The following is a 43,942-nucleotide window of genomic DNA, read 5'->3' on the forward strand; positions in this document are numbered from 1 at the left end:
GCCGCTGGCGTCAAAGACGCTGTGGTGCTGCAGTCCGAGAGCATGGCCGGCCTCGTGAGAGGCAGTCAGCGCGGTGTACTTCGCGAAGCCGTTTCCAAGGTTATCTGTGAATGCGTAAACCGTGTTGGAAAGGTCGTTGCTGAAGGAATCCAACCAGGCGACGCCGCCCGCTGCGGTACCCAGCCACGGCCCGGCACCACCGATCGAGACCAGCAGCGTTTCGAAGTTGTTATATGACCCCGGATCGATAGTCGTCACGTTGACGTTGAATGGGGCGAAGTCCTCACTGACGCGATACCAGATTTCTTCAATCCGCCGCAGTTCTTCATCACTGAACGTGGTCTGGTCGCCGTCGATGTCATAGACGGGAGTGATGATGTCATTGTCGTTGTTGAACTGAGCGGTCCACTGGGAATTGCTCTCGACGTGGCCGTCAAAGTCCAGGTAGATCGTCACCGGTGCCCCCGGAAGACTGTCCAACTGGGGAATCGAAGTCAGCGGGTTCATCTGTCCCGGATTTCCGACCCCGGGTTCCGGCCCCACATAGCTTTGCCCCAGAACTGCGGTCGCACTCAAGAGTGTTCGCGGCTCGCACAACTCAATGGACGGTATAGAGTTGCGCCGCGGTTGAGGACGCCGGACTGCGCGACGATTGCGGGAAATCAGGCTGCCGAGGAATTCACTGATTGCCATGCGAAAGGGATCCTTTTCGATCACGGTTGCTGTCTACGAGTCGACTGTTCCGTCACCATGTCCGGCTCCGATGTACCGAGGCCTGGCCCGGGTCCGGTAAGGTTTTCGATTCTGCCGATTTGTGTGCCGCTGGAAACCGAAATGCCGGTCATTGCAGACTCTTCAGCGCACAGAACACCTATCTGAATCGTTCTTCGGACGCGAATCCAGATTTTCTTACCGTCCCATGTCGGTTCTTCTGCATTTCCGCCATCAGTTCAACGTTCGACGGTACCGTCCGAAGAAGCGGTCGAACCCCCATCGGAAGGCGTGGAACGACCGAATCGACTGGAAGCAGCCGCGTGACCGGCACAAACCGATTCGACCGTGACTTCCACAGGACGCCGATCTGGCCCCGACCTAACACGATTGACCCCCGGAGCCTCCCGCTGGAAGCAGTCGCCCGGCGGCGATTCTGCATCGTGCAACTCACCTGCGAAAACGTCGCGACGAATCGGTCCTCGCCATTTCACCGCCCGCCTCCCGGATCCGCGATTGCCGGACTGGCCGCGTCTTCCTGTGTCCGGCTGTATTGACGGACCGCTGTGCTGACCGGCCCGAGTCGTGGCCTTTTCGCTCGAAGGACAGGCTACTCGCCGATGATTTTGACCAGCACACGTTTCCGGCGCCGGCCATCGAATTCGTAGTAAAAGATGTGTTCCCATGGTCCCAGATGCAGCTTTCCTTCGGTAATTGCAACGACAACCTCCCGACCCATGATTTGCCGCTTGTGGTGAGCGTCGGCGTTGTCTTCGCCCGTGCGATTGTGGTGATACCGCTCCGGCGACGGGTCGAACGGAGCCAGTTCCTCCAGCCACCTGTCGTAGTCACGATGCAGCCCGGATTCGTTGTCGTTGATGAAGACCGATGCCGTAATGTGCATCGCGTTGACCAGAACCAGCCCTTCCCGGACACCGCTTTCCTGAACCAGAGATGCGACGTCTTCGTGAATGGAGACAATCGCGCGGCGTTCGGGGACGTTCATCCAGAGTTCTTTGGTCAGACTTTTCATGATGTCGCCAGTTGCTTCAACAGGTCGTCATCCACGACGGTGCCCTTTGGTAGCTGCTTGATGAGTTCCACGACGGACATCACCTGATTGTCCGTCGGAGCCAGGCCGAGATCCTGCAAACGATGGGCGACAGCGCGACGTCCGCTGTGCCGCCCCAGCACGAGCTGAATACCGCCGGCACCGACCTTTTCCGGCCGAAACGGCAGGTACGTATCGGGATTCTTCAACAGGCCGTCCTGGTGAATACCGGCTTCCGTGGCAAAGATGTTTTGTCCGCCGATCGGCTTCATTCGAGGAATCACGACACCTGTCAATTCCGCCACCAGATGGCAAAGCGGCGCCAGCTTTGTTGTGTCGACGCGGAACGTTCGCCGGTACTGATCCGGATGCATCGCCAGCGTCATCACGACTTCTTCCAGCGACGCGTTGCCGGCGCGTTCGCCGATGCCGTTGACCGTACACTGCACCACGTTTGCTCCTTCCTCAATGCAGGCCAGTGTATTCGCCACCGCCAGGCCAAGGTCGTTGTGGAAGTGAACGGCCAGCAGTGCCCGGTTCAGATTCGGCACTCCATCCTGAATTCGTCGAATGAAGTCGGCGGCCTTCCTCGGTGTCAGAATCCCCACCGTGTCAGGAAACCCGATGGTGGTGGCTCCGGCGTCGATGGCTTCGCGATAACACCGGCACAGAAAATCGACTTCCGTGCGGCTGGCGTCTTCCGGACTGAACGCAACGATCCGGAATTTCGACGACGCATAGCTGACGCTGTCCGAAATGATCTTCAGGACTTCCGTCTGAGACTTCCGCAGCTTGTGCTGGCGGTGCAGCGGACTGGTGCCGCAAAACAAACTGACTCCGCGCTTGTGGTGCGGATTCCCTTCCAGTGCCCGATCGGCTGCGTCGATGTCTGCATTGACGGTGCGGCAAAGAGCCGTCAGCACCGGCTTCTTCACGACGCCGATCATTTTCCGGATCGCTTCGACATCCGCTTCACTGGATGCCGGAAACCCGGCGTCCAGCGAGTGTACTCCGGCCGCCTCCAGGGCCTGCGCGATTTGCAGCTTGTCATCCGGTTCCAGCGTTGCTCCCGGCATCTGCTCACCGTCTCGAAGCGTCGTGTCGCTGAACAACACGGCTCCGGAGCGCTTGTGATGACTGATGACCGCCTGAGCAATCGTGTCCAGCACGTTCCGGCCAAGCCGCTGAAACAGGTTGTCAGACGTTTCCAATGACATGAAGTACTCGCGGAAGACAAAATTGGCGACGACGGCATTCTGCCAGCATCGCGCGATCCACGCGAGAGACTCGCGGAACGGGCGGGCGAATTCAGCGTTCAGGCGTCAGTTGTCAGATCTCAGATCTCAGATCTCAGATTTGTAATTTCAGATCTTTACAACGTTGCTGTTGCCGACGGCGCGGGTTGTCGAAGCCGGGTTCACAAGCAGTCGCGTGTTCATTGACCTTCCAGTCCGCCGTGTCCCCGCAGCACAAGCCGCCTGGTCATCCACAGTTCAAACACCAGCATTCCCAGAAAACTAAACATCAGCAAAGCCCACAATTCGCTGTGAGACTCGTCGCCGTACAGCAACCTGGCAAGCGTCGCTGTGGAATCCACGAATGTCATTCTGTTGTTGACGATCAGACGGCTGCGGTCATCGTCATTCAGCTCGGCCGAATCGTCTTCGGAATGATCATAGTTGACGACGAAGGAATCGATTGGCCTGGACCCGACGTCTGCGTCCCTGCCCGCGGGTCGCAATTCGTAGACCCCCGGCAGCGTCGTGCGAGCCAGCATGGCGATTGACTCGGATTCACCGGTCGACAGCTCCGCATCCAGCCGCCGGTTAAAAGGAGCGTCAAACTTCAGTTCCGGAAGCGGCATGTCGTTGGCCGGCAGCGGCAACGTGGCCAGCAGCGGTTCACCAAAGCTGACATTGCGGCGAACTTTGGACGACGCCATTTGAAAGATGGCTTCGTGAATAAACGGCACGAAATCGGGCCTCGCGGGAAGGTTGTTCCAGCGTGTGTCGAGTGTTGTCGTCGAAATCAGCACGGTTCCCCTGCCGCACCTGACACTGAACAGCAGTGGATCTCCGGTCGCCAATTGAGCCAGCGCAATCGGCGGTTCTGCGGGAAGCACATCGTCATCGAGTTCGTCGACCAGCGCTTCGCCGTCAGCATCGTTCGAAGGAACCGGCGCCGCGGAAAGATCCGCCAGCCACCACTTTTCGTAAGATGCCTTCAGAAAGCTGCTGTCCTCGCGTGCCCGAAAACGGTCCAACCAGCCTGCCTGCAGACTGTAGGGAAGCACGCGCGTCGGTTCCGGAGCATCCGGGTCGACCTCACGGATCCGAGTGAGCTTCATCGCCGGCAGCAATCCGGATTCCACAAACAGAGCATTGAACGCTGCCGGTGTCGTATCGGGTCCCAGCGAAATGAAGACTCCGCTGCCGCGCTTCACGGAATCCCGGATCACTTCTGAGATCCCATCGGGCAGACGATCGACGTCCGGCAGAACAACGACAGCGGCTGCCGTGACGTCGTCTGCAGTGACATCCGAAGCCCGCACGACCCTGGCCTTCACCCACGGCGACTTGTTCTGCGGAGCCGTCAGTGCCGCGGCGGCAAAGAACGTGTGGCCTTCCGAGGCAACCAGACTGCGCGACGATTCGACCAGCAGCACAGGAATGGCCGAAGTGACGCGCACGGCGGCGTCGGCTGAATTGTCGATCAGCAGCGGATCATTCGGCACGTCGGCCTGAACCGACAGCCGACGCGTGCCTTCCGACGGAAAACGATACTCCAGCTCAACGACCGCATCGGAATTTGCCGGAACGGAAACGCTGGTGTCCTTCTCAGCCAGCCGCTGACCATCGACCAGCACGTGCAGCGGCACAACAACGGCCGTGCTGCCGGAATTCCGGACAGCTACACGAAATCGCACCGGAAATCCAGGAACCGTCAGGTCTCGCGACAGATCCAGCCGACCAACGGCAATGTTCTGTCCCAACGGTGCCAGTCCGTCGCTGATGTCGACGACCCAGAACCGGGGACGCACTGACGGAAAACTCAGAAGGTCGTCGAATCGCTTCCACAACGGATCATTTTCCACAGCCCACCCGGCTCGCTGGCGATCGGTCAGCACAATGATCTCGCGTCTGCCGTTGCTGCTGCGGCTCAGCATTCCGACGGCCAGTTCGCCGGCCGCCTGGAGGTTTGCGGCTCCCGACGGCGGTGCCAGTTGAACGATGCTGTCACGGACAAGGTCGCGGTCGTGAATCGGCGATTCAATCACGGCGACCGGTCGGTCACGAGCGTCAATGACGGCGACCGTGTCTCCGGGCTGCAGCGTGTCCAGAAACTCAATCGCGCGCTTCACTGCCTTTTGGTGCAGCGTCGTCAACCCGTCGCTGCGAGCCATGGAATTCGATCCGTCGATCACCAGCACCACATCGCGTGATCCGCCGGATCGATAACCGGTCAGAAACCCGGTGTCGATCCACGGACGAGCCGCCGCGAACGCAAGCAGGAAGATCAGTCCGATTCGAACAAGCAGCAGCAGCAATTCTTCCAGCTTCAGCCGGCGACGCGTGCGCCGACTGGGGTCCAGAAACTGCATGGCTCCCCATTCGACAATGTCGAATTTTCGGCGACTGAGCAAATGGGCAATCACCGGTAACGCGACACCGGCCAGCCCGAGCAGCATCAGCGGGTTCAGAAAAAACTGCAGCATCGACACAAGCTACGGAACACACCGGCCTCGCCGCAAGGATCACACCACCCGTCGGCTCAGGCCGCCGACTTGAGTGCCGCGTGCCGGATGTCGGGCGGCGGAACGGTCAGTCTTCGTCCTGTTCCCACAGTCCCGTACCGTCCGAGATCACGATGTCGAAGCATTCTTCCGGCGTGGCAGCAACCAGCAGTCGGAAGTCGGCTCCGTGTCCGTACCGCAGAGCGTTGGGCTTACCGGTTGCGGCCAGTTGTTCCAGGTCGCGACGAAGCAGTGACGTGCCGCGGCGAAAGTCGATCAGCAGCCACGCCTGCAGCCACTGATCGAACAGAGAAACACCGCCCTCGCCGCGAGGAATCTGGGCTTCTTTTTCGGCGATGCTGTTCAGCAGATCGCGGGCCGCGAACTGATCGACGAGTGCCAGAATCTTTGCCGATGTAATCGTCGCCTGCAGCCGCTGCTGACCGGAATTCACAGATCCTTTGGCTCGCGCGGCAAACCTGACGTGCCACACGACGCTTTCCAAATCCGGATACCCGGCCTGTTTTGCCTGAAACGCCAGAGCGGCAGCGAATGGACCACCTTCACCATAGTTGCTCCAACCGGAGTACGCGTTCTCTTCCGCGCGATGAATCGCCAGCGCTTCGTCAATCAGAGTCCACGCCAGGGGCTGATCCAGGCGGGCAACTTCGACGGCAAGGCAGCCGAGCGCCTGAGCACGATTGTCCGGTTCTTCGCACTGGCGGACGAGTCGGATGGCCTGATCCAGATCGGTTCCGATCAGTTGCCTTGCGATCCGTAGCCGCGCGCGATTGCGGATGTTGGGAGCGTTGCCGTCTCCCTGCAGAGATTCCACGTCGCGAATGCTCCTGTCGAGATCCACCGTCGCCGCGGCCACCGCGACATCGGCCTGAGCGTCCGTGCGCTGGTAACCGGCTTCTTCCTGATCGGCCAGAGAACGGGCTCGAGCATAGTCGTAGACCGCCAATGCCGTTGCCGCATCCTTCCTGATCCAGCGGTTCCGTTCACCAGCAGCTTCTTCCAGCCGCGTCAGAGTCTTTTCAATCAGTTCGCGAGCTTCATCGTCGCGCCCAAGAAGCCGGTACAACCTTGCCAGCGGTGGGTAGTATTGCGGCGAATCCTCGTTGTCTGCGATCTGCCGGGCGAGTTCCGCCAGCTTGACCACCGTCGCTCTGTCTGTTGCGTCATCGGAACCTGCCAGTTCCCGCGCTAAGGTGAGAGCCGTGTGAAGTCCGTGACCATTTCGCGTTTCGGACAACAACTCCACAGCGCGCTCCGGGTCTTCGTGGATCGACCACCTGGCGAATTCACACCGAACCACACGATTGAAAGTCCCGCCCGCAAGTTCAGACATTGCCATCGCGGCGTCCGGGTCAATCCGGACCATCGCCTCCAGCAACCCGATCCGCGACGTGATCCGCGGATTCATGGGCATCTTCCATGCAGATTCGACGAGTTCCCGGGCTGTCGCCAGTTGGTCTTCCCGCTTTGGCGTCACGCGTTTCCGGACGCCGACGGGCGGAGAGTCGTTCGACCGAAGCGTGATTTCCGTGGATGGCTGGCCTCGCACAACAGTCGCTCCGCCGAATCGAAAACCGTTCGCGTCAGCAAAGACATAGCGCACGTCCGGCGCGACGCCTTCAAGCTTCCAGGCCCCCTGGCTGTCGGAGATACCGGACGCCATCCTCCATTCCTTGCCGGCGGAATAAATTTTCGCACCGGCGATCGGATCTCCGTTCGCGTCGACCAACCGACCACTGACTTCCGCGGGCTGCGCGTCTGCCAGCACAATCGGTTCCAGTTCGACGACATCGCCGCGACTGCCGCTTGTAAAAGGCGATTCGGCCGGCGTGAACCCTTCGGCCCGAACGGTGATGCGATAGCCGCGATCAGGCCATAGTGGACCGGTCGTGGCAACACCGTCTGCGTCGGTTTGGACCGTGCCCGCGCCACCGGATATCGCCAGACCGGAATCGATCCACTTCGACACGTATTCGTAGGTCGTGCCGACCAGGACGTTCGCGTTCGGGATCGGATCGCGGCGAGAATCGACGATCCGGCAGCGAATCCGAAAGCCATGTTCCGGCGAGATCCTGACTTGCAGCGGCTGGCTGAGATTCAGTTCACCGGGTGTCACGACCAAAGCCGGATCGCTGATCGCTTCAGAAGTCCGGATTCGAATCGGCAGCGTGTCATTGAGTGCGACCTGACGGATCACAAATCGGCCGCGATCGTCGGTCAACTGTTCCCTTCCGTAATCTTTCTGTGCCGGATAGCCGGCCGGCGTGACGACCTTCACGACGGCGCGTGGAACGGCCTGCCCCCGCTCGTCAACGACCTCGATTTCCACATTTCCGGCCGGGTCCAGTAACAAATCCGGCCAATCCGTGTCGTCAGTGACATCCAGCGTCGGTATGCGAGACTTGTGTTCTTCGGAACGGCCTTCCGGGTCCAGGGGAACGTAGTCTTCCGGAACGTCGACGACCGTCGCGCGGTACCGGGCCGAAGTTCCGTGCAGGAGAAATCGCCCGTCGGCATCGGTTGTCGCTCGCGGCCCCCAGTGCAGCGTTCCCTCGACGAGTTTCATGAACTGCACCGTCGCCCCCGGGACTGGTTTCTGATCGGCCAGTCCCAGCACGCGGCCGGAGATTCGCAGACCTCGTTCGGCCGGCAACCTGAAATCTTCAGTTGACTGACCCGGTTCCAGCCGCACGACCGCAGCCTGAGCCGGCGAAAGCGGCATCGCCGGGTCATACTCGGCCGACACGCTGTAGTTTCCAGGCGGCAACGAGTCCCATGCAAACGTGCCGTCGGAAGCGATATCGACCGTGTCGTAGAAACTGATTCCATACGCAGCCGACTTTACGTCCGTGACGATACTACCGGAGGCATCGTAATAGGCGGCAGCCCGGACGCTGACGGTTCCGAGTTTCTTTCGAACTTCCGGCAACCGTTCCACCGTACCCGCGGGCCAGCCGATTGAGCCGGACAACCGCGCGGCCGGCCGAAGCGTGATGGTCAGTTGCTGGTCGAGATTGAACGTCAGCCGCGGCGCCGCGAAGCCATTCGTGGTGACGGTTGAATAAACCGCAGCGCCGGCGGGCACCATCGGTATCACGAACCGACCATCAGCGTCCGTCGTCGCGGTTCGCTGTTCCGCCATCTCCGCCGAAAACTTTGCGTAGTTGATGTCGTCCAGCCCCAGCTTCCGCGACGACAGTGTTTGTGGAACGATCTTCGCACCGGAAATCGGTTGCCCCTGATCGTCAACCAGACGACCTGCGAACGTCGTCGCCGGCTTCGTAGTCACGGTCAGAGGACGCCGGCGGTGGTTATACAGTCGGCTGAAGAATCCCATCTCTGCCGTGCCGTACATCGCCCAGACGCTGAGCTGTCCGGGATTCGCGAAAACGACGTCCTCTTCGGGCAGATCGGTAAAGGTGAAATGGCCGTCGGCATCCGCCGTCGTCTGACCCAATGTGACCGGGGCGTCGTAGCTGCCCCCGAGCAACAACACCACGGCGCCCGCGGCGGGAGCTCCCGTCGATGTTTCAACGGCACCCAGCACAAGCGGCTGATCAGTTTCGTCAGCAGGTCCCGCCAGCCCCGACTGCGCCCGCACGTCGGAGGACAAGGCAAGCACCAGCAACGGAAACAACACGACCAGGCACCGCCGCGTGCGGTGGCAATCAATCAGCCGTCTGAACATTGCCCTTCCTCCAACTGATGACCGTGGCAACTGATGACCGTGGCAGCGCCGCCATCGGATCGGAAAACGTTCACACCGCGCCTGCTATGAGCGCCGCGACGAACTCCTGAGAACCTGCAGCAAACGCGCCAGCTCGTTCAGGTCTTCAGCAATCCACTTCAGTTCCAGTTCGTTTTCCAGCACGGCATTCACATCTTTTTCCGGATGGCTTTTGGCCACGACGGACCGAAATTCCGAAGCGATGTCGTGAACTGAGGTCGGGCCGAGCGATGAACCGCTGCCGCTGGTTGTATCGACGAGCCGCAATCGGAATGCCAGGTCGGATCGCAGCCGTTCGTCGAGCAACCGGCAGGATTCGATTCTCGCGGCAACGTCTTTGCGAACCCGCTGAATCTCGCCGAAGGTTGCTCCGCTGCAATCAGAGCCGCCCGTGCTGAATCCCATCGACGCAGCCAGCGCCTCCGCGTTGTTACTGAAGTCACGCCGCCGGCTTGAGGCGCTCTCGGACTCCGCGGCGCTGTGGCGAACGGTCATGTCTCGGTCGGCAAAGTCGTCGGCCTGGTTGTAAGGACGCTTCGACATCGTTCGCCCTCCGGAAAACCAGCCGGTCTCGTTGTACATCCACAGGGGCGCGTCGGACCGGCAGTGTTGAGGAGAGACAAAGTATGGACTGCCGCGGCGGCAAAGGGAACACAGCGCTGCTATTCAATGCCGGAAGTGCCTCCGTCCCGTGAAGATCATCGCCATGCCGTGTTCGTTGCAGGCGGCGATGACTTCGTCGTCATTGCGGGAACCGCCGGGCTGGATGACCGCCCTGATTCCGGCCTTTGCGGCTTCGTCGATACCGTCCCGAAACGGAAAGAAGGCGTCACTGGCAACCACGCCCTCGCGGCTGCGGTCGCCTGATTTTGTGGCTGCGATGAATGAGCTGTCCAGGCGGCTCATCTGGCCGGCCCCGGCTCCCAGCAACATGCCGTCCTTTGCAAACACGATCGCGTTGGACTTCACGTGACGGCAGACCTTCCAGGCAAACCGCAGATCACGTCGTTCCGGATCGGTGGGCTGGCGTTCGGTAACGGTCTTCCAGTCATCTTCCGGCTGCGGCAGATCGTCGCGGTCCTGAACCAACAGGCCTCCGGTGACTCGGCGGTATTCCGCTTCGCCGCGACCCGCGTCGGAGAATTCGACCTGCATCAGCCGCACGTTGTTCTTCCACTTTGGTTTCGTCGTGAGAATTCTGAACGCGTCTTCGTCGTAACCGGGGGCAATCACGGCTTCGATGAATCGGCCGGGTTCACACAAACGTTCGGCGGTGGCCGCGTCGACGATCCGATTCAGACCGATGATCGAACCGAACGCGCTGACGGGATCTCCGGCGTGAGCATTCTCGAAGGCGGCCGCCAGAGTTTCCGCAACCGCACACCCGCACGGATTACTGTGCTTGATGACGCAGGCCGCCGGCTCGTCAAAGTCGGCGGCGATCGACTTCGCTGCGTCAAGATCCATCAGATTGTTGTACGACAATTCCTTCCCGTGCAGTTGCTCAGCACTCGCCAGTGATGTGCGGGAAGGGCTGTCTTCAACGTAGAACGCTGCCTTCTGATGAGGATTCTCGCCGTACCGCAGGGCCGACTTCAGGCGAAACGAAAGACACAGCCGCGATCCCCACTCGGAAGCCTGTTCGCCTTTCGCCGCGTCGGAGGTGATCTGTGCCATGTAGTTGGAAATCGCCCGATCGTACTGAGCCGTCATTTCGAAGGCTGCGGCGGCCAGCCTGCGGCGAAATGCTTCGTCAAGACTGTTCGACCGCAGGCGATCCAGCACGTCGTCGTATTGCGCGGACGACGTCACGATGGCCACGTGAGCATGGTTCTTGGCGGCCGAGCGGACCATTGACGGACCGCCGATATCGATCTGCTCGATGGCTTCGGGAATGGTCACGCCGGGTTTCGCGATGGTTTGCCGAAACGGGTACAGATTGCAGACGACCACCTGAAACGGAACGATCCCGTGTTCCGCGATGGCTGCCGCGTCGGATGCCAGGTTCGGCCGCCCGAGTATCGCTCCGTGAACCTTCGGATGCAGCGTCTTGACCCGCCCGTCCATGATCTCCGGAAACTGCGTGTACGCGGTGACGTCGATGACCGGAATGCCGGCTTCTTCCAGAAACTTTCGCGTTCCTCCGGTCGACAGGATCTCGAAGCCGAGTTCCGCGAGACCTTTGACGAACGAATCCAGTCCCTGCTTGTCACTCACGCTGACAAGCGCCCGACGCGGCGATTCCTGAGCCATCTTGCTAACCAGTATCTCACACCAATAGGATCAACGAAAAAGCCGCTGGCAACAATTCGCCAGCGGCTGTGTCGGTTTGAAATCTATCGGTGACCTGCACCAGCGTCAAATGTCGGAAACCCGAGGGCAGGATCGTTTCCGGGCAATGCAGATCAGCCCCGGTTTCGCATCATTCTTCAGCGGCTGCGTCAGCGTTCGGGGCGGGTTCCGTGACTTCGACTGCGATGGGTTCCTTTTCAGGATTCTGGTGATAGGTGGCAAATTCGCTGCCCTGCTCGCGCAGACACACCACTTCGCCGGCGCTGGAAATCAGATAGATGCGATCGGTAACCGCGTTCCGAAACCGATGCTCGAAGGAATCCACCGAAACCCAGTGATCCGGGTTGCCGGCATCGGCCGTCGCACGGTCAATGGCCACCAGCCGATTCGTCACATCGACCGCGTAGACCCGATCCTTGCTGACCGCGACAACACCGGCCATGCCCGCCACATACCAATCGGCGGTTCGTCCGCCTTCACCCGGCAGTTGGACGGGGCGCCCGGTATCGCGATCGATGTCATGCAGACCTCCACCTGTCGTGGTCACAAAGACGTGGTTACCAACCGGCACCGGACGTTCGGTAACGGTGCGGTCCATCGGCAGCGTCCAACTGACTTCGGAGACCGTCCGGGTTCCCGCGGGACGTTCCAGTTTGATGTCGTACAACAGGTTATTTCCGGTCGCCAGCAGAACGCTGGAACTCTCGGAATCCCGCACCGTTGCCATCGGCGTTGTGGCGGACTCGTTCAGCATGAGCTGGTAGAGCGATTTTCCTTCGGGATTCAGGATGTGCAGACTTCGGGACTTCGTGGCAACCAGAACAGATTCTTCCGCAAACACCGGCGGTTCAGCAATGGGCTCCTTGCAGATGAACCGCCAAAGAAAAGGACGGGCGACCTGCGGAGGCAGCGTGCCGTATCGGTTCAGGTGCAGCAGCGTTCGCAGTTCGTATGCGTAGACGGAACCTTCGGAAAGCGGCACGTACAGGTAGTCGTAACGAACATCGTCTCGTGCGATCGTACCCACGCCGGAACCGGCGCCCGGGAGATGCGGCAGTCGGTGTTCGATCACCTGGTCGCCGGTGAATTTGTCGTATCCGTAAATCACAGGCCCGGCCACGACAAGCACGTACCGGTCGCTGGTCACGGCTGGCTGTGAAGGTTCGTCATTGCGACCGGCCTGAGCTGCCCAGCGCCGGCGACCGTCTTCCGCATTGAAAACGCTGACGACGCCCGCAGTTGACTGGACGACGATAACATCTTCGTCGCTGGTAACGTATCTGACTTCGTCACGGGACACGTCCAGAACCGCCTGACCCTGCCACTTGGTTTCCAGTCCCAGTTGCTGCAACTGATCCGCCGACGGAACCTCAGCGGCAATTGTCCGAGGCTCGCCGATGACGGCAATACAACTCAACAGCAGCAGGGTACACCGGCAATGTCTCAGCATAATTTGAGCTTTCCGCGACTGACCACGACCGAAACGGCGGATGAACAGGAAACGCAGGTCCGCCACTTCCGCGGGCCTTCGTTTCAAACCGGACAACATGCTAACAGAGTGCGATTCGAACAGCAGCCATGCCCTCGCACCGCTGCCAGCGCCGGAGAACCAGCAACATTATCTCAATCTCACATACGGGTCGTTTGAGAGTCTAACCGCCTTCGGAAAGTGAACTCCAGACCAGAACTCTGACATTCCGCGGCGGTGCCGGAATCCCGCGTGACTGTTCGAATGCTGGCGATTCTGCCTGGCAGGCAGTTCGGGCGGTGATGTGCCTCGCCGAACGCTCCCGTCGACCCCTACGTTCGTTAAATTCGAATCAGCGCCTGTGGAAACAATGTTCAACAGCGACACAGGGCCGCGCGGGTTCTGATCTGCCGCCGTCATTCCGGATCATTCCCGATCGAATCCGTCGTCCGGTCGCGCAGACTTGCTGGCCTTCAGTTTTTCTCGGACGACCGGAATCTCGTCGGCGACGTCCCTGGGCGACGGCTGCACCCAGTCGGGGAAGTGGTATCCCAGCCCGTGTTCACACAGCTTTGCCGTCGTGACGGTTCCGTCTTTGATGTCGAACAGTTCCGGATAGCGTTTCGCCCAGCGGGCGCTCGGTCCGGGACAATACTGCCGGGCATTTCCTTCGACGGCGGCGACTCCGGGAATATGTGCGGCCAGACTGCACGAATGCAGGAACGAAGCGCCGGGACACGTCAGATCCTGCACGCAGAGATACATGCCGAACTTCTGAGCCGCAGCGGCCGCCAGCAGCGATTCCGTCTGACCCTTGCAGGCTTTCAATGCGACTCCCGAATAACCCAGGTCGCGACAGTCGGTCAGCGCTTCGTAGTCGACCAGCGCTTCATCGATCACGACGGGCTTCAGCTTCGCCACATCGTGCATCCTGATCGCGGACGCGGCTTTCAGGTCGCGACTGGTTGGCTGTTCGATGTATTGGATCCGTTCAAACGCGGCGGGTGACTTCTTCTGCAATTGCTTCAGAAAATCGACGACGTACTGCGCCGAATCACATTTTTCATTGAAATCACAGCTATACGCCCACGACTGGCAGCCCCGAGCGGCCTGAGCCGCCGCGGCCACGCGTTCGACGGACAATACGCGGTCCAGATCCCACTTCAGATCATCACCCGCGAGCTTGATTTTCAGATGAGTCAGCCCGTCGGCGGCGATCCATTCACCCAGCGTGACCGGCAGCCCGTCGTTTGGACGGCTGCTGACGTCAGCATCGGTCAGCGGATCAAGTGCTCCTACCAGATGATACAGCGGCAGCACGGCAGTCGGCTGACGCAGCGTGTATTGATCCAGATATTCGCCCTTGAACTGGTCATCCAGAAAGTGGCTCAGGTCGACGTTGCAGAATCGTGAAGTCAGCAGGTCAAAGCTGTTGGCCCGATGAACGCGTCCAAAGGCGTCATGCAGCGCTGCGTCGATCGGACTGGTGGCCACAAGCTGGGCCAGTGGAGGCACCGGTTCGGCGATATCGCAGGCCGACGAAACCTTCCGTGCCAGATGATAGAACTCGGCCGCGACGTTGTACTGGATTTCGACCGGATGTCCGTATTCGGGGTAGCTGGCGAACAATTCGCCGCCGCGTTCGGCATAGGCTTTCACGGCTCGTTCCGTATCCGCGGAATCAACGTCTGTCGCAGGCCAGGCCCAGACGTTTCCCACAGGCATGCTGCCGTATCCGCTGGCGGAATGGCCGTCGCGAGTCTCCACGGTCACGACGGCGTTGATCAGGCTGGTTTGGTCGACAATGCGTCCGCCGAATTTCAGCGGAGTTCGAAATTCCACCGGTTCGAACGACACTTCCACATTCAATATGCGAATGTCGGAAGCCTTCACCTTCCCCATCTGTCCGGGTCCTCAAACGTCTCGAAGTAGAAACTCGAAGTGATCCAGGCCGCGGTCGCTGACTTGCATAATTCTTCACTCCGCAGGCCGACATCCTGTCATTCAAAGGTCATTCAAACCCGCTCACAGCCTCGTCATGAACCAGCGATGTTCGTCAATTCGCAGTACCTGAATTCACCGAACGCCGCAGGTTACGACGGATCGTATGATAGATTCCGCCACGGTACTGAGGCCCGCCGCAAACTGAGAATATTATCGGTTTGGGAAATTTCTGGAAGCTCTTCGAATCGCCGGAACTGCTCCCCGATACGGAAATTCTGATTCCCGCAGACGTCGCGAAGCAACGGTTCAAACGTCGCGGCGTTCGGCAGATCTGACTGATTGCCGAAGGCCATCGGCAGCTTCTGTGCGTAGACGGACACGAACGGCGCCCCGGCAGGAACCGTCGACGGGGCCGGAATGTCCGCCAGCCAGACTCGCAGCAATGCGTCGTCGGTGGCGTCGCCATCCGTCGGTTCCAGCCGAATCGTCTGAGCCAGTCCCCGCGGAGGTCTGGTCAGGGCGAGCATTTGATTCGATCGTTCAGCCGTCACAACAACGTCCCGCGCGGCGTACAGGACCATTCTGCAGATTGCTCCCCCGGACCAAACTCTGCCGACCGACGCCTGTGCCGTCTTGTGGTCGTCGTGCTTCGGAGGCAACAGGTCGAACGCCCGCAACTGAGCGTCGATCGTGTTCCAGTCCGGCGACCGACAGAATTCCGGAATCTCGTGCGACGCCGTGATGCGGGGATTCACTTCGATAAAAAATGCGCGGCTGTTTCGCACGACAAAGTCCACGCCGAAACAACCCTGAACCGCAAACGATTTCGCAATTTCGTCGCCGCACCGCATGATCTGAACGTGCAGGTCATCATCGGGATTCAGCGGACCAAAGTTCCCGCAGAATTGAAAGCCCGTCGCGCCAAAGGCAGATTCGCCCGCCAGTTGCAGGCACGTCCCGACCAGACTTGTTCCCGCGTCGGTCGCCCAAAACATCGCCGATATCGGAATCCCTTCGACGAACTGCTGAAGATAACAGTCGCTGGTCCCGGTCGGCCGCTTCCGGTTTGGTTGCGGCGAATCGCCGAGTCGCCGGATTCCGATTCCGCCGGCGCCGCGCAGAGGCTTGATGAGCCATTCATCGGCCTGCAGTCCGGCGCCAAATTCTCCGGCCGTGCGGACCGCGGGAACATCGCAACCGGCTTCTGTCAGCACGCGGCACAATTCCAGCGGATTCCGAACGCGACGCAGACTTTCCGCGTCAGGGCCGGCGACAGGACGAGCAGCAGCGATTTCCGCAAGCAGGTCCGGGTGATTCTCCAGTCCGCCGCTCCAGATCATCGGTAACCGACGGTCGAACCCGGTCAACACGCGAGGCAGGTCGGCAAAGTCGTCGATCCGGCAGTGCCGCAGCCGAAATCCCTGATCGGTTCCGGCCGCGGGAAGATCAGCGTCTCCAAACAGATCAACACAGACCGGGTCGAAGCCGGCTGCCAGCGCGGATTCCGCAAGACTGCGAACACTGGCACCTGCCAGGATGATGCTAGCCATCGGCACCGACCCGCTTCCCGCCAGCGCGACGTTGACGGGCGATACTGCCGCCGCACCACCGAACTCGTGAGCTGCCCTGCCGGCTCCGTGCCCGAACTCCGGGAACGCCGATCCGGATTGTGGAAGGAATCCGTGTCGTGGTCAGTCGGTCGGTTGAACAGCAGAGCGAAAATCGCGATCCTCTGCGGTCTTCGACAGCGATGCACCGGGCCGAATTCCGGCCGGACGGCATTCCTGTTTGTTCACGGGCAACTGTCATCACGGCGCTCGCCCGATTCACGGCCATGTCAGCGGACACTCTGCCGCGCGACCGAACTGTCTTTTCTGAAGGAAACTCGAATGTCCATGTACGTTGGTGAATCTCTCGTCGGCGAAGGTAATGAAGTCGCGCACATCGATCTGCTGATCGGCGACAAGAATGGTCCTGTGGGTCATGCATTTGCAAATGCTCTCGCCGGGCAGAAAATGGGGCACAGCAATCTGCTGGCCGTGATGGAACCAAACGTCGCCGTCAAACCGTCCACGGTGATGATCACCAAGGTCACGATCAAAGGCGCACGACAGGCCGTTCAGATGTTCGGCCCCGCGCAGAAAGCCGTGGCGGACGCCGTTTCCGATTGCGTGAAGTCCGGTGTCATCCCGAAGGACCAGTGCGACAATCTGTGCATCGTCTGCGGTGTGTTCATTCACTGGCAGGCTGAAGATGACAAGAAAATCTACGAATACAACTACCAGGCCACGAAGGAGTCGATTGAACGAGCGATGAAGAACGAGCCATCGGCGGATCAGATGCTCGCCAAGCGAGACACCGCAGCGCATCCGTTCTATCAGGGCTGACCAGCCTGAGTTCGCAAGTGTCTTCCCGAAGCCCGGCCGATCACCGAATCGCCGGGCTCTTTTTTTTTGAAGGCGGCTGAATGACGATTCCCCGAGTCACCGAACCGGAAGTCATGGACACCGCGGAGGAAGCCGCAGCCTATGATTCGATGGACCATGCCGCGGTGAACCAGTGTTTCGTGGATGACTTCCTGAAATTCCTGCAGCATCGCGCTCCCGCACTTCGCAAGACGTCGCCGACCGTTCTGGATCTTGGAACCGGCACCGCTCTGATCCCGATTCAGCTGCGGCGCGACTGGCCGGACTGCGGTCCGATCGCTGCCTGCGATCTTTCGACGGAAATGCTGAAGCTGGCCCAGCGCAATATTGAGTCAGCGAACAGCTCCGGGCAAGTTCTGCCGCTGTTCTTCGACGCCAAGCAGATGCCCGTCCGTGATCATTCGTGCGACGTCGTGATCTCCAACAGCATCGTTCACCACATCCCGGAACCGGCTCTGGTCTTCCGCGAAATTGCCCGCGTTGCCAAAGGCGGCGCGGCCATCTTTATTCGCGACCTGATGAGGCCGGAAACTTCGTCCGCCGTCGACCATCTGGTGGCGACTCATGCCGGCAGCGAAAACGCATTTCAGCAGCGCATGTTTCGCGAATCACTTCACGCGGCACTGACGGTCGACGAGGTTCGGGAGCTTCTGGCTGGTGCGGGTTTCAACTCCGCGTGGGTCTGTGCCACAACCGACCGCCACTGGACGATCTCCGGAATCGTCGAATCCTAAAGACCGGTCAGACGTACATGTGAATTTCCAGCACCCCGTCGCAGAAGTTGCAGGCGACCGGTCGTGACACATACTTCCGGGCACATCGCAGCTCACGATGGCAATGTGGACAGTCCAGAAACAGATACGCAGCGGACTGCAGTTCCTCAGCGGTCACATGAAAGTCGCGGTGACAGTCACCGCACTTAACCTCGTGTCCCAGTTGATGCTTGCTGATCCTCTGTTCGCACGAACATTTCGGACACGGAACAAAATATCCCTCCACGGCCGCGCGCTTCGCGCCGTCAGCATTCTCTGCCGTCGACACCGACGACGGCTCAGCGGCCGGAGGAAGCTGGATTTCGTTGACGTGAATCAGCGTGTTCAGCTTCGTGACCTGCATGATCTCCACGACCTCCTCGGGAGCGTTCACGAGATGCAGATCGGCTCCGCCTCGTTTCACCAGAGTCAGCACGCCCAGCACGGCGCTTGGCAGGTACTTTGTTTTCAGCAGATCGATGATCAGCACGCGACAGTCATTGTCGAACAGGAACTGGTTCAGTTCGGCTCGCAGTTCGTCCGTCCGATCCGCCGCTTCAACAATCGACGAATCAAACTCGATGACGCTGCGCTGGCCTGCCTCGCGAATTCGAAAGAACGGATTCTGCCGCGATTCGTCCATGGTCACATTCACTCCGGGACAACGGTATCTGGCACTGCACGACTGCCGTAAATTACCGAACAGAACTACCGGCCGCCTCCGGAAGACCGGCCGGTGATTCGGTTTTCTGCTTTTCCAGAAATTGCGCGAACTCCCGGCAATCCGCCGCGTCCTATCCACGGACACCGCGTTTCAGCCGTCGGCCCGGAACGCGTGCCGTCAAGAATCATTGTCAACAGCGAAAGCCATAGGTCGTGCATTCCCGGACCCGAAATCCCAAAAACCGCCACGGCAACTTCGACACCATGCGAAACGAAGGGCATTCCTTCGATCACATCGGTCGCCGGGGCGACCGGATTGCGCGATCGGGTGAGTCTGCCCGCTGGCCGCAGTTCGGCGGCCTGATACAGAACCACGACTTTTGACTTCCGGCATTCACTGCCACGGCAGCGCCACGCCCGGAGTCACCAATACTCCGGGCTTTTTTTGTGCGCGGACAGAATCGCACGGGTCGGTAGCTGAGACGGTTTAGCGGCGGTCTGAAGAACCGCAGACGAGGATTCGAGCGCCTCTCGACCCACTTTCCGCATGTCCATTTCCCCAACGGGTGAGAACGTGCCCAAAGGGTGGATGAAGGGGCACAACATCGCCGACGGTCAAGTGACCAGTGAAGCCTCATAAGCTTCGACAGTCAGGTGCAAGTCCTGAGTCGGCCATTTTCGACAACGAGATCTCAAGGGCGCGGTCGTCTACAGGAAGGACACACGGGCTTTCACCTCGTGGACGCCGGTTCGAATCCAGTTCGCGTCACTCATTCTGTTCATCAACTCATGATGGCCTGTTAGTGAAATTGGATATCACGAGACGCTTCGAACGTCTTATTCCAGGTTCGAATCCTGGGCGGGCTGCTCAGTGCAACCACGATTTACTATTCCCAGTTCCCTGTTGACTACCTCCACACCGATGTGCTCCTGGGAGAGCAGCGAGCTTCCAAACCTCGCGGAAGGCGTTCGAATCGTCTCGTCGCTGCTTCTCAACGACAGCCCGGTCGTTCAACGGAAGGACGTCGCTCTGATAAGGCGGAAACGAAGGTTCGACTCCTTCCCGGGCTATTCAATGACATTGACGGAAACAACTCCAATGCCCACACGACTCAAACGCACGGCCCCTCGAATACCAATTCACGGGCTTGTGGCAGACAGGAATGCACCCGGCTTTTAACCGGCGCATATGAGAGTTCGAATCTCTCCGGGCCCACTGACTTTCGGGAAGTGTTGTCGATGGTTCGACAGCCGTTCTTATAAAGCGGTCCACGAGGTTCGATTCCGCGGCTTCCCATCTTGCATGAAGACAAACTCATCAACCGTCGATGGCAGAGCGGCGATGCACCCGGCTCTTAACCGGACCAACGGGGGTTCGAATCCCTCTCGGCGGATTTGGAAATCAGTTTTGGCACTGTCGTCTAACGGCAAGATTCCTGTTTTGTACTCAGGAGATGCGGGTTCAATTCCTGTCGGTGCCTCTTTGTGAATTCAACAGAGCGATGACATTTCGCAGCCGTCGTTCAATGGCAGGACGTCACGTTGCCAACGTGAGGACGCCGGTTCGATTCCGGTCGGCTGCATTTGGATGTTTTGAAATTCCGGCGTTGCTTCAGAGTGGGATCTGAACGCGGCTGTAACCCGCGTGCCATCCGGATAAGCGGTTCGATTCCGTACAGCGCCACTTTGTAGATCTGAAATCTGAAATCTCAAATTTGAAATCTCAAATCCATCATTCCGGTGGAGTCTGTGCTGGTACAGGCAGGCGGCTGTTAACCGTTGTGTCGCAGGTTCGATTCCTGCCGCCGGAGCTTTTAAGTCAGGAGGTCATCCGAATGGTGAGGAAGCGGTTTCGAAAACCGCCGCGGCTTGTCCGTTGAGGGTTCAAGTCCCTCGGCCTCCGCTCGTTACACGGACGAAGTGTTATGGCAGCACGCCGGTCTTCCACACCGGAAGCGGGAGTTCAACTCTCCCTGTCCGTATTTGCCGCTGCTCGCGGCGCCAACCACACATTGCCTCATGGTGTAACGGCAGCACCGCAGTCTCTGAAACTGTGTGATCAGGTTCGAATCCTGGTGAGGCATCTTTGGAATGAGGAAGGTTCAAGGCAGAAGCGTCAACAGCGTCTGCTCTGTCTCTCAACCCTCAACCCTCAACTCTCAACTCTTTCGGAAGTCATCCGGCTGGATGAGGACGCAGTCTTGAAAACTGTTGCGTCGGCAACGGCGTTGTGGGTTCGAGTCCCACGGCTTCCGCATGATCCGGTCCCGTAGCATAGCGGCAAATGCATCTGTCCTACACACAGACAATCGTTGGTTCGAGTCCAACCGGGATCAATCAAGACACGCAGCACCGTAGCCCAATGGCAGAGGCGGTCGTTTCAAACACGGCGCAGTGTGAGTTCGACTCTCACCGGTGCTATGGAGACATTTAATAAACGCCCTCGCAGAGCAGCCAGGAGTGCTCGCCACCCTGTCACGGTGGAGATCACCGGTTCAAATCCGGTCGGGGGTGCTTTTTGGCACCGTAGCCCAATTTGGCAGAGGCACTCGGCTTAGACCCGAGACGTTGAGAGTTCGAATCTCTCCGGTGCTATTTGTGAGTTTATCCATGCGGACGAGCCGGTGCTCAGTTGGCTTTCATAAGGCCGACCTGACGGGATCAACACCCGTGTCCGCGATTCTGTTCGTTCGAGACTTGTAGGCTGAGATTTGAGTGTTCCAACAAGGGGCCGCCGGAAGGTCGGACTTTTCCTTTGCAAGGAAGATGGTGGGGAGCGTTACCCCGTGGCTCCATTTGCGTTTGTGTAATTTGTGTTTCGGAGGATAGCCGGATACGGCTTGCCGGGCCGGTTTGCTAAACCGTGCGGCGTTCGCGTCGTGAGGGTTCGAATCCCTTGTCCTCCGCTGTGGCCGGGTCCGGTGCTGGTTTCCGGAGGCAGTTTGTGAAGCTGTTTGTCGGCGGTTCGATTCCGCTCGGTCACCCTCATTGTTTGTTGTCCTCGGAGTGTGCAGGATTTGCACGCGACTCTGCGAAGGTCGAAGACCAGGTTCGATTCCTGGCGAGGACATTCGGTTTAACCGCGACCCCTGGGGGAGCGCTCTGGTATGACGGTTGCGAAGTCCGGCACTGGAAGTCGATTTCATTCAGCGATGGCTTTGTTGGTCGCAGTGCCGTCTGTCGGCGCAGCGCTCGCCAGGGCTCGCGGTTAAACGATGGAAACACGGAGTATCAATGAAAGCTTGATGCTGTCAGGGCCAGCGGCGCGCCGGACTTCTCGTTCAGAGATCAGCCGCACGTGTCCCGAACATGGGTTCTGAACCGGATGGCATCGAAGTGGTAGCCCAATTGGGTAGGGCATCAGGTTGCTCACCTGAAGGTTGCGGGTTCGAATCCCGTCCACAGCTCCCGTTCGGCTGAAAACCGAACCAACACGAACGCGACTGCGTTCACCAAAGGCCCGAGGAAGACGAACGATTGTCTGATCTGCGGGTGATGACGTTGCGTCGATCGTTTTGGATTCACGGCAAGTCCGTGAACCCCACGGCGGCGACAATGTCCATCACCGCAGCATGTACGGCTCGCCCTGCAGTTCACGGATACCGCGTTCCGAACGTGTGGTTGACTTCGATGGAATCAGATCCTGATGGCCTGCGGCAACGCGGCTTTCGGTGAGATGACGAGATCGACCGACGCCGCACGTTTCGGTTCGCTCAAGGGATACTCCGCGAGTCACCATGTGATCGGCAGTTGTGTCGTCTTCCGACGGCTGTTTTCTGCGTTCCGGCGATCCGGATCGTTTACCCCGTGGTCGCAGACCAGGCCGGCTTGAGACTACGTACACGACAGACCACGTGGTCTGCGATCACGGGACAAGCGAAGAAGAAAGGCAAGTCCATGTACCCATTCAACCGAATCCGAATCCGCAGCTATGAAGTCGGCCTGGTCTTCCATGAAGACGAGTTCCGGGGTCTGCTGCACGAAGGTGGTCACCGGCGATTCGATCCGCTGTACAAGCTGCGTGTAGACGTCGTGTCGAAGCGTGATCCGTGGCTGCAGCACGACAAACTGGACGTCATCGTCAAGTCGGGATCGCTCGACGGTCACGCGATTGTTGTTGACCTGAAGGACCACCAGCGAGGACTGGTGTGGATTGAAGGTCGCTTCAGCCACGTGTTGCCGGCGGGACTGTACGCATACTGGACCGGAGTGAAGGACGTGAAGATCGACATCGTTGATGCTCGATCGGTGCGTTTCGAACACCCGGATCTGCGAGTCATCACGGCGTCGCCAATGGTGTCGCGCGTGCTCGATGTCTGCACAATCAACCGGCAGAACGTGGGAGTCCTGTTCATCGACGGCAAGTACGTCGATACGCTGGCTCCAGGTCTGTATGCGTACTGGAAGGGAACCGGTGACGCGAAGATCGCGGAAATCGACATGCGTGAAACGATGGTCGACGTCAGCGGTCAGGAAATCATGACGCTGGACAAGGTGTCTCTGCGCATGAACGCGGCCGTGACGTACCGTGTCGTTGATGCGGTGAAAGCCGTGTCGTCAACCGACGACGTTCGTCAGGCGCTGTACCGCGAGGTGCAGCTGGCTCTGCGAGCGGTCGTGGGAACTCGTGAACTGGATGCGTTCCTGACAGAAAAGGAAGCTGTTGCGAATGACATCGAGGAACTCGTGAAGGGGCGCGCAAGTGACCTGGGTCTGGATATTGCTTCGGTCGGAATCCGGGATGTGATTCTGCCGGGCGAAATGAAGGATCTGATGAACCGGGTGACGGAGGCGAAGAAGGCGGCCGAAGCCAACCTCATCTCACGTCGCGAAGAAACGGCTGCGATGCGAAGCCAGGCGAACACCGCGAAGGTGCTGGCTGACAACCCGACGTTGATGCGTCTTCGGGAACTGGAAGTTCTGGAAAAGATCGCATCGAGCGGCAAGATGAACATCGTGCTCGGCGAAAAAGGACTGGCCGACCGCGTTGTGAACCTGCTGTGAACCAGCCGGTTTTGAACTGCAGACATCTGCAGGCTTCGAAACCGGCTTTTCTTATGCGCTGACGGCCGGCTCGGGTACCCGGCGATTTCGCGCCATCAGGCCCGAAACGCCGACACGTGCACTTTCCACACTGGTGTGTCGGCCCGTTTCGCCTGAAACGCATTTGGATCAACACCCCCATTTACTCGATGAGCCGCGAGCTACGAGCGCGCTTCCCGGCTCACGCCCTGGCGGCGTTTCCGAGCCGTAGCGGCGACCCGGCTGCATTTTTTCCGTTTTTTTCTGAAAGGATCCGGAAGCTCGCGCATTTCAGATTGTGGGCCGGATTTGGCGACGCCGCCACGTGCGCAGCAGGATACCGCGTGGCATTCAGCGTCCCGACGCTGCGTTCACCTGAAACGACATCAAGAGTCTGCACCCCCGGCATCAGGTCATTCACACCCGACTCGCCCGCCGCCAGGCGGCATTACGTTCGGGTTCCTGTCGTGTCCAGAATTGAGGGACGAACCGATGTTCCTGTCTGCGTGGCTGTGCCGAGTGCGTTCCGTGCTGTTCGACCGAGTCCGTGCTGACGGGAGGTCTTCCGCGGCCTGCAAACGTCGTCGGCAGAGACTCTTCTCATCCGTGCCTTCGGAATCGCTGGAAGAGCGCCTGCTGCTCAGCGGCGACGGCCTGACAGATCTCGGGCTGTTTGTTGTGCCCGGCAGTCCCGACGAACAGGTCACGCTGAACTTCGAACTGTCCGACCGCAACGGCGCGTTTCGCAGTGAACTGGGACTGTTCATCGCCGACGACGATTCCGGAGCCGTCGACGGCGTCGATCCCGACCGCAACAAGTACGCTCGCGAGGCCCTGCAGGACGACAGCCATACCTTGCTGTTCGACCGATTCGATGCGATCGGCGAAACCGAATCGCTGACGGTCCCCGGCGGTTCTCACGTCGCCTTCTATCTGATTCAGAACAGCGACTCGCGGCGGTTCCTGCGAAACAACCCGCAGAACCGACTGAATCGCTCGCCGAAGACGTTCTTTTCCGTCACCGAGGCCAATCCCGATCACTTCGATCATCTGCGGTCGGAAGATCTGGGCTCCGGCACGTGGCAGTTCGGCTGGGAAGACCTGACCTTCGGCGGCGACCGCGATTTCGACGACGTCGTGGTGACGCTGACTGTCGGTGACCTGCCGGGGCCGACAATCCTGACGCCTCCGTCGCCGACGGGAGTCGTCTCGGCGACGTTTACGCTCGACGAACGCATGGCGGCGTATCGCAGTGAATTCGGCATCTTCAAAGTCGATGACGAAACCGGACGCATCGGAAATCTGACGCCCGACGACCGCGGCTACGCGCGAGCCGCGCTGACGTCGGCCTCTCAACTGACGATCTTCGAACGCAACGCTGCCGTCGGTTCTCAGGTCACCGTCGAACTGGAAGCCGACGCCCACTACGGTGTGTACCTGATTCAGAACTCATCGCTCAGCTACTGGCTGCGCCGCAATCCGCAGAACCGGCTGTGCAATTTCCCGAAGGCGTTCTTCGGATTCGTGGACGCCAATCCGGACAACTTTGACCACACGCGCTGGGACGAGAACACGATCTTCTGGGAAGACCTGACTCGCGGCGGAGACCGGGACTTCGACGACCTGGTGATTTCGTTCGAATTCGGAACGTCGACGAACCAACCTCCCGCACTGAACGCAGTCGCCGATCAGACTGTCGACGAAGATTCCACCGCTTCCGTTCAGCTCACGGCGAGCGATCCTGATTCTGACCCGGCGGACCTGATGTTCTCGCTGGTCAGCGGTCCGGCAACCGCGACGGTCAACCAGACGACCGGGCTGTTCGAATGGACTCCATTGGAAGCCGACGGCCCCGGAACGTTTCCGGTCACTGTGCGAGTCGAAGACGAAACCGGACTGTTCGACGAGCTGACGTTCTCCGTAATCGTCAACGAAGTGAATCAGCCTCCCGTGCTGGCTCCGATCGGCAATCGAACGGTCGACGAGGAACAAACGCTGACGTTCACGGCATCGGCCACGGACAGCGACCTGCCGCCGAACACGCTGACGTTCAGTCTCACTAACGCGCCGGCCGGTGCGTCGATCGATCCGCAGACGGGCGAATTCTCGTGGATGCCGTCCGAATCTGACGGTCCCGGAACATTCGACGTGACGGTCAACGTTCACGACGGAGTCGGCGGCAGCGATTCCGAAACGATCACGATCTCCGTCAACGAAGTGAACCAGGCTCCGGTGCTGGATCCGGTGGACGATCGTACTGTTCCGGAAAACGGCGTCGTGGCGATTCTGATTCCGGCCACCGACAACGACCTTCCGGCGAACACGCTGACCTGGTCGCTGATCGGCACCGTTCCGGCCGGAGTCAACATCGACGGCGCGACGGGGCAGTTCAACTGGACTCCGTCGGAAGCTCAGGGGCCAGGCAGCTACCCGATTACGGTTCAGGTCGACGACGGAGCCGGCGGCAGCGATCAGGTTGCGTTCACGATCACGGTGGAAGAAGTCAATGAAGCGCCGGTACTCGATCCAATCGGCAACCGGACGGCGGACGTCGACGTCGAACTGACGTTCACGGCGACGGCATCTGATCCGGACATTCCGCCGAATGCGCTGACGTTTTCGCTCGACGCAGGTGCTCCGGCGGGCGCGACGATTGATCCGGTCACCGGCGTCTTTCGCTGGACGCCGACAACCGCATTCAGCGGACAGGACGTGCCAGTCACCGTGCGAGTCACCGACGACGGCAATCCGTCGCTGGATGACTTCGAAACGATCATCATTGCAGTCGACCGCTGCGTTTTCGACGACAATCTGACGGGCTGGACGGTGACGGAATCCGGTGGTTCTGCTACCGGTCGCGGAGGTGTTGTCGCTCAGGACTGCACCGCCGTGCTAACCGAAGGTGATTCCTTTTTTGTCCAGATTCAGACCACGTTCGACATCGTCACGACCGATTCTCAACTGTTGCTCAGCTTCAGCGGCCTGACGTTCGACACGACCGATCCGGCGTTCGTCAACGATGCATTCGAACTGGCTCTGCTGGATCAGAACGGAGTCTCGCTGGTCAGCACGACAGCTCCCGGTCGCGATGTCTTTTTCAACGTGACCGAAGAACTCTCGCCGGAAACCGCCGCCGGAGTCACGTTCGACGGTGCGACCGTGACCGTGAACCTGTCTGCCGTGCCGATCGGTTCGACGGCCACGCTGGTGGCTCGGCTGGTCAACAACGACAGCGACACGACGACATCTGTGACTCTGACGGACATGCAGATCACTCCCGGCGCGGCTCCGCTGTTGGTTGCTCCAGAGCCGTCGGGTGGTTCGAGTCAGCAGGGCTCCGCGCCGCAATCCGGTGCGAACAGTTCGGGCACCGCCGCGGTTCCGCCTGGAATCGTCACCGGTTTGTCCGCTGGCACACGGAATCCGGCCGTCAGCACTCCGTCGAACGGCACAGCGTCGTCGAACGGCATTGCGTTCACCGATTCGCCATTACAGGCCGGGGCTGCCGGAGTTCAGTCGCCGACATTCGATTCCCGCGGCACGGAGTTCTGGATCGGGTTCATGGACAACCTGCTGGAAAGCGGCAACGTGCCGAAGAAGCAGTTGTTCGTCACCGGTGACGTCGCCACGACGGGATTCGTGGAGATTCCGGGGCTGATCGACCCGAGCACGTCGGTTCCATTCCGAGCGGACTTTGTTGTGAATCCCGGCGAGGTGACGACGGTCGACCTGCCGAGTCTCGACAGCCGCGAGGATTCGTTCGACACCCAAACAGACTTCGACGTTGAAGCGGAACTGATCGCCGAAATCCAGGCGCTCGGTGTGCATGTGGTGACGCAGGATGACGTGACGGTGTACGGCCTGAACCGCGCCGTGAACACGACGGACGCATTCCTTGCCCTGCCCGTCGACGCGCTGGGAACCGAGTACATCAACCTGGGCTACAACAACGGCTCGCGACTGATCTCCAGCACTCCGAATACCGAATTTCTGGTGGTCGCCACCGAAGATGACACTGTCGTCACGATCGTGCCGGGAGAAGGATCGTTCAGCGTCGAATCGAACCTTGCCGCGATCGTCCGTCCATCTGGGACCAGCGGCCTTGGCTACACGCGGAACAACGGTACCGACATTGGAACTCTGCTGCTGGACCAGTCCGGCACACACACGATCACGGTTGACGCGTTGCTGGAGGGTTACGCCGGCACGTATACGTTCGAACTGCTCGATTTCGCCACCGCCGCGACGCCGATCAATTTCGGCGAAACCGTCACCACGACGCTTCCGACCGGTCGCGAAGCCCGCGTGTTTTCGTTCGGCGCCACTACCGGCCAGCGGATCTACTACGACGCAATCAGTCCCGGCGGCCCCACCACGACAGTCCGCCTGGTTTCGCCCAGCGGCGTCATCACAGCCCTCAACACAAACAACGATTTTCCCAACCCGCTCCAGACCACAACGACGCTTGCTCCGGAAACCGGTACCTACTACGTGCTTGTCGTTGGCGAAGGGGATGCCGCTTACGACTTCTCGTTCCGGATGCTTGACCTGGAGACTGCCCCGCTGCTGCCGTTCGGCACGGAAGTGACCGGCACGATGCCGCTCGGCCGTGAGACGGATGTCTTCCGTTACAACGGCACCGCCGGCCAGCGAATCATCTACGACGGATTCGACCCAAACGGGAGCCTCGTGACGCTCGATTTGTGGGATCCGGGCATCACGCTGCTGTCGCGAACGAACGCGTTCGCCGATCTGGATCCCCGGACTCTGCCGGAAGACGGCGAATACTTCGTGACTCTGGCGAGCGGCACATTCGGTCCGCAGGCGAGCTACGGTTTCCGCATGTTCGACGTCGCCGATCTGCCCGTCCTGCCGCTCGGCACCAGCGTCACGGGAACGTTCGGAGACGGCCGGGCTGAATTCTTCCGTCTGCCTGCCGGGCCGGCTCAGGCCGCTGCATTCAGCAATATCACCGTCACTGGCCGAATCCAGATCGATGTGTTTGATCCGTCGAACCGCAGAGTCGCAACCTTCTCGAACGGTGCCTTCGACGCGCGACTGGCACAGGAAGGCGATTACGTCGTTCGCTTGCGCGGGGTCGGAATTCTGGACAGCGGCACGTTCGACTTCCAGGTCGACCTGACCGATGACGCGCTCGTCGCCAAATCCGGACTGAACACCGAAACAACGCTCACAATCAATGCTGGTGAAACCGCGACGTATGACTTCACGGCACCGGCCGGAACACCGGTCATCCTCGATGCCCGCGATACCGTCAATGAGAACCTGCGAGTTCGCATTTTCGATCCGGACGGTGTGCTGGTTGTCGGTGGAGTTTTCGGTCTTAACGAACTCACCGATTCAGGTCCGTTCTTCCTTGAAAAATCCGGCACGTACACGCTCTCGGTCGTGGGTGACACCGCTTCGGCCGCCGGCAGCTACACGTTCCAGATCCTCGACCTGCAATCCGGTTCGACGCCGATCAGCTTCGACACGATCGTCTCCGGCACGCTTCCGACCGGTCGCGAAGCCGTTGCGTTCTCTTTCGACGGCACGGCCAATCAACTGGTCGCATACGACGGAATTGCCCCCGGTACGACCACGATCGCCACGTACGACGAAAACCTGAATCGCGTTGACGGCGTCTTCGGCAGCCTTGCTGAACGGGACGGCGGCAACAACCTGATCCGGACCGGAAAACACTACGTCGTACTGCAGGGCGTGCAGAACACTGCCGCCGACTTCGCGTTCCGCATTCAGGACGTCAGCGCCGCCCCCGTCATCAGTCTCGGCGAAGTGATCTCCGGAACGATTACTCCCGCGCGCACCGAACAGCACTTTCAGATCGACCTGACCGCGGGGCAGAGGCTCCTGGTGGACGGGCTCGACGACGACACAGAACGCGTGCTGCTGCAAATCACCGACCCCGGCCGCTTCACGTTTTACAGTGGCACCGCCGATCAGAACGGCGACTCATCAACCACGTTCCTGCTGACGGTTCCCCGCACCGCTCGCTATGTGGTCTCCGTGCAGGGCGACACCACCATTGATCCCGCGGACTTTTCGTTCCGCATTCTCGATCTGGACAACGCGCCGCTGCTGACGTTCGACACGGACATCGACATCACGCTCAACCCTGGCCGGCAGGCGCAGTTCTTCCGCATCGACGCTGACACCGCCGCCAGCATCGACTTCGACAACATCACCGAAACCGGTATCGGCGGGTTCTTCTGGCACCTGTTCGACCCCGCCGGACGCAATCTCGGCGGTGACAACAACGGCCGCGACTTTACCGGACGCACATGGATCGAAGGCACCTACCTTCTGGGAATCGTCGGTCGCGTGAACACACCGATCGATTTCACGTTCCGAGCCACGCGAACGCCGGACACGCCCGTCACGCCGACCGGCTTCAATTCGCTCGAAACCATCACCGTGCCGATCAACGGCCGAGGAACGTACACCTTTGACAGTCCCGCCGGACGGCTCGTGTACCTGAACGTTGTCGACAGCCAGTTCCGCATACCGGAACACACCGTCACGCTGGATGCCGGCGAAACGTATCTGATTCGCGATCAGCTCAACAACTTCGGCGCCGTGGCCGACCTGACCGGCACGATCATCACCGGCGACAAACCATTCGCGCTGTTCGGCGGCAGCCGCGCGGCATTCGTGCCCACGAACTTCTTCGCGGCCGATCACCTGGTCGAACAGATGACGCCCACCAGCACGTGGGGCCGGCGGTTCGTCACGTTCCCGCTGGCCACGGGCACGACTGTCGGCGATCGCTACCGCTTTCTTGCGCAGGCGGACGGCACCGAAGTCTTCGTCGACGGCACACTCGTCGCCACGCTCAATCGTGGACAATTCCACGAAATGGTCCTCGTCGACGCCGCGGAGGTTACGTCGAACAACCCGATCCTGGTCGCGCAGTACGCTCAGTCGCAGGAGTTCTACCGGAACCAGCCCGGCGGTGATCCGAACTTCCTGGGCGATCCGTTCATGATGCTGGTACCGCCGTTCGAACAGTTCCTGGCCAATTACACGGTGGCGACTCCGGCGGAAGACGCGATTCCCGAAGGCGAACGTTTCGATCGCAATTTCCTGAACATTGTCGCACCGGCTGACGCGGTCGGATTGATCGAAGTCAACGGAACGCCGGTCGACGCGAGCGACTACACCGCCATCGGAACCAGCGGCTTCTTCGGAGTCCAGGTGCCAATTGATCTCGGTTCGTACGAAGTCGCCGGGCCGCAGCCGTTCGGTTTGTTCGTGTACGGCTTCGGCAGCTTCGATTCGTACGGCTATGTCGGCGGCCAGTCGCTGAGCGAAGTGGCAACCGTCAGCGCCGTCACGCTGGTTCCGGAAACCGTCAGCCTGCCGATCAACACGCTGCAGGATTTCACCGCCACCGTCACCGATAGCGACGGCAATTCTGTGGAAGGCGTGCGAGTGGACTTTTCGGTTGCCGGAGCCAACCCGCAGACCGGCTTCGCGTTCACGGACTCCGCTGGAGTCGCCGTGTTCACGTACACCGGAACGATCGAAGGCCGCGATGTCGTGTCCGCTTCTGTCGGAACGATCGTGGATGATTCGATCGTCGACTGGCTCGGCGACGTAGCGCCGCCAACGATCACCATTCTGTCTCCGGCGGCCGGCACGACCGTGCCCGCCGGAACCACGCTGGTTGTCACTGGCATCGCCGCTGCCGACCGGCCGTTCGCGTCGCTGGACTACGTGTCGGTCAACGGAATTCCCGTCGAAAGCTTCGACGCCGCTGGAAACTTCTTCACGCGAGTCTTTGTCGGTCCCGGCGACAACGTGTTCCAATTCGCCGCTCACGATTCCCGCGATCAGACCGCTACCGTCACGCTGATTCTGACCGGCGAACAGATCCCTGACGGCGAAGTCGACTTCTCGCAGTTCTCCGACGTCACGGGCAGCTTCGACGTCGCGTACGCTCAGACGTCGTTCAATGCGGCGACACAGACGCTGTTCGCGGACATCGCCGTTCGCAACACCGGACAGTTCTCAGCCGACGTCCCGCTGCTGGTCGGAATCACCAACATCACCGATCCGCGAGTTCTCGTCCGCAACATCGACGGCACGACCCCCGACGGCATTCCGTTCTACGACTTCACCGGGCTGGTCATGAGCGGATCGCTCGATCCGAACAGCGAAACCGGCTTCCTGTCGGCTGAGTTCTTCAATCCGAACGGCACACAATTCGACTACGACCTGGTCTTCTTCGGCCGCCTGAACGAAGCACCGGCGATCGTATCTCTTCCGACAACGACTGCGATCGTCGACCGAACGTTTGCCTACGACGCCGACGCGACTGATGCGAACAACGACGCGCTGACATTTTCGCTGCTGCAGGCTCCGGCCGCGATGACGATCGACCCGGTCAGCGGTTTCGTTTCGTGGACACCGACCGCCGTCGACCGCGGCTCGCATTCCGTCACGGTCGAAGTCACCGACGGCCGCGGCGGTCGTGCCGAACAGTCATTCGTCTTGACCGTCGTCGACGCGCCGGCCAATCGAGCACCTGCGTTCACGACAACTCCGCCCGTGCTGGCAACGCTGGACACGCAATATGTCTACGACGCCGACGCCATCGATGCCGACGGCGATTCGCTGACATTCTCGCTGGTCGACGGCCCTGCCGGAATGACGGTTGATCCGGCGACGGGACTCGTCACCTGGACACCGACCGCTGCTCAGTTGGCGACCCACTCCGTGACGCTGGAAGTCTCCGACGGCAACGGAGGCACCGCGCGGCAGTCGTTCACCCTCTGCAGCATCGACCCAGCTTCGATTCCCGCCGACGATGCCAACACCGCTCCGGTGATTACATCCACGCCGCCGCTGACGGCGTTGACCGGCCAGCCATTCGAGTACCGAATCTTCGCCCAGGACGCGAACGACGACGCGCTGACATTCAGCCTGAACGCCCCGCCTGCCGGAGCAACCATCACGCCGATAACCGGGCTGCAGGCCGCAACGTTCTCGTTCACTCCTGCAACTGTCGGAACGCAGACAGTCGAAATTCAGGTCGGCGACGGCAACGGTGGAGTCACGATTCAGGCATTCGACATTCAGGTCAGCGATCCGACAGGAAACAACGCCCCGGTCATCAGTTCGAATCCGCGACTCACAATTCCGATCGGCCGCACATGGGCGTATTTCGTTGACGCCTTCGATGTTGACAACGACGCTCTTGTGCTGTCACTAACGACATCGCCTGCCGCGATGACGCTGGACGCAGATGCTCGGCAGTTGCTGTGGATGCCGACCGCCGCCGACATCGGCACGCACGATGTTACCGTATCCGTTGATGACGGGCAGGGTGGCATCGTCACGCAGTCGTTCACACTGGACGTGGTTTCTCAGGAAGCGAATACCGCACCGCAGATCGTCTCAACACCGCAGACGTTCGCGGTCGCCGGCACTGCGTTCGAATACGACCTGCTGGCCTTCGACGCCGACAACGATCCGGTACAGTGGTCGTTGGTCCAGGCACCTGCCGGAGTTTCCATCGATCCGCTCAACGGAACGCTGCGCTGGACGCCAACTCTGAATCAACTCGGGCTGCAGCAATTTGTCGTGCAGGGAACTGACCCGTCGTTCGCGGCCGTGACGCAGGAATTCACGGTTTCCGTAACGTGTCTGAACCTTCCTCCAACGATCGCATCGGCACCGGGAACCGCAGCCGTCACCGATCAGCGCTATGTTTATCCGGTGCGAGCATTCGATCCGGAAGGCGATGTCCTGACGTTCTCGCTGACGACGGCCCCGGCCGGAATGCAGGTTGATCCGCTCACCGGAGTCATCCGCTGGACGCCCGATTCAACGCAAACCGGTTTGGCGAATGTCACCGTCGTCGTCACGGATGCGGCCGGCAATTCGGCTACGCAGAGCTTTGCCGTTAACGTGACTCAGCAGGTCGTGAACCTCGACCCCGTCATTACGTCACGGCCCGGCTTCCGAGCCACCGTTGACGCTCTGTACGAATATCAGGTCGACGCCGAAGACCCGGAAGGCGAAGTTGTCACGTTCAGTCTGCTGACTTCGCCGACAGGAATGACGATCGACGCGAATGGCCTGATTCTGTGGACACCCGCCTCAACGCAGGCGGGTCCGCACATTGTTGAAGTTGCCGTCGACGACGGTCAGGGCGGCCGAGCCATCCAGCGGTTCGCGATTCTCGCGCGAATCAACCAGGCACCGGCAATCACGTCGACCGCACCGGCGACCGTTTCCAGCCACGCAACGTTCCGCTACGACGTCGTCGCCGAGGATCCGGAAGGCGATGCGGTGACGTTCTCGCTGACCACTCGCCGGCCGGCATGACAATCGATCGCTCGGCCGGATTCTGTGGGCGACCACCGCCGCCGACGTTGGCACGCACACCGCGACCGTCGTCGTCACAGACATCTACGGAGCCACCGGGACGCACTCGTTCACGCTCGACGTGACTCCCGACATGACAGCTCCTGTCGTCGACCTGCTGCTGAGCCGCCAATCCGGCGGCCATCAGCTCGGACGTTGTCATTCAGGTCCTGGCAACCGACGACGTTGCCGTCGACCGGACGCGCTGACGATCGACGGAACACCGGTCGTCGTCGATTCGTTCGGTACGGCGTCGTTCCGCTCTGCGACTCCCGGCCTGTTCGACATTGTCGCCACGGCCTTCGACGAAGCCGGCAACGAAACGACCGCTTCGGTCACGCTGCGAGTTATCGATCCCGCGGACACGCTCGGACCGGTCATCGACATCACCGGACCGTCGCCGAATTCTGAAGTCACAACGCTGACCGACATCATCGGTTCGGTGACCGACGACAACCTGGAATTCTTCACGGTGGAATTCGGCCGAGCGGATCTGGTCGACATCAACGACCCGACAGCATTCGATCCGGACTACGTCACGATCGCCACCGGAACAGCCGACGTCACCAACGCGCTGCTCGGCACATTCGACCCGACGCTGCTGATGAATGACTCGTACATCATCCGAGTCTTCGCACAAGACCTCAGCGGCAACGTATCGGCTCAAACGCTGCCAATCAGCATAGACGGGCAACTGAAATTCGGACAGTTCACACTGAATCAGACTGATCTAGCGGTGTCCGTGGCGGGAACTCCAATCGAACTCACGCGAACCTACGACACTCGCCAGTCGGGTGAACAGGGAGATTTTGGATTTGGCTGGAACCTCGCAATTCAAGACGCTCAGATTCGTGAAACGATTCCGGTCAATCCCCTGGAGAAAGATGGGCTGATCCTGGCGGCGACTCCATTCAAAGCCGGAACGCGAGTCTATCTCACCAATCCCGAAGGTAAACGTGTTGGATTCACGTTCGACCCCGAGCCGCAGTTCAGCCTCTTTGGCGGCGGTTCGTTCTCGCCGAGGTTTGTTCCCGATCCCGGTGTGTACGACACACTGGATGTGGGCTCGATCCCGCTGCGTTTGGTGAATGGGGCGTTCTATAGCGGATTCTTCGGCAACCCGTTCAATCCGTCGGCGTACAGACTGACAACGCGTGATGGAGTCGTCTACGAGTACGGTCAGTTCTCCGGACTGCAGAATGTCATTGATCGAAACGGTAACCGGTTGGAGTTCCGCGAAGACGGGATCTTCAGTTCCACGGGTGAATCCGTTCGGTTCGTGCGAGATCCTGCGGGCCGGATCTCGCAGGTCATTGACCCCGCTGGCCGGTCGTTGACTTACGAATACGATGCGAACGGAGACCTGACCCGTTTCACTGATCAGGCCGGCCTGCTCACGCAATATACGTACCTGACGGCCCCGGCGCACTTCATGGAAACGGCGGTCGATCCCAACGGCAACACGGTTTTCGAGCTGCAATACGACGCCGACGGACGGTTGACGAGAAGCACAGACGCCGGCGGTGCGACGATTCAGAACACGTACAATCCGGGGCAACTCAGCGAAACGATCACTGACCCGCTCGGCAACGAAATCACCACGCGGTTCGACTCCCGCGGCAACCTGCTTTCATTCACGGACGCCCTCGGTGAATCGGTCTCGTTCACCTACGACGCCAGCGACAACATCATCACGGCCACCGATGGCAACGGAAATGTTGTTACACGCACCATCGACACCCGCGGCAACCTGACCAGCCTCAAGGACCCGCTCGGCAACAGCTTCGTCCTGACCTACGGCGAAGACAACCAGGTGACGTCCATCATGGACTCAGCCGGCAATGTATCTCGCTCCAGATACGACGAAGCCGGCAACCTGATTCAGTACGTCAACGCGGCTGGAGTCGTCAGTTCCTACCAATACGATGCACAGGGCCGTCCGACATCGTACACCGACAACAACGGCAACAGCACGCAGTACGTATACGGCAGCGGACCTCGCCCTGAAGAAGTCATCCACGCCGACGGCACGCGGGAACGCTACGAATACAATTACCTCGGCCAGGTCACCAGAGCAGTCGACGAAAACGGCTTCGCGACACTTTACACGTACGACGCAATCGGACGGCCCACGTCCGTCGAAAACGCTCTTGGTCAAACCACGACCTACACCTACGACGGTCGCTATCTCAGCAGTCGAACGGATGCCCTTGGGCGAATCACCCGGTATGTGTTCGACGAGAAGGGTCGCCGGACTGCGGTAACGGATGCTGCCGGTAACACGACTCAATTCGGATACGACGATAATAACCAGTTGGTTACGGTCACCGACCCGCTCGGCGGCATCACGACGACAGACTACCGCGCTGACGGCGAAGTCGAGTCCGTCGTCGATGCACTCGGAAATACTGTGAGGTATGAATATGACTCGGTCGGAAATGTCACCGCGGTCATCGATCCCAGGGGAAATCGTACTGAGTACCAATATGACGCAATGGGCCGATTGCTGGAGACGATGGATTCTCTCGGCGGTACGACCTCTTACACGTACGATGCGGCCGGCAACCTGCTGACAGCGATGCAGGCAAACGGCGCCACCGTGACTTACGTCTATGACAGCCTCAACCGTCTCGTTTCGGCGACCGATCCGCTGGGCGGTCGCTTTGAATACACATACGACGCCAACGGCAACCTGCGAACGTTCACCGACGCGAACGACCACGTGTCGAACCTGTTCTACGACTCGCGCGATCGAGTGACGCGGATCGTTGATCCCGCTGGCGAGACACTTCACTTCACCTACGATGCGGCCGGTAACATCGAGACCGCAATTGACCCTGCAGATCAAACAACGTCCTATGTGTACGACGCGCTGGACAGGCTGATCAGAGTTACTGATCCGATCGGCAATACGACCGCTTATACGTATGATGCCGTCGGCAATTTGGAATCACTCACTGACCCCACTGCCCGCACAACAACCTATTCTTATGACAGCCTTTATCGCCTGACGGCAGTTACTGACGCGGCGGGCGAACGAACGCAGTTCGGCTATGACGCACTCGGACGGCGAACATCGGTCACCGATGCACTCGACCAGAAGACAACATTCGCTTACGACGCAATCGGCCGTCTGACTACCGAAACCGACCCTCTCGGGCTGTCAACGTCATTTGCTTACGACGCGAACGGTAACCGGATTCGAGTCACGGACCGCAATGATCGAGTGACCGAATTCAACTACGACGCGCTGAATCGTGTCGTCGAGGAACGTTGGCTGGACAATGCGTCGTCTGTGCTTCGACAGGTCACTTTCGTGTACGACGCCGTCGGGAATCTCCTCGCGGCGAGCGACCCCGACAGCGTCCTGACCTTTACTTACGACCTGCTGAGCCGCGTCAGCACAGCCGATGTTACGGGAACACCGCGACTGCCGGATATTGTTCTGACATACACCTATGACGCCGTCGGCAACCTGCTGAATACTCACGACGACAGCGGCGTCCAGGTAACTTCGCTGTACGATGAACGCGATCTGCTGATCAATCGAGTATGGCAGGGAGGAGGCATCGATCCGGCCAGTGTCGATGTAGACTACAACGCCCGACGCGAACGTACTCACGTGACTCGCTACTCCGATGCCAGCGGTTTGGCTGCAATTGGCAGCTCGATTTACGACTACGACGCCGCAGGCCGGCTGACTGATATTCAACATCAGGACGAACTCGATCAGGTCTTCGTCGACTATGACTATCTGTTCGATGAAGCGGGCCGCCTGGTGAATGAAGCCCATCACGGCGCTTCCGTTGCCTATGAATACGATGCGCTCGGCCAGTTGACTGCCGCCGACTACAGCAGCGGTGCGTCTGTCGCGGATCAGACCTTCCAGTATGACGAGAACGGCAACCGAACAGATCCCGGCTTCGTTGTTGCCGCGAACAACCGCATCGAATCCGACGGGACCTACAACTACGCGTATGACAACGAAGGCAATCTGATTCGCCGAACACAGATCGGGTCCGGCGACTACACGGAATTCACATGGGACTACCGCAATCGCCTGACGCAGGTCGAACAATTCGATTCAACAGGAACGTCGCAAAGCTTCGCAACATATACCTACGATGCGCTGAACCGGCGCATTCGAAAGGATGTCGACGGAATTGTGACTGCAACGGTGTACTCATTCGACGCTGCCTGGGCCGACTTTGATGATGCCAAAAATGTGACCGCCCGTTATCTGCCCAGCGGCCAGGTCGACGAATTCTTTGCTCGCTGGCGGCCAGGCGAAGGAACAGCGTGGTATCTGACCGACCGTCTCGGCACGGTTCGCGACATTGCCGACGAAACAGGCACAACCGTTGACCATATCGACTACGACAGCTTCGGAAATGTCGCGGACGAGTCAAACCCTGCGTTCGGCGATCGGTTCAAGTTCACCGGCCGGGAATACGACGCCGAAACGGGTCTGTATTACTACCGGGCACGCTACTACGATCCGACGCTTGGCCGGTTCATCAGCGAAGATCCGCTGGGCTTCAGCGGTGGCGACGCAAACCTTCAACGCTACGTCGCCAACGACCCGCTGAACGCCGTCGATCCAACCGGCATGCAGGCCATTGCATCGTACGGCGGAGCGCTGGCGGCGAACCAGGCTGTTGCTCAGGCCGCGATCTTCTACGGCAAGGATGTCCCATTCCGCTTCCAGATTCAGTGTCAGGGAGCGAACTGTGTTGTTTCGGGCGGCCCGTCTGGACTGGGTGACCTATCGAAGGTTCCTGACTTTGACCTCGGCGGCGGTATTTCCGTGGGCGGGAGTGGGGTTTCGATTTCCGATGGCTTTGGCGAGAAGCTCACAGTTGGTGCCGGCGGAATCACGGCCTCCGGCGGCGAAACCTCCGTTGGGATCAACGGCGATGGAGTGACTTTTAGGGCGCCCGGGACTCAAACGACTGTTGGTCCAGGCGGAGCGTCGGGCAGTGGCGGCGGAGCCAGCTACACTTCAAATGGTGCCGGTGGTCCCTTCTTCAAGGTCGGCCCGTTTCACTACGGTCAACCGGTGAAGACTGGCAGCACTGCCTTGCCCGCGCAGCCATCTGACGGCGAATTCGATTTCCTTGTCGAATCGGTGGCAAAGTCGTCAAACATCATCATTAGTGCAAACACCGCGATCTTTGCCGGAGTCGCCACCGAACTAAACATCATCGCTCAGGCAGCTGCGGCAGATGATGCGACTCGGCTGGTCCAGGCGAACTTTGAAAAGTCTGTCCTGAGCGGTGACTTCAAAGCGACCGTCCAGGCTCGCGGATTCGCGCGTCTACCGGGCCGACGCCCCGGCATTTCCAGTGGAGCATCAGGCCCGGCCGGTCCGAACGCAGGTCCGGGCGGCGGTACAGCTGGTGGAGGCAGCGGTCCGGCCGGCGGAGGCGGCGGGGCTGGCGGCCCAGGGGGAGGATCCGGTTCCGGTTCGAATTTCAGCGGCAGCGTCATTCCTCTGAATTCGCGTTCGTATCTTCGGCGGCCGTTTCTGATGTTCATCGATCCTCGGCAGTTCGATGCGTTTTCGCAACTGATCGTTGATCCGTTTAACAACATCTCAGTCGTCGTTGAATGACACTCCGACCAGCAAAACGAATGAAGGACCGGCTGGGGCATTGCGCCATTACAGAGATACCATCGTGCGTTTTCGGCGTCACCAAATTGTGAGACTCGTATGCCAGACAGCAAATCCAGGTATTGCAGAAGCAGTACTCTTCTCGTGGTCGCACTTGCCGCCATCTTGTTCTCCTGCAGTCGGACAGCCGTCGCGGGTGTGACGTTTGGCTATGAATTCGGCAGTCCGCAGTGGCGGTGGGACAATGCGTCGCTGGTGCATCTGGGAACGCCCGATGGCGATATCGAACGATCACTGGCAGGCGGCCTGCGGTATTCGATCGAAGGCGGAAGTTTTTCGAGCTACTACAGCCTGTTTTCCTGGGATGTGGCGCCTACGGAGGTGGAGTTCGAACAAGCCGTGACGAATGCCTTTTCTCACTGGACTTCGGTCGATCCCGTCTCCGGATTCGGAACCTCAATCTCGTTTGTTCAGGACTTCGGCACGGCGGTCAACAGCGGCACGTCGTCGGGCGCTTTCGAGAATCTGCGTCTGGGTTCAGAAATCGATCTGTTTGCAAACTCTGAACTCGGCGCGGGATCGGGTTTCGCTCAGGTGTCGGCACTGGGAACGCAGGTCGAACTCACGTCCGGAGTGTCCGGGTACAGTTCGTTCGCGATCAGCGGGGCAGATATCTTTCTCAGCGCCAGTCAACTGACCGTTCAGGATTTTGAACTCCTGCTGACACATGAACTTGGCCACGCTCTGGGGCTGGCCGACGTGGAGCTTGCCGATGGCACGGCCATCTTTCTCGATGACAATTTCGATGGAACCAACAACAGTACAGCTCTGGCCACTCTGATGAATTCCTGGGCCGACCTGGTCAATCCGCTTGACCCTGACAACATCGCCGGCAGCGGCCTGAGTCTGTATTCCGTAGCAAACGGCGATCCCGGCCTTGATACTGCGGGGGTCGCGATTTTGATGGAGTCGGACGACGCCGGTGGATTTCCGATCGGGCTGAAGAACGACGACTATGCGATGCGGCAGTTTCTGTACCCGCAGCTCGCAGCCGTTCCGGAGCCTTCGTCGCTGGCAGCCCTTTCGATACTGGCGGCGGGATTCGCTGCGGCACGATTGCGTCGTCGGAAAGCAGTTTCGTGAGGTCGCATGTGGTCGCGGAACTGCGGGCTGTGGATCGAATCACGGTCGCTTCATTCCGCCGGACTTCTGATCGTATCTCAGCCGACCGCAGCTGATGCCCGCCGATACTTCGCTGTTGGCAGGACGCTTCCAGGTCGTCGTCGGTCCCCTCAGCAGAATTTCTGTCGTGCCGGAATAACCAACATGCACGACGGACGTGTGTGGCGCAATTGCGTGCGCGAATGGAAGACCGAACTCGCGCATTGCGATGCAGGTGAAATAGTTGTGGTGACCGAGAAACCGCTTTGATATCAGGTCCGCTGCGAATACGCTGCCCTCCTGTGACAGCGTCATTCCACTCCGCAGCAACTGGTCACCATGAAGATTCAACAACTCCTGGAACATCATGGAGTCCAGTACAATCCGTTCAGCCAGGAGGATGCGCAGTCGGACCACATTTTTCAGGACCACTGTGCACACACCATCTATCACCCTGCGTGGGACAAGATTCTGGGTGACTGCTCCAACCCGGGCACATCGATTGTGTTTGGCGAGAAGGGATCCGGGAAAACGGCGATACGGCTGCAGTTGATCAATTCGCTTCGGCGACACAATCACGACAATCCGCAGGACCGCGCGTTCGTCATCAGCTATGACGATCTGAATCCGTTCCTGGACACGTTTCGCGATCGACTGCACGGTCGAAAGCGGCAGCCGGACCACTGCCTGCAGCATTGGCGATTGTGGGACCACATGGATGCGCTGCTGACTCTGTCGACCCGACGGTTGTGCAGCGTTGTCGCAGATGAGTACACCACCGATTCCGATATTGACATCAGTCAGTTGAAGGGGCTGCCTCGACTTCGCAAGCGTGACCTACTGATGCTGGCGGCGTTCTACGATCAGTCGCACTGGCGGCGCTGGAAGCGCATCAAATGGCGAATCGGCTTCTTCCGCCGTCGCGTGTGAACCTGGTACGGCAGCGGGCGATTCCGCCGCTGCCATTGCGATTCATCCAGAGTGTCTGCTTTTTCCCTGTGATTCGGGTACGCGACATAGCCGAAGTGGAACAGAACGCCGTCCTCATCCCAGCGGTCCAAGTGTTCGGCCTGGGAATAATCCGTGTCGCCACACAGCAGGATCCTGCGGAAATCGGCCACGCGAAGGTCGGCGATGAACAGGTCATACTGGCCCACCGCTCCGTCGTGGCTGGGCCGGCTGCGGGACAAGCGGAACAGCTAATTCGGCCGGGCCGCGGCATCCCGTTTACCACCTGCAATCTGCTGGTGCAGCAGTTGCTAATCGCCAAATGAGATCTGCGGCTGCCGAAGATGATCAAACAGCTTTCGAGCTCCGAGGGCCTGATTATCGATGACCTGAGCTACGTCCAGCAGAGCCGCGAAGAGAAGAATGTCTTATTCACTCTTCTCACCGAACGCCACGAACGAGGCAGCGTACTGCTGACGAGCAACCTTGCGTTCAGCAAAGGAACCAAATCTTCAAGGACGCGATGACCACCGCGGCAGCGATCGACCGCCTTTTCGATCATGTCCAGCCTCAGTTGAATGTCGCCATCTCCCTGCAACAATCACGCCACTACCTGCAAGATTTCAAACACGCCGGCCCTAGTGCTTCGTCAGGTATGAATCGATGGGTCGTGCGCCACTGGCTGTGCCGGTGTCCTCCATCTTTGAAAACACGGGCACAGCCAGTGGCACACATCAAAACACGATGGACATGGCACCAAGGCAAACCGCGACGACTCATATTCCGTAATCCGCCCGGCCAGAAATCCAGTGACAAAACTGCCGTCGATCGTTGGCTCGCAAATCGTCGTGGCACAGCCCATAATGCCCAGTAGTCAAGCGTTTCTCCGAACTCTCAGCAAAGTCAATTACGCTTTAGCCTCTACAGCCCGGCATTTTCGGCAACGACGCATGACGGAGCAGCCGAGACAAGCAAACACCACCCCACAAAGAGCCCAAGTCGACGGCTCTGGAACTGCGGTGGCAGTCAGCGTCAACGTGGGCAACGCTCCCAGCGACGTCGCCGAATTTGTGAAAAACTGAGTAAAGGTTGCATCGGGCTCGATCACAAGATCGAAACTGCCCGCCTCATTGAACGTCACCGGCAGTGCAAAAAGCCCGTAACTGCCATCACCTGGAACGGCTGTGGGGAAGAATGATGAGTTCTGAACTTCAATCGTCGAGGGGAAAACCAAGCCACCGGCTCCTGAAACGTCTTGAGCACCTCCATTCAGTTGCGTTCCGGCAAACACTCCAGTCGCGTTCGTGGCAGTCCCAATCGTCACATCCACAAGTCCATTCGGCAGCCCCACTGGATTCAACGGCGAAAGCCCCACCTGCCAGCCAGACGACTGAAATGCAGCTTCGCCACCTGTAACACTAACGAACACATTCACATTCTGAGTGACACCCACCGTGAGCGTCCCAGGGTCTTCGATCGCGAAAATATACCGCTCACGGGTAGGAATGAGGCGTTCGGGCTCGTGGGTTAAGACCGTGTTTCAAAATGGCATTGATTTGGAAAAATCGCTATAGCTCCGGTGGACTTACGACTTTCCACGGATGGAGCTATAGCGATGAAGTGTACGGAGTATCCCAGCAGTGTTTCTGACGAGCAATGGCGATTGATCAGCAAGCTGTTTCCTGGCGAAAATCATCTGGGTCGTCCGAGAACCGATCGGCGATTGATCATGGACGCGATTCTGTACTGGAATCGAACCGGATGCCAGTGGCGTTATCTTCCCCGCGAATTCGGTCCCTGGCAAACCGTCTATCGCGTGTATCGGACGTGGGTCAAAGATGGAACCTGGGTTCACATGCACGACAGGTTGCGGGAAAAGGTGCGAAGGCAGGCAGCGAAGAAGCCGACCCCGACGGCGGCGATTATCGACAGTCAATCGGTTCGCACGGCGGAAGGCGGCGAAAACCGTGGTTTTGATGCGGCAAAAAAAGTCACCGGCCGCAAACGACACATTGCG

At 59.6% G+C, this 43,942-nt stretch carries 21 protein-coding genes and 20 tRNA genes (1 of these 41 only partly in view); 29 read left to right on the forward strand and 12 right to left on the reverse strand.

Features of this window, described 5'->3' with window-relative positions; all coding sequences use genetic code 11:
* The 10 genes from R3C19_12880 to R3C19_12925 all read right to left on the reverse strand — a co-directional run.
* Positions 1-507: the 5' end (the start) of a hypothetical protein gene (locus tag R3C19_12880; protein ID MEZ6061252.1), read on the reverse strand. Its footprint begins 2,655 nt before the window's first position; the window shows 507 of its 3,162 coding nt (coding positions 1-507); the start codon lies at positions 505-507; the stop codon falls past the left edge of the window.
* An 814-nt stretch (positions 508-1,321) separates the two neighbouring features.
* Complete coding sequence (locus tag R3C19_12885) at positions 1,322-1,744, reverse strand: secondary thiamine-phosphate synthase enzyme YjbQ (protein ID MEZ6061253.1); 423 nt, start codon at positions 1,742-1,744, stop codon at positions 1,322-1,324.
* Entirely contained in the window at positions 1,741-2,979 is a 1,239-nt protein-coding gene (locus R3C19_12890; protein ID MEZ6061254.1) for a 2-isopropylmalate synthase, read from the reverse strand. The genes R3C19_12885 and R3C19_12890 overlap by 4 nt, the downstream gene beginning before the upstream one ends.
* Before the next feature lie 218 nt (positions 2,980-3,197).
* On the reverse strand, positions 3,198-5,477 hold the full coding sequence (locus R3C19_12895) for a VWA domain-containing protein (protein ID MEZ6061255.1): 2,280 nt from the start codon (positions 5,475-5,477) through the stop codon (positions 3,198-3,200).
* Between the two features lie 106 nt (positions 5,478-5,583).
* Entirely contained in the window at positions 5,584-9,204 is a 3,621-nt protein-coding gene (locus R3C19_12900) for a hypothetical protein (protein ID MEZ6061256.1), read from the reverse strand.
* A gap of 84 nt (positions 9,205-9,288) precedes the next feature.
* The gene (locus R3C19_12905) at positions 9,289-9,786 is read right to left on the reverse strand and encodes a hypothetical protein (protein MEZ6061257.1); all 498 of its coding nucleotides are present in this window, start codon (positions 9,784-9,786) and stop codon (positions 9,289-9,291) included.
* Between the two features lie 123 nt (positions 9,787-9,909).
* Positions 9,910-11,496, reverse strand: coding sequence for a bifunctional phosphoribosylaminoimidazolecarboxamide formyltransferase/IMP cyclohydrolase (gene purH / locus R3C19_12910; GenBank protein MEZ6061258.1), 1,587 nt, complete (start codon positions 11,494-11,496; stop codon positions 9,910-9,912).
* A 169-nt stretch (positions 11,497-11,665) separates the two neighbouring features.
* A complete protein-coding gene (locus tag R3C19_12915; protein ID MEZ6061259.1) occupies positions 11,666-12,985 on the reverse strand; it encodes a PQQ-binding-like beta-propeller repeat protein in 1,320 nt (439 codons plus the stop codon).
* Between the two features lie 444 nt (positions 12,986-13,429).
* Entirely contained in the window at positions 13,430-14,905 is a 1,476-nt protein-coding gene (locus R3C19_12920; GenBank protein ID MEZ6061260.1) for an enolase C-terminal domain-like protein, read from the reverse strand.
* A 191-nt stretch (positions 14,906-15,096) separates the two neighbouring features.
* Positions 15,097-16,497: an ATP-grasp domain-containing protein gene (locus R3C19_12925; protein MEZ6061261.1), complete on the reverse strand. Its 1,401-nt coding sequence runs from the start codon at positions 16,495-16,497 to the stop codon at positions 15,097-15,099.
* Between the two features lie 339 nt (positions 16,498-16,836).
* Between R3C19_12925 and fae the strand changes: the two genes are divergently transcribed.
* Together fae and R3C19_12935 are read left to right on the forward strand one after the other, a co-directional pair.
* Positions 16,837-17,334 carry a formaldehyde-activating enzyme gene (gene fae, locus R3C19_12930; protein MEZ6061262.1) on the forward strand — a complete coding sequence of 166 codons (498 nt, stop codon included), beginning with the start codon at positions 16,837-16,839 and terminating at the stop codon, positions 17,332-17,334.
* A gap of 80 nt (positions 17,335-17,414) precedes the next feature.
* On the forward strand, positions 17,415-18,107 hold the full coding sequence (locus tag R3C19_12935) for a class I SAM-dependent methyltransferase (GenBank protein MEZ6061263.1): 693 nt from the start codon (positions 17,415-17,417) through the stop codon (positions 18,105-18,107).
* Between the two features lie 7 nt (positions 18,108-18,114).
* Here the strand turns inward: R3C19_12935 and R3C19_12940 are convergent, their stop codons facing one another.
* Complete coding sequence (locus R3C19_12940; GenBank protein ID MEZ6061264.1) at positions 18,115-18,768, reverse strand: STAS domain-containing protein; 654 nt, start codon at positions 18,766-18,768, stop codon at positions 18,115-18,117.
* A gap of 487 nt (positions 18,769-19,255) precedes the next feature.
* On the opposite strand from R3C19_12940, the gene R3C19_12945 reads away from it, so the two are divergent.
* The 26 genes from R3C19_12945 to R3C19_13070 all read left to right on the forward strand — a co-directional run bounded on the left by R3C19_12945 (position 19,256) and on the right by R3C19_13070 (position 42,251).
* Positions 19,256-19,327: transfer RNA gene (locus R3C19_12945), tRNA-Phe, on the forward strand.
* A 158-nt stretch (positions 19,328-19,485) separates the two neighbouring features.
* Positions 19,486-19,557, forward strand: a tRNA-Glu gene (locus R3C19_12950).
* 25 nt (positions 19,558-19,582) lie between these two features.
* Positions 19,583-19,655 (forward strand) — tRNA-Arg (locus tag R3C19_12955).
* 133 nt (positions 19,656-19,788) lie between these two features.
* Positions 19,789-19,859: transfer RNA gene (locus R3C19_12960), tRNA-Ile, on the forward strand.
* 73 nt (positions 19,860-19,932) lie between these two features.
* Positions 19,933-20,004 (forward strand) — tRNA-Lys (locus tag R3C19_12965).
* Positions 20,005-20,110: 106 nt separating this feature from the next.
* A tRNA-Lys gene (locus tag R3C19_12970) sits at positions 20,111-20,182 on the forward strand.
* Positions 20,183-20,198: 16 nt separating this feature from the next.
* Positions 20,199-20,269: transfer RNA gene (locus R3C19_12975), tRNA-Thr, on the forward strand.
* 31 nt (positions 20,270-20,300) lie between these two features.
* Positions 20,301-20,371, forward strand: a tRNA-Gly gene (locus tag R3C19_12980).
* A gap of 153 nt (positions 20,372-20,524) precedes the next feature.
* Positions 20,525-20,599 (forward strand) — tRNA-Asn (locus tag R3C19_12985).
* An 11-nt stretch (positions 20,600-20,610) separates the two neighbouring features.
* A tRNA-Ser gene (locus R3C19_12990) sits at positions 20,611-20,691 on the forward strand.
* A gap of 8 nt (positions 20,692-20,699) precedes the next feature.
* A tRNA-Gly gene (locus R3C19_12995) sits at positions 20,700-20,770 on the forward strand.
* Positions 20,771-20,801: 31 nt separating this feature from the next.
* Positions 20,802-20,872 (forward strand) — tRNA-Gln (locus R3C19_13000).
* A gap of 86 nt (positions 20,873-20,958) precedes the next feature.
* Positions 20,959-21,043: transfer RNA gene (locus tag R3C19_13005), tRNA-Ser, on the forward strand.
* An 8-nt stretch (positions 21,044-21,051) separates the two neighbouring features.
* Positions 21,052-21,124: transfer RNA gene (locus tag R3C19_13010), tRNA-Val, on the forward strand.
* Positions 21,125-21,136: 12 nt separating this feature from the next.
* Positions 21,137-21,209: transfer RNA gene (locus R3C19_13015), tRNA-Leu, on the forward strand.
* An 18-nt stretch (positions 21,210-21,227) separates the two neighbouring features.
* Positions 21,228-21,302, forward strand: a tRNA-Asp gene (locus R3C19_13020).
* A 6-nt stretch (positions 21,303-21,308) separates the two neighbouring features.
* Positions 21,309-21,383 (forward strand) — tRNA-Leu (locus R3C19_13025).
* A gap of 225 nt (positions 21,384-21,608) precedes the next feature.
* Positions 21,609-21,694 (forward strand) — tRNA-Ser (locus tag R3C19_13030).
* Between the two features lie 2 nt (positions 21,695-21,696).
* Positions 21,697-21,772: transfer RNA gene (locus R3C19_13035), tRNA-His, on the forward strand.
* A gap of 352 nt (positions 21,773-22,124) precedes the next feature.
* Positions 22,125-22,192: transfer RNA gene (locus R3C19_13040), tRNA-Ser, on the forward strand.
* A 493-nt stretch (positions 22,193-22,685) separates the two neighbouring features.
* Complete coding sequence (locus R3C19_13045; protein ID MEZ6061265.1) at positions 22,686-23,792, forward strand: slipin family protein; 1,107 nt, start codon at positions 22,686-22,688, stop codon at positions 23,790-23,792.
* 510 nt (positions 23,793-24,302) lie between these two features.
* Entirely contained in the window at positions 24,303-34,163 is a 9,861-nt protein-coding gene (locus R3C19_13050; protein ID MEZ6061266.1) for a putative Ig domain-containing protein, read from the forward strand.
* Positions 34,164-34,296: 133 nt separating this feature from the next.
* Positions 34,297-39,816 (forward strand): RHS repeat-associated core domain-containing protein, encoded by a 5,520-nt coding sequence (locus R3C19_13055; GenBank protein MEZ6061267.1) that lies wholly within the window; start codon positions 34,297-34,299, stop codon positions 39,814-39,816.
* 144 nt (positions 39,817-39,960) lie between these two features.
* Complete coding sequence (locus tag R3C19_13060) at positions 39,961-40,959, forward strand: PEP-CTERM sorting domain-containing protein (protein ID MEZ6061268.1); 999 nt, start codon at positions 39,961-39,963, stop codon at positions 40,957-40,959.
* Positions 40,960-41,316: 357 nt separating this feature from the next.
* Positions 41,317-41,907 (forward strand): hypothetical protein, encoded by a 591-nt coding sequence (locus R3C19_13065; GenBank protein MEZ6061269.1) that lies wholly within the window; start codon positions 41,317-41,319, stop codon positions 41,905-41,907.
* 95 nt (positions 41,908-42,002) lie between these two features.
* Positions 42,003-42,251 (forward strand): hypothetical protein, encoded by a 249-nt coding sequence (locus R3C19_13070; GenBank protein MEZ6061270.1) that lies wholly within the window; start codon positions 42,003-42,005, stop codon positions 42,249-42,251.
* Positions 42,252-42,832: 581 nt separating this feature from the next.
* Here R3C19_13070 and R3C19_13075 read toward each other — a convergent pair.
* Complete coding sequence (locus R3C19_13075) at positions 42,833-43,378, reverse strand: PEP-CTERM sorting domain-containing protein (protein ID MEZ6061271.1); 546 nt, start codon at positions 43,376-43,378, stop codon at positions 42,833-42,835.
* Positions 43,379-43,540: 162 nt separating this feature from the next.
* On the opposite strand from R3C19_13075, the gene R3C19_13080 reads away from it, so the two are divergent.
* On the forward strand, positions 43,541-43,942 hold a 402-nt coding region (locus R3C19_13080; GenBank protein MEZ6061272.1), incomplete at its 3' end, for an IS5 family transposase.

This window comes from Planctomycetaceae bacterium, from assembly GCA_041398785.1.
GTDB lineage: Bacteria > Planctomycetota > Planctomycetia > Planctomycetales > Planctomycetaceae > JAWKUA01.

Excerpts from the sequence above, each read along its gene's own strand:
- R3C19_12885 (MEZ6061253.1), bottom strand. The coding sequence starts at position 1,744 with ATGAAAAGTCTGACCAAAGAACTCTGGATGAACGTCCCCGAACGCCGC.
- R3C19_12890 (MEZ6061254.1), bottom strand. The coding sequence starts at position 2,979 with ATGTCATTGGAAACGTCTGACAACCTGTTTCAGCGGCTTGGCCGGAAC.
- R3C19_12895 (MEZ6061255.1), bottom strand. The coding sequence starts at position 5,477 with ATGCTGCAGTTTTTTCTGAACCCGCTGATGCTGCTCGGGCTGGCCGGT.
- R3C19_12900 (MEZ6061256.1), bottom strand. The coding sequence starts at position 9,204 with ATGTTCAGACGGCTGATTGATTGCCACCGCACGCGGCGGTGCCTGGTC.
- R3C19_12905 (MEZ6061257.1), bottom strand. The coding sequence starts at position 9,786 with ATGTCGAAGCGTCCTTACAACCAGGCCGACGACTTTGCCGACCGAGAC.
- purH (MEZ6061258.1), bottom strand. The coding sequence starts at position 11,496 with ATGGCTCAGGAATCGCCGCGTCGGGCGCTTGTCAGCGTGAGTGACAAG.
- R3C19_12915 (MEZ6061259.1), bottom strand. The coding sequence starts at position 12,985 with ATGCTGAGACATTGCCGGTGTACCCTGCTGCTGTTGAGTTGTATTGCC.
- R3C19_12920 (MEZ6061260.1), bottom strand. The coding sequence starts at position 14,905 with ATGGGGAAGGTGAAGGCTTCCGACATTCGCATATTGAATGTGGAAGTG.
- R3C19_12925 (MEZ6061261.1), bottom strand. The coding sequence starts at position 16,497 with ATGGCTAGCATCATCCTGGCAGGTGCCAGTGTTCGCAGTCTTGCGGAA.
- fae (MEZ6061262.1), top strand. The coding sequence starts at position 16,837 with ATGTCCATGTACGTTGGTGAATCTCTCGTCGGCGAAGGTAATGAAGTC.
- R3C19_12935 (MEZ6061263.1), top strand. The coding sequence starts at position 17,415 with ATGACGATTCCCCGAGTCACCGAACCGGAAGTCATGGACACCGCGGAG.
- R3C19_12940 (MEZ6061264.1), bottom strand. The coding sequence starts at position 18,768 with ATGGACGAATCGCGGCAGAATCCGTTCTTTCGAATTCGCGAGGCAGGC.
- R3C19_13045 (MEZ6061265.1), top strand. The coding sequence starts at position 22,686 with ATGTACCCATTCAACCGAATCCGAATCCGCAGCTATGAAGTCGGCCTG.
- R3C19_13050 (MEZ6061266.1), top strand. The coding sequence starts at position 24,303 with ATGTTCCTGTCTGCGTGGCTGTGCCGAGTGCGTTCCGTGCTGTTCGAC.
- R3C19_13055 (MEZ6061267.1), top strand. The coding sequence starts at position 34,297 with ATGACAGCTCCTGTCGTCGACCTGCTGCTGAGCCGCCAATCCGGCGGC.
- R3C19_13065 (MEZ6061269.1), top strand. The coding sequence starts at position 41,317 with ATGAAGATTCAACAACTCCTGGAACATCATGGAGTCCAGTACAATCCG.